Here is a 57,671-nt window from a genome sequence, read left to right as displayed (position 1 = left end):
GTGACAAGTTGTTGGCAAAGCTCTGCTTCAAATTTACAAGCATATTCGAGAAGCTCTTCTCCTTGAGGAATAGTTGATAATTCTTGAACCATTTCTGCAAGGTGACCCTGTTCTTCTAAAATAATGGATTTTACAGAGACTTTACTTGAAAAAGCTTTCAAGATGTCATGATAAAGAGGGTAGAGCTCAGAAGCTCTAAGTTCTATAGCAAAGGTGACTAAGATATATGCTGTAGTTTTCAGCGCTTGTCCTGATAAAGCATACTTATTTTTTAGAACTTTACACATCCTTAAATCTAAAAGATGAAGATAATACTTTGTTATTAGTCCACCACAAATACTTGCTTTCTCATAGTTTGGAAAAGGTTTTGAAGTGATTCTTGAAATTTGCGATTTCATATAGTGGGCGTGTCGGAATTCTTCATAAGCATGTTTTAAAACTTCTTTTTTTACTTCTATGGGATGTTCGCTTGCAGCAATTTTCTTAGCTCCGCAATTTTCTAAGAATGACAACGTATTTACCCACTTCGCATGCAGTTCTTCAGAAGCAACGATTTTTTCTAGTAAAGGACTCCAAAGAGAATATAGAGAGCGAAATTGTTTTTTTTCTATTATTTTAGACATAGAGCCTCCTGTAATTGAGAGTAAATGTATGCAAGTTCTTCTTCCTGAATGCAATAGGGAGGAAGTATGTAGAGAGTATTTCCTAAAGGGCGAAGAAGTATCCGACGTTCAAGGAAAAAATTATTCAAAGAATCTCGATATTTAGAAAAATAATTTTTACTTTGTTTTTCTGGGAAATCTAGGGCAAGTATAGTTCCTAAGACCTCGCATCTTGACCATTGAGAACCATAATTTTCTCGGAATTTTTGATGAGAACATTCTATCATTTGTCTTTGCTTGAGGCATTGTGGAGACAAGGTAAGATCTAAAGAGGCTAACGCTGCAGCACATCCTAGAGGGTTTCCTGTATAAGTGTGACCATGTAAAAAGGCTTTGCTCCTATCTTGCGAGATAAAAGCTTGATGGATTTCTTCCGTTGTTATAGTTAGGGCTAGAGGAAGAAAACCCCCGGTTAAACCTTTCGATAAGCAAATTATATCGGGACAGACACTCATATATTCTGAAGCAAATAGGGGGCCTGTACGCCCAAATCCTGTTAAAATTTCATCTGCAATACAAAGAATCCCGTGATGTTTTGCTAATCTTAAAATTTCATCGAATCCTTCAGGATTGTAGATAAGCATACCACTAGCCCCTTGTAGTACAGGCTCGTAAATAAAGGCAGCAATATCCCCTTTACTAAAAATTTTTTCAGCTTCGGTTATAGCTAGTTCTTCTTGACCATAGTAAGGAGGAAGTATCTTTTCACAGGGAAGAAGGAGATCTTCAAAAGGGGCCGAAAAAGAACTTTGTGCTGAAACTGACATGGCTCCAAAAGTATCTCCGTGGTAGCCATTTTTTAGAGATGCAAACCGACGTTTTTTAATTCCTTGATTATGAAAGTACTGTATAGAAATTTTTAATGCTGCTTCAACAGCTGTAGATCCGTTATCTGAAAAGAAAAAATGCTGAAGTTGCTCAGGAAGAAGTGGAGAAAGTTTTGTTACGAGATCTATTGCTGGAGTATGTGTAAAATTTGCAAAAATGACATGTTCTAAAATATGAGCTTGCTCACTAAGTTTTTGCACTATGTAAGGATGAGCGTGCCCATGGAGGTTACACCACCATGATGATATAGCATCAAGATATTTTTCTCCAGATTCTGAATAGACATAGACTCCTTCTCCTTTAGATATGTGAATAGGAGTGGGATCTAGACCATGTTGAGAAAAGGGGTACCAGATAGAATGTTTTCGAATTTTTGATTGTGAGACCATGGCTCTCTCCAATTATTTGCGTAATGTTGCACTACTCTGGGAGTAATTTCTTGTTCTTGATGTAGACTACCAAGTAAAGAAAGATCTGTCATTTCTACCATCCATGACCTTTCCTCTTCAGAATAACCATTTAAAATCATTCCCAAGATGTTAAGATTTCTTGAACGTAAAGCTTCAAGAGTTAAAAAAGTATGATTTATACTTCCAAGATAAGCTCTACTAACAAGTAGCCAAGAACATGGCCACGAAGCAAAAATGTCTCCCTGAAGGTGTTTCTGAGCGCAAGGGGATAGAAATCCTCCTGTAGTCTCAATAATTAATGGTGCGGAAGTTTGGGGAAGTCGAAAGTTTTCGGTTTCTATAGTGATATTATCGATTTTTGCTGCTTGATGAGGAGAAAGAGGCTCTTTGAATCTGTAAGCTTCGGGATGACAGTAGGCTCCTGAAAGCTTATTGACTGTAGAACTATCCGTATTGTCCAAAGATCCTGCTTGGATAAATTTCCAATACTCTGCATTGAGCATTCTTGTAAGGATTGCACTTACTACAGTTTTTCCGACTTCTGTATTGATTCCTACAACAATTATACGCATAGAGTTAATGCCTTTGAAATAATAGATAGTAACTGGGATATTTCTTCCTTAGTGTTAAAAGTATGTAAGCAAATACGCAATAATTCTTGTTTCTGCTTTACAGTAGGGCTAAGAATTGGTCGTACATCAAAGTTAAAAGATCGCAATTGTAAAGCAACGTCGCGGACTCGAGACGTTCCAGGAATACAAATAGATTGTATCTGAGAGTTTTCGTTTACTTTTTGTAGAGGAACATCGAGTTTTATAGCTTGCTTACGAAAGAAAGAAATTAAATTGGTTAGGTATTTCCGAAGCGATGAAGAAATCTCATTATGTTTGTAAGCTGCTTTTATAGCAATGAGAGCACTAGAAGGCAGTGCTGTGGTATAGATAAAAGGTCGACAAAAATTGATGAGATAATTTTTTAATATCGTACTACAGGTTATGGCTGCTCCATGAACCCCTAAAGCTTTGCCGAAAGTATATAAAGTAGCAAAAACTTTGTTTTGTAGCCCTAGATGAGTTGTCAAGCCTTCTCCATAATTTCCAAAGATACCAATAGCATGAGCTTCATCAACAATTAAAAAAGCTTCATAGTGTTCACAGAGCTCTTGAATTTTCTGAAGGGGAGCAATGGATCCAATTAAAGAGTACACAGATTCTACACAAACAAAAGTTCGTCCTGCCCAAGGTGTTGCTAAGCGCTGTTCTAAATGGTATAGATCATTATGTCTAAAAGGAAAGCTTTTAGCTTTACTCAGTCGGATACCATCGTGTATAGAGGCATGAATATGAAAATCGTGTAAAATTCTGTCTTGTACTGTTGCTATAGTTGAAATTAGTCCTAAATTTGCTGTGTAACCTGTATTAAAAATCAAAGCATTTTCAGCTTTATGATACTTCGCTATTAAGATTTCAAGATCTTCATATTGTTTAGAGTGACCTGTGAGTAGACGTGAACCTGTAGCTCCTAGTGTTTTTACAGATTTTATTCTGTCAAAGATTTCAGAATGTAATTCTAAGGATTGAGCAAATCCAAGATAATCATTAGAGGTAAAGTCTATAAGATGAGGAAAAGTTGAAAGCTGGCGATAGGTGTTTTTCGCTTTACTCTGCTCTAAAGCTTCTTCTAAGAATCTGTAGGATGACATGAGGGATTTCCTCTTTGTATTGAAAAGGAGGGACGAGGAATCATTCCAAGTGCTTTGATCATCTCAGCATCTTCATCTACATCGTTGTTTTTAACAGTAAGCAGGTTTTCTCCATAAAAGATAGAATTAGCTCCACTCAAGAAACACAAGGTTTGTTTCTCTATCGAGAGAAACGCTCGTCCAGCAGCAAGGCGTACCATGGACTTGGGAAAAGCTATCCTAGCTGTTGCTATAGTTCGTAGTAATTCCCAGAAATCTATAGGAGGTTGATCTTGTAAAGGCGTTCCCTCAATAGGATAAAGCATGTTTATAGGGATAGATTCTGGAATATGGTCTCTAGTGGCTAACATGTAGAGAAGTTTAATGCGATCATCTGCGGATTCTCCCATGCCAACAATGCCTCCGCAACAAGTGCTAATCCCCGATTTATTAATCACATTAAGAGTATCGAGACGATCTTGGTATGTTCTAGTAGTGATAATTGTTTGATAAAATTCTGGAGAACTATCTAAATTGTGATTATAGGCATATAATCCTGCATCATAAAGTTTTGCTGCTTGAGCTTCATTTAGCATTCCTAAAGTACAGCAAACTTCAATACCCATATCTGTAATAGCTTTTACTATTATTAGTACTCGGTCAAAGAAGTAGTCGTCTTTGACATTCCTCCAAGAAGCTCCTAAGCAGACTCGCGTAACACCAAGTTCTTTTGCTCTTTTTGCTCTTTCGAGAGCATCTACGATTTTCATCATCGGTTGAGCTTTGACATGTGTTTGATATCTTGAAGACTGTGCACAGTAAGCACAGTCTTCAACGCAACCTCCAGATTTTACTGAAATAAGATAACAAGTTTGAAGTTCCGAAGGGGGGAAGTTTTTACGTAGAGCTGCATTAGCTTTATGAATAAGCTCGAACAAGGGAGAGTGATATACTTCCTGGAGTTGTTCTAAAGTCCAAGGGTGAGGATTTTCATTCATGAGTTTCCAGTAAACAACTTAAGAGATTAGGAGAAGAATTTTTACATGGAAAAGAGTGAAAGTCAATAGGAACCAAACCTTTAAGTCGGTTTTTTCTAGAGTGCTTTTATAGAATAAAATTTTATTAATTATCTTAAAATATTGAGGAATATATATGAGAAGTTTTTTTATTAATACAATACTAAGGATAATCAGACTTTGAATTTGTTAATTTAAATCTTTTAATGCTTATGAGTAGGTGTTTAAGAAATTTATTCAAGAATAGTCCAAAGGTTGGGGTTTGACCATTAAGAAAACTTGCTTGTAATACAAAAAGTTTTAAAGGTTATCTGCCAATAGGTAAAAGAGAATAATTTAGATAGTGTGTAATGGAACCCCTAAGATAACTAGAGATTTTATTGTTTATTATTTTACTAGTCAAATGCAATAAGAAGACGATTCTTATCATAAGTTCTATGTTTTGAATTTTTCTAAGGCGTTTAGAAGCAAATAATTTTCAAGCAAAGCTTTCTGCAAAGATAAATTGAATCTCTTTATATGCATATTGTACTATGCATTTCTTTTGTCTGGGATAATGATGCGTGTAGGTCTTATAGGATGTTTAGGGAAAATGGGTCGATGTATAGCATCTCTATTGGAAAAGGATTCTCATTATGATTTAGGACCAGGATTTTCTCGTCATAACGAATATTCTTTGCAAGACGTCATTGAAAATAATGATATTCTTGTAGATTTCTCTTCTTCAGAACTTACAGATCTTTTAATGGATGCTTTACTTTGTTCTCCTAAGCCTGTAATTCTCGGTACTTCTGGATTTCCTGGAGACTGTAGAAATAAACAAAAGAAGTTAAAACACCTTGCGCAATATGTCCCTGTTGTTGTGTGTCCCAACACGAGCCTTGGCGCTGTAATTCAAAAATTATTGGCATCTCTTCTTTCACAATGGCTGGATGATCGTTATGATATCCGTATTAGTGAAACTCATCACAAGCATAAACGTGATACTGTTTCTGGAACTGCTCAGGATTTGATTTCAGTAGTATCTAAAGCAAAACAAGAGTTTTGGGGATTAGATTACGCATTAAAGGGGGCAGAGAAAAAAATCGAACTGCATGTATCTCGTGTAGGAGATATACCAGGAGAGCATGAGATTTCTTTTATTAGTGATGAAGAACACATAATTCTTCGTCATACCGTATTTTCTCGAGAAGTTTTTGCTCGCGGTGTTTTACATATTTTAGAATGGTTAAAAACTGAGTTGCCAAAACCCGGTCTTTATGGACTAGAAGACATTTTTAAGCTTTCTTCAAAGGTTGTCAACATCCCTTGCTTAAAAAAGTAAGCTGTTATTAGAATACATCATTAATATAGGTTCTTGTAATTGCCACAGAGGAATTGTTAGCTGTTACTGTTTCTTACACAGCTTATCGCTATATCTCCCCATCAGACAATCTTCAGACAAGAGGAAATGGAAAATCATGCGTGTCGCTATTTTAGGCGCTACAGGGCTTGTGGGTCAGAAATTTGTAGCCCTATTACAAAGACGCACAGATTGGAAAATTACAGAAATCGTTGCTTCAGAAGCAAAATACGGGCGATCTTACGATTCCGTATGTATTTGGCAAGAGCCTTTGGCTTCTCTTTCTCCATCTGTGGGGGAATTAGTTATACAAAGAGTCGAAGAATTAAAAGCTAAAGTCATTGTTTCTTTCCTTCCTGCAAGTATAGCAGAATCCTTAGAAGCGTATTGCTTATCTCAAGGAAAGGTAGTATTTTCAAATGCTTCAGCTTATCGAATGCACCCCCTCGTGCCGATTCTTATTCCCGAAATAAACAAGGATCATATGTCTCTTATCGATAAGCAGACTTTCCCAGGAAAGATTATCACAAATTCTAATTGTTGTGTCTCTGGAGTTGCTCTTGCTCTTGCTCCTTTACTTATCTTTGGCTTAGATCATATACATGTTGTTACTTTACAATCCGCAAGTGGTGCAGGCTATCCTGGAGTGCCTTCTACGGACCTTCTTTCTAATACAATTCCTCACATTGTTGGTGAAGAAGAAAAAATTCTTCGTGAAACTCAAAAAATTCTTGGAACAATTACACAACCTTTAACTTGCAAGCTTTCAGTAACCGTACATCGTGTGCCCGTAGTGTATGGTCATATGCTGTCTTTACATGTATCTTTTGTTCAACCTGTAGATATAGAAGAGATTATTTTATGTTACCAAAAGAAGAATCAAGAATTTCCTAAGACATATTGTTTATATGATGATCCTTGGTTTCCTCAAGCACGCAAACACCTGACTCACGATGATATGAGAGTGCATATTGGACCTATTACCTATGGAGGAGACGCATGTACAGTCAAAATGAATGTTTTAATACATAATCTTGTTCGTGGAGCTGCTGGAGCTTTACTTGCGAATATGGAAAGCTATCGCCAACACTATCTTAGGGATGGAGTATGCCTTCGATAGTTTATAAGTTTGGAGGAACGAGTTTAGGATCTGCAGAATGTATTCGGGCTGTTTGTGATATTATCCACAAAGATAAACCGAATTTTGTTGTCGTGAGCGCCATCGCAGGAGTCACAGACATGTTAGAAAGTTTTTGTTCTAGATCCGAAATAGAGCGTCAATCTCTTTTGGAAGAGCTTAAAAAGAAACACGAGACTATAGTTAGAGATTTAAATATAGCTTTTCCCGTTGTTTCATGGACATCGCGTTTGCTTCCCTATGTGCATAAACATCACTTGTCTGCCGTAGATAAAGCTAATATTCTTGCTTTAGGAGAAGATCTTTCTGCGTCCCTAGTTCAGGCTGTGTGTCTTAATCGCTCCTTAAATATCCAATTTTTAGAAGCTCGAGAAATTATCTTAACGGATAATAATTATAATCGAGCGACCCCAAATCTTACCCTTATGAAAAAATCATGGGAAAAGAAAAAATTATCTTTGGAAACTAGCTACATTACTCAAGGTTTTATTGGAGCTAGTCGTTCTGGGGATACTACAGTGTTAGGTCGTGGAGGAAGTGATTATACTGCAGCCTTACTCGCAGAAATTTGTGATGCGAATGAAGTGCGCATTTATACAGATGTGGATGGAATCTACACTATGGATCCCAAAATTATAGAAAAAGCCCAAAGAATCCCAGAATTAAGTTTTGAAGAGATGAAAGATCTCGCTCATTTTGGTGCTAAGGTTCTTTATGCTCCTATGCTTTCCCCTTGTATGCGAGCTGGAATTCCTATTTTTGTTACTTCAACCTTTAATCCTTCTAAAGGAGGAACTTGGATTTATGCTACAGATAAAGAGGTCAACTGTAAGTCTAGAATCAAGGCTCTTTCGCTACGTCAAAATCAGAGTCTTTGCTCTATAGATTATAGTTTCTTAGGGTGTAGGGGACTTGATGATATTCTTCAAAAATTTCAATCTTTCGGGATTTTTCCTGTATTAATGACGACTCAAGATAACATTGTCGCATTTGTTTTAGATGATGATGATGTTTCTCAAGAGCAACAGCAATGTCTTCTGAATACGCTTTCCACAGTGGGTATTGTGAGACTTTATCATGATTTAGCTTTGATCACAATGGTAGGCTCCGGCCTTTCTTCTCCTCAAATAATCTCAACAATAACAGAAAAGCTAAAGGTTCAGCCAGGGCCTGTTTTTTGTTGTTGTCAAAGTGCTAAGACTTTGAGTTTTGTTGTCTCTATGCAGTTTGCAGAAAGTATTATAGAACAGTTGCATAATGATTATGTAAAACAGAACTTGTAATTTAGTGAGGGATAGATGCGCCTACTGACCGCTGTTATAACACCTTTTTTCTCAGACTTTCGAATAGATTTTGTAAGTTTGGAACGGATTTTACGACTTCAAGATTTTGCTAATAATGGTATCGTTCTTTTAGGAAGTACGGGAGAAAGTCTCTCTTTATCTTTGGAAGAAAAGCAACAGATATTAGATTTTGTTTGTAGTTTGAATCTTCAAAGTGCTTTATATGTTGGGGTTTCGGGAGCCTCTTTTCAAGAGGCCTTGGATTGGATAGAGTTGTGCAACTCTTTTCCTATTTCTGGGTTTTTGATGACGAGTCCAATTTATGCAAAACCAGGATTTCATGGTCAGACGCTATGGTTCGAAGCTCTTTTGAACAAAGCAAAACGCTCAGCAATTTTATATAATATCCCTTCTCGTGCAGGAACCCCTCTCTATATAGAAACTGTACAGGCTTTAGCAGATCATGAGTGTTTCTTTGGAGTGAAAGATAGTGGAGGTTCTTTGGAGAGCTTCAAACGCTATCAAGAGTGCGCTTCTCATCTTAAAATTTTTTGTGGAGATGATAGTTTATGGCCAGAAATGGCTGCAGGCGGATCTTACGGATTAATTTCTGTAGCAGCAAATGCTTGGGCTCGGGAAACACATAATTATGTTCAGAATCCTCATCCACATGCTTTGTGGCAGGAACTATGCTCGTGGTTGTCTCAAGCAACAAATCCTCTTCCCATAAAATATATGCTTGCTCATTTAGGTTATATAACAAGTCCTACAGTGCGCCCTCCTTTGTCTTTAAGGGATTTTTCTCAAGAGAGGTCTCTTGGTAGTATTATAGAAAAAATGCGTTGTTGGAAGGATTTTTCTCTTGCAAAATAGCAGGAAGAGCTTTTTTGTGTTGCAAGATCTTGATTTTAAACGGTGTTGTGGGTAGTTTTTGCTTACTTAAGAAGCGCTATTTGTAATTGTTTATGCTACCGAATAACCCTTGCTCTTCAGAATATAAGATTATTCCTGTTTCTCCTATACAAAAGTGCACCCAAATACAAATCTCTCCTTTAGCAAAAAAATGTTTACTTCGATTTTTAGATTGGTTTTGGTTATTTTTAAATACATTAGGGAAAACGCATAGTTGTTATTATCGTGTGATAGCTTTTGTTCTTCATTGCGCTTTCTTATTTTTTTCTATGATTTATTTGACCGCGACAAGTTTTGTTCAATTCATCTGTCTTCCTCTGATCTCTGATTTGCATTATCGTCATTATCAAAAGAAAAGATAATTCTCTTTTTCTTAAGAAAAATGCACATGTTTTTGTCCTTATTTTCGAAATGAAAATAGCCTTCCTACTACTCTTTCAAAAGCAAATAAGTAGAAAATTAAGTTTTTAAAAATAATTTTGTTTTTGAAAAGTATATTGCAAGATTTGATGCAGTTTTGTAGCTTTTCTTCGTTAATTGTTTTTATCCAAAAGTTTATGATGCGTTCTTTTATTTATTGTTTATTAATTTTTTCTTTAACACATATTGTTTCTTTTGCGCAGGGTGTTTCTTGTCCATTTCCAAGTTCTAATAGCGTTGAACGTTTGCAGACACCAACTCAAAATATGTTAGTACTTATTGATCGTCACCCGAGAGAGAACAATCCTTACTATAAAGCTTTCTTAGTAGGCCTTCGTCTACAAGATACTATTACGGATATGTTTGTTATTAGCCGTAATTTAGATCAGATATTATTAAATCAAAATGGCTGTAGTACCAGTATTTATCATACTGCTCATGCTCAAAACTTTAGACATGAAGAGTATGTACAAACAGGTCTTGGTGTAGAATTGGGATCTGTTTTTAGCTTGCCTGCGTTTCCTGATACTATTTGGGGATGCTCTGGAGGACTGCTTACTGGTGCGTCACATGATATGGAGTATAGATCTAGACTGCTTTCCATAGCATACTATTTCTCCTTAGGAGGGGAATGTCCGTTTATTGAACTTTATTCTGAAGATTTAAGTGCCACTAATGTCTCTATTTTTGGAAAAGTTGTTTATTGTCGTTATTTGAACGTAATTTCTAATGAGTATTCCACTCTGCGCGACAATGTAGGGGATTGGACAAGTTTGGGTGCTCTTGCTGAAGTTGGTCTGCATGCACAAACGATAACTCCATTCTTTCCTCGTATAGCAGGAATAGGACATATAAAACTTCAAGCGATAAGAACTTCTCAAAAGCCTTTTATAGAATCTTCGGTAGGATATGGGCGTGCGTTTTCTTCTTCATTTTTCCGTGCTATAGATCTTCCCATAGGTTCTGGTATAGAGTTTTTCTTAGATGAAAATAACAGAAACAACGTCTTCTCTTTAGAAGGGGTTATAACTATAGGAATGAAACGTAATTTCTCTGACAGTGTCATTGTTTATAGGGGTGAAATATTATCTATAGTGTCTCCTACGGAATGGGATCCTCTTGTTAAAACTGATGTGCATTTTGCTTATCGTGGACAAATATTAAAAGCTCCTCAGTGTGAATTTTTATTCTCTTTAGGATCTCGAAGAAATCTAAAAGGGAAGGATTCTGTCTATAGTAAAACCTCTTATCCTGTAAATATCCGTTTTGCTTCAGAATGGGCTTTTTAGCAGTTGTTTAACGGTTGTGTTTAAACTATTTAAACCTTTCCTTTTAAGAGAAGGAAAGGTTTTTTATTCTTCCTTTTTGAATAAAACTATGAGAGAAGCTCTTCATTCGTGTTTCCCTTGATTTATTTATAACCCTTTTGTATGTCATGTATAAGTTTTTATTTTATTCAAGAACTCATACGATGAAGTCTCTCCTCTATCAATTTTTAATCACATCCTCTTTCGTTTTCCCTTTTTCTTTGAACGCTGCTATTACATCTCCCCTAGGTGAGAGCTTCGATGGATTGAACGGAGGAACAAGCTTTTCAAAAATAACAGATGATGCATCAGGAGTAGTGTATAATTTAGAACGAGATGTCTCGATTGCGAATATAGGATCTCCGACTGTTGTAGCGACGACAAGTTGTTTTCAAAATAATGAAGGGAATACAACGTTTTTAGGTAATTGGCATTCTCTTTCTTTTATAAATTTGAAAACTTCTGCAGTTGGAGCTGCTGTCAATGCTGCGAAACAGACATTGCTATTTTCTGGATTTTCCAAACTCTTTTTTACTTTAACGGCTCAAAAGGGGGCTATAAAATCCATTGATTCCTTAATTTTTGAAGGAAATTACGGAGTCTTCTTTGATCAAAATACATCATCAGAAAATGGTGGAGCTATTAATGCAGAAGCTCTTATCATAAGAGGTACTCGCGATTCTTTTTCTTGCAATCAAAATAAAGCCTCAAAAGGGGGTGCAATTGCTGTTACAAAAGAAACGTTCGTTACTGCTAATAGTGGGCTTATCTATTTCCTTAGCAATTCTGCTACGGGTTTTGGAGGGGCGATTTTCTCTGAGGCGAATACGACTATTAGTGGAAATTCCCAGGTAATATTTAATAACAACAGTTGTACAGGAAACTCTGATGCTTCTGGAGGCGCTATTTATTGTAGTAAAGGAGCTACTCCAACTCCATTACTGACAATTATTGGAAATAAGAATCTTTCTTTCTTAAACAATATGTCAAAGACGAGTGGTGGCGCTATTTATGCAGACAAGCTTATTTTATCTTCCGGTGGTCCTACATTATTTTTAGATAACTCTGTAACAACAACAACGACTCCTAAGGGAGGCGCAATAGCAATCAAAAGTAGTGGTGAAATCGGGTTGACTGCAAATGGTGGAGATATCGTATTTGCAGGTAATATGGTTATTACTAATTCAACAACGAAGAAGCATAATGCTATTGATGTCGATAATAATGGAAAGTTCACTAATTTACGGGCTTTAGAAGGGCGCTCCATTTATTTTTATGACCCCGTTACAATGACCGGAACAGCGACTCCAGCTTTAAATATTAATCAGGCTGATACCACTTCTTCAGCGAATTATAATGGTACTATTGTTTTTTCCGGAGAAAAGCTGACAAAGGCAGAAGCTAATAATTCGGATAATCTAACTTCTATATTTAAACAAGCTATTAATATCTCTTCAGGAACTCTTGTTTTAAAAGACGGTGTTACCGTAAAAGCTCAAGAAATAACACAAACACCTGGTTCTCAAGTTGTTTTAGATATAGGAACAACTTTAGAAGCAGAAGCAAAAGATATTAATTTGAATAAAGTGGCAATCAATATCAACTCTCTCGAAGGAACGACTAAATCTGCAGTTATAAAAACATCTGCCGATAATAAAACAATAACTCTTCGTGGGCCTATAACTTTTATTGATAGCGAAAATTTGTTTTATGAAAATCATGATTTGTTCACTGAAAAGACCTATTCTTTATTGCAATTGTCTAATAAAGGGACGGGGGGAACGATTACACTAACAGATGTTCCTGATGCTCCTGTTATTGCTCCTCACTATGGTTATCAAGGAACATGGAAGTTATCTTGGGCTGATTCTACAGGAGCAACTACGCCAAAAACAAAAACTGCTACAGTTAAGTGGACGCAAACAGGTTATAATCCAAACCCCGAGCGAGTTGGATCGCTAGTTCCTAATAGCTTATGGGGGGCTTGTGTAGATTTACGTTCCTTACACCAACTGATGTCTGCTCATGCTGATAGTTTGCAGCCTCATAGAGGATTTTGGTTCGCTGCCCTTGGGAATTTCTTTCACAAGGATAAAACAGCATCTAGAAAAGGCTTCCGTCATATCAGTACAGGGTATGCTTTAGGAACTAGTAAAGAAACTTTAGAAGGAAATCTTGTTAGTATTGCATTTTCAGAACTTTTCTGCAGAGAAAAAGACTATCTTGCTTCTAAAATAAACGGGAGAATGTATTCAGGATCTCTCTTAATTCAACATATCGCTTATTTGGATAATTTTATCTATTGGGTATCTTCAGGGGCTAGAAAAAAAATTCGCTTTGTAAGAGTTCCTGGAAATTTCCCTATGATTTTGGAGAGTCAACTGACCTATGGTCAAGCTCATAACTCTTTAAAAACCTCATATACGCATTTTCCTCAGACAAAAGGAAACTGGAAAAATCATAATATTGCTTTAGAAGGTGGGGCGAGTGTACCTATTTTCATTTCAGAAAATGGTAGAATCTTCCAAGGGTTTTCTCCTTTTGCTCGTGCACAACTTATCTATAATCGTCAAAATGGTTTTAAAGAAAAAGGCACTGAAGCTAGACGCTTTGATGATAGTCATTTGACTTGTTTCTCTTTACCTATGGGTTTGAAATTTGAAAAACTTTCAAAAGAAGAAACTTTTGCCTATGACATCAGTGTTACTTATATTCCCGATATTATTCGAAGTACTCCAGATTGTACTACGACCTTACTTGTGAATAACGTATCTTGGGATAGTCTAGCTACGAACTTATCAAGGCATGCTTTGGCATTGAGTATGACGAATCACTATTCCTTTAATAGTCATTCAGAATTCTTCAGCCAAACTGCTTTTGAATGGCGAAGTTCTTCCCGTAATTATACGTTAGATATTGGATGCAAAATACACTTTTAGATAACTTTCTAAAAAACTAGCATTATAGTGTTTTTCAAAAAGCAAGATCTGAAGTCCAGGTCTTGCTTTCTTTGTTTTCTTTCTATATGAAACAAGATAGTTTGTCCTAGTAAAGTATAGAAATGAAAACCTATTTTCGTTGGCCGATTTTTTCATTAGCTTTAACCTTTTCTTCTTCCCTATTCGCTACTTCAACACAGATAGATTTAACTTCAAGAGATAGCTTCGATGGTTCTAGAGGAGGAAGTTTTTTTTCAAAGATTTCCTCTGAAGTTGAAGGAACTACATATGTTTTTAAAGATTCTATTTCAATAATTAATGTTCCAACTTCTTTAGAAGTTGGAGCCACAGCAACCTGTTTTAACAATACTGTGGGGACATTGACGTTTCAAGGAAATGGGTTTGCTTTCTTATGTAAAGATCTTAATTTTTCTTTGATTCCCTCTGTGATTAGGAGTACAGCAGTAGGTAAAACAGTATCTTTATCAGGATTTTCTTTACTTTCTTTTATCCGGTCTCCCTCTGAAGTACTCACAACAGGACAAGGTACTCTAAATGTTGCAGACACTTTGATTTTGTCTGAAAATTCTCAAATAATTTTTCAAAAAAATTTTTCAAAAGAGAATGGCGGGGCTATTAAAGCAAAAAGCTTGTCTTTAACAGGATCTACCGAATCTGTTTTATTTGACCAAAATAGATCAAATAAAAGAGGTGGAGCAATCTTTGCTCCAGATGCAATTATTTTGTCTAAAAATACTGGTACATTGATATTTTCTAATAATTCTTCGGAAGCATCTGGAGCAGCTTTATTTACAAAAGGCAATTTGATAATAAAAGATAACGCTTCTGTGTCTTTTTTAAAAAATAGTGTAATAGGAACATCAGCAACCTCTGCGAGAAGAAAGCTCGGAGGGGCTATTTGTGGATATAAAACTACTACAGAAGCAACAGCATCAGCTTCAATCCCAACTTTAATTTTTTCTGGTAATAAGAGTTTAATTTTTTCTGAAAATTCCTCTACTGCAAGTGGAGGAGCGATTTTTGTTAAAAAGTTAGATCTTTCTTCAGGAGGCTCCACAGTTTTTAAAAATAATTTTGCTGTAGGAGACGCAGCTACAAGAGGGGGAGCTATTGCGATAGAATCCGGAGGAGAACTGAGTTTGTCCGCAGATGTTGGAAATATTACTTTTGAAGGTAATACAGTAGTCACGACAGATAATAGTGGAGTAACAAAAAGAATAAGAAATGCAATTAGTATTGGTGCTAATGGGAAAATCACGAACTTACGTGCTATAGAAGGTTGTTCTATCTTTTTTTATGATCCTATTACTTTTGAAAATGGATCAACATCACTCCCAATTACAACTTTAACTATCAATGCTCCTGATACTACAGAAACAACAAGATATAAAGGAACTATTGTTTTTTCTGGAGAGAAGCTGACTGCTGAGGAAGCTAAGCATACTGATAACGTAAGTTCTACAATAAAGCAACCTGTTGCTCTAGTTGCAGGGACTTTGTCTTTAAAATCTGGAATTAATCTGATAACTGAAGAGTTTACTCAAACTCAGAAATCTCTTCTTCTTATGGAGGGAGGGACGACTTTATCATCCAATGATGATATTACTTTAACGCGTTTAGCTCTCGACTTAAATTCTTTAAGCGTAGGTCCTGCTAAAATAGAGGTAAAGAATACTAGCAAGAATTTAACAATTGCTGGTCCCATTGATCTTATAGATCCTACAAGTTTATGTTATGAGAACCATGATTTTCGGGAAACTTTAGATCTTTCATTATTGAATTTGAAAGCTACAGGAACAGTCGTGCATACAAATGTGCCTGCTACTCTTATAGAATTTCCAACAGCACATTATGGATATCAAGGATTATGGAACATTTCTTGGTCGGATACGGCTACTACAGAGTCTGTAGCTAAAATTACTTGGACAAAGACCGGTTATATAGCAAATCCTACAAGAAAAGGATTTTTAGTTCCCAATAGCTTATGGGCAGCGTTTTCTGACGTATGTTCTTTTCAGCAGTTAATGGAGAATAGTACTAATGCTGAGCTTGAGAGGTCAGTGTTTTGGGGAACTGGTTTATCAAACTTCATGCATAAAGATAAGACAAAATCTCGTTTAGGCTTTAGGCATATTGCAGCAGGTTATGTACTGGGTGCTGGTAGACGACAGATTTTCTCTGATGATGTTTTCAGAATAGCCTTTTGTCAGCTTTTTGGAAGAGATAAGGATTATGTTTCGACAAAAAACCAAGGGACGGTTTATGGAGGGTCTTTGTATTATGAGCGTACAAGATTCTTTTCTCACCCAAAATTTATATCCTTTGTTGATGAATTCCCTATAGTTTTTTCAGGACATCTAAGTTACTTGCACACAAGTAATAGAATGAATACCCTATATTCAACGAGAGAGAAAGTCAGAGGTTCATGGGGAAATGATTGTCTCGCTTGTACTTTGGGAGGAAGTTCTCTATTTAATCTTTCACAACCTCATCTATTTCATGAGGTTGCGCCTTTTATAAAGCTACAATTTGTATATGCTCGGCAGCAAAGTTTTAGAGAGCATAGTATAGAAGCTCGACACTTTGGTAGTAGTGATTTAGCAAACCTCTCTCTCCCTATAGGGGTATCTTTGCAAAAAGAATCTGAGATAAATCCTTCAGTTTACGATATTACTGTGATGTATGTAGTTGACATGTTTCGTCGTAATCCTAATTGTGCAACGACATTGTTGATTAGCGGAGATTCTTGGACTACTTATGCTGCAAACTTAGCCCACCAAGCAATAGTTATTCGAGCTGAAAATTATTATAAATTTAATTCTAACTTTGAATTATTTAGTCAATTTGCTTTTGAATTACGAGGTTCTTCACGTAATTATAATGCGAATCTTGGTGGCAAGTTAAGTTTTTAAAAAATTCAAGGAAAAAACTTAATTTCTTTCCTAATACAACGACTATTTTTTGCTTTCTTATTTATTTTCTTTTTTATATACCTTTGTATCGTTTTCGATTTCTAACTTGTTATTTTTTTGTGAAAATTAGTTTATGATTAAAAATTTTTTTATATTTAGTTTTATTTTAAGTTCTGTTTTTCCTGTTTTTTCAATTTTTGGAGAGGAGGAGTTTTTAGAAGAAAACTTTCATCAAAAAGCTGCTCCAACTCAAGTTAATTGTGAAGAAAATATAGGGTTAGATACCCTGTTCTTAACTCTATCAGAAGATGGACAGGGATTATGTGAAGAGCTTATAGCTTTATATCAAGAAGACAATTGTGATAATAAGCATATCTTTGAAGTTCTCGCCTGTTTACCTTCTGGGCAAAAATTTATTAATTCTTGTGAAAAGATTTTTTCAAAAATAAATGTCACTGAAGACGAAGTCACCAATGAGACAAACCTTTCAGAAAAATTTTTGCAAAAACTCGATGAAATTTCTCAGTTTTGGAAACATAGTAAACATTCCAAAGAAATAGATTACGCTAATAGAGAATTAGATATCCGTGAACGAGAACTAGAGTTTAGAAAAGACTTACTTGTGTGGAAAAAAGAATATGCTGATAAAAAACTAGCTTGGGAAAAAGAAAAGTATGCTCGAGAAGCATTATCATCAGTAAATTGATGTAGTATTCATTTGTTCTTACAGTTTCCTAAGAAACTTAAGTAAGAGCAGAATATCGGTATCTATAATATAATTATCAGATTCATATGAAAGAAAAGCATAACGCGGAAAACTCTTCGTTATGCTTTTCTTTTTTTCTTTTTAGGATGAGTATATTCGTTGATGTTTTTTAAAGTGAGATCAAGGAAAAAAAGTAGAAAGCTTTTTATAGATCTCATTTGAATAGAAGGAGATACTATGGTTACGCCAGTTCAAATTCCCTTACAAGAAATAGAAACATCTGAATCGAATTCAGAAGATAATCCATCTGGGCAATCTTCCGTAAATCCTGCAGCTGCTGCTACTTCTTCTCTTGTAGAATCTATTATTTTAAGTTCTGTAAGTGGAGAAAGTATACCCCAAGGATCCATAGAAGATCTTATTGATAATGAAGATATTGGGGGGGGGGGGGGGGTTATATGCATAAGTGATTCCGAGCGACCCGATCCTGCAGACTATTTGATTCCAATAACCTACATTAATGGAAGTTGGCAGACGCGAATAGAAGCTCAAACTGAAGGTATGCATATCAGTGAGATTCGAAATGGTGAGCCTGTAAGAGTGTTGTATAATTCTGGGAGAGGGATTTCTGCAGAAGGATTGCTTAATAGGCGCTATACAACAAGTCCTTTGAATCCTTTATGTCGTTCTTTATTTGAGATTTTGCGAGCATTTTTTTCTCACCCAGAAAATGAAAGACGAAGGTATACCCTCATCTTTTTTGGTGATGGAGGGATTTTTATTCAACAGGTTTTGGATCATTCTCCTTATGCTGAGCGTGTAGATTGTATAGGCATAGCTCCAACAACATATGTTGTAGGTCATCAAAATGTATATCATTTTCGAGTGACCGGAGATGTACTGACTTTACGAGATCGTTATGGTTATAGTCATGCTAATAATGTTCGTACTTTAGGGTATTCTTCTGGAGCAGAAAGTATTTCTACTCCAGGTTTGAGATGTCCCTCATATCAATATGTTTTAGGTATGCAAGATCCTTCTCAATTAAATGCAGGTCATGAGACTACAGATCCTGCTGTTGCTATGGCGTTGATACAAATTGGGAGTGATATGAATGTCTTCGCAGAAAGTGAATATTTGTATAATACTCGTACTACTCACGAAGCTATTGTGAACGCTTCTCCTTCTACTTTACCCGATACAGTTCTAACAGGAATATTTCTTATTCCTAGTATTGTTGCTTTGATGCAAGACGTCTTTGTTCGCAGTATATTGTTTCCTGAAGATCAATATTTTTATTGGGTATCACATACCGGGTATCTCTTAAATCTTTTACAAAGATTTACTTTGCTTTTGACAAATCCTAGGAGTTTAAGATTCGGTTGGAGACGTTTTCGCTTAATTGCTCGAACTCTTACATGTCCGATACTATTAATCTCTGCCGCAGAAAGCATGAACTACATGCAGAGAATGCAAAGACCAATTCCTTTGTTACAAGCTATTTATATTGGTGGCTCAGTGATGAGTGGCACTTGGGTGTTTTTAGCTTTTGGGAATACATTTTTAACTCATTTGCGTTTAAGAGCTCAAAGATTTGGGTTAAGAGTTATGAATGATCCTGAATACATGCATCGTGGTGATGGAAGGAGCATTGTGTTACGTGTTGCTGATGCAGGAAGACGTAGAGTGGCAGAAGCTCTTCCTAATATGCTAGCAGGAGTTGTTGCAGGAATTGGTGCAGGAGTGTTAAATGCCTGTTCTATTTCTAGCCCATTATCCACAGGGCAAAGAGCAGCATATCTTAATGCAACAGGACAAGCTTCAAATAGGACAGAGATCTTTGATCCAGAAATTTTAAGGGATCCTGCTGTTGCATGGAGAACAGGAGATTGGTTTGGGCTTTCTGCAACGATCTCTCTCATATTGGGAATTATTGTGATTTGTACCACAATCGGAGTTATGGTGAATTCTGTAAGATTAAATCGGCATCGTAGATAATAAAACAAATTTCACAATCTTAGTCTAGATAAGGAAAATTTGTATTTTCTTAGGAATAGATAGAACTTTTTGTATGTCATTTAAAAGAATGGGGCAGGCAGGGTTTGAACCTGCGACCGACGGGTTATGAGTCCGCTGCTCTAACCGCTGAGCTACTGCCCCGAGAAATAGGATATACTATCACAGGTTTTCTTAGATAAGCAAGAGGTATCCTTTTTTAACTCGTTATAAGGACGTCTTTAAGTAACGAATCGAGAGTTGTTTCATTTTCATATACAAGGCTTCTCCTCCATTAACTCTACCAAAAGACAGGTATTGGCTAAGTTGCTGAAAAAATTCTGGCTTACAAGTAAGAATAGTAACGGGAGTTTCTCCTGAATAAACCTCACAAAATAAAGAGGCGATTCCTGCAGAAATTAATGCTTCAGTGTAAGAAAAAAAAAATAAGCGCCCATCTTGATATCTTTCATAAAGATAAAGATCGCTTTGACAACCTATAACAAGATTCTCTTTTAAAAGTTGTGTTTTATCAAATAAATCTTGGTGAGGTGTTTTATCCATTAATTTTTGATAAAGAATATCTTTATGAAAAGAGTCTGGAAACAACCTTTGAGTTATCTTGTGTTGTTTTTTTAAACATCCTGCATGTTGAAGGGGACAAACCGGTTCCAAAGTTACTCCATGACGCGGCCAGGCTCTTGTTTAAGGTGTAGTTGCTGTCGAGATAATGCTAATAGTTGTAGATTGGTTTTTGCTATTAGAGTATCCAAATTTTCAAGTAAATTAGTTGCAGAAGATTCTGCTGGAGGTAAATTAAAAATATGGGGGAGAGGAGTATTCATTTCTAGTCGTAAAAGATTCAGAGAATTCTTAAGTTCTGTTTTTTCAACTTCGAGGGAACTTTTTTCAACAAGTGTTAGAATTTGTTTTTGCATGATGAGTTGTAATTTTAATAGTTGACGCTCATTAATTGCTCTCTGAATTTTCTCTAGTTTTTTTTGATGAACTTTTGCATCTGCAACATAATTTGCTTCATCTCCAAAACGTATGCCGTAGGTTGCTGTGATGCTAATTTGGTTTCCTATACAGAAACCTATAACAACTCCAACAGCTTGTGGGATAGCATAAATTAATGCAGAAATTGAAGCTATTATCGTAGCTAGCAAAATTTGCCGAGTTCCGTTAGGGTCCAATTGTTGGAGTCCATAGTTCATGAGATTCCATAAACTATTCATATTCGAATGCTTGTTTTCTCTATCTAAGAAATTGGCACTAAAAACACCAAAAATAACACCCAGGCCGAGTCCTATACCAAGCCAAATGGTTAGAGTAATGGCCACTGTGTGATGACAAGCAACAATTAAAGCCCATGCAAGTAGATATAATAGGATATATTTCCAGTTATCACGTAAGAATCGATTGATCTTTTCAGCTACGCTACGCAAGCGTCCTATACATGTATTAGGTAAATTGTAAGGTTCTTTAGGAAGAGAAGCTATTGCTGGAAGCGGAGAAAGCCGTTTAGAGAAGTCTAGAGAGGTTTCTTTTTGAGAAATTAGAGAAGTTTCTTGAGAACATGTTTCCGAAAAAGAATCTAAAATTAAAGACGGTGTAGGAGAATTTGTTCTAGAATTTGAAAATGTGGGTATAACCATTTTGTTAATAAATATCTCTAAATAAAAGAATTATATCGTAAAAAGCGATATTTTTCTTTGGAAATAATGATTCTTTTATCGTGAAGTATCAACTATTCATTATGAGTTCTATAGATTACAGAGAAAGGCGTTTGACTTTTTCTACACGTTGAATATAATGCCAATGCATTATACGGGCAAATCGGAAAACTCTATAATCTAGAGTAAAGTCTGTCCATTTGGCCAGCCTTTAAAGCTTTCGAGAAAAACCTTTATTAAAGGATCGTTAAAATAGATGGCAAAAAAAGAAGATACTATTGTGCTCGAAGGTAAAGTAGAAGAACTTCTCCCCGGAATGCATTTTCGCGTACTGCTTGAAAACGGTATGCCTGTCACAGCTCATCTATGCGGAAAAATGCGTATGAGTAATATCCGCTTACTTGTTGGAGACCGAGTCACAGTTGAAATGTCTGCTTATGACCTTACAAAAGCTAGAGTTGTCTATAGGCATCGCTAACTATTTTCTATTGATGTTTTAAAATAGGTTACATAGACTGAGAAGTTCTCTGAGCCATAATTAATAGAAAAGCAGGCCCAGGTAGCTCAGTGGTAGAGCACTTGCATGGTAAGCAAGCGGTCGTAGGTTCAATTCCTATTCTGGGCAAGGAATGGTAGGAGTAAAAAAATTTTTTTTAAAGAGGATTCTGAAATGTCAAAAGAAACTTTTCAACGTAATAAGCCCCACATCAATATTGGGACTATTGGACACGTTGACCACGGGAAAACTACGCTAACAGCTGCTATTACGAGAGCTCTTTCGGCTGAAGGTTTAGCGGATTTTTGCGATTATAGTTCAATTGACAATACTCCCGAAGAGAAGGCTCGAGGGATTACTATTAACGCGTCCCACGTAGAATACGAAACAGCTAATCGACACTATGCCCATGTGGATTGCCCTGGCCATGCTGACTATGTTAAAAATATGATTACCGGTGCTGCACAGATGGATGGCGCGATCTTAGTTGTATCTGCAACAGATGGTGCTATGCCGCAAACTAAAGAACACATTCTTCTTGCTAGACAGGTTGGTGTACCTTACATTGTTGTTTTTCTCAATAAAACAGATATGATAGCTCCTGAGGACGCAGAGCTTGTTGACCTTGTGGAGATGGAATTGTCAGAACTTCTTGAAGAAAAAGGTTACAAGGGTTGTCCAATTATCCGCGGTTCTGCTTTAAAAGCTTTAGAAGGTGATGTATCTTACATTGAGAAAGTTCGCGAATTAATGCAAGCTGTGGATGATAATATCCCAACTCCAGAAAGAGAGATAGACAAGCCATTTTTAATGCCCATCGAAGATGTCTTTTCTATTTCTGGTCGTGGTACAGTTGTTACCGGACGTATTGAGCGTGGAATTGTTAAGGTTTCTGACAAGGTTCAGATTGTTGGATTGGCAGAGACTAAAGAGACCATTGTTACCGGTGTCGAAATGTTCAGGAAGGAATTACCAGAAGGTCGTGCTGGAGAGAATGTTGGTCTTCTTCTTCGAGGTATCGGTAAGAATGACGTTGAAAGAGGAATGGTCGTTTGTCAGCCTAATAGTGTAAAACCTCACACTAAATTTAAGTCTGCTGTTTATGTTTTGTTGAAAGAGGAAGGTGGTCGTCATAAGCCTTTCTTCAGTGGTTACAGACCTCAATTTTTCTTCCGTACAACAGATGTAACAGGTGTTGTTACACTTCCTGAGGGTACAGAAATGGTTATGCCTGGAGATAATGTGGAACTCGATGTAGAGCTCATTTGTCCGGTGGCTCTTGAAGAAGGAATGAGATTCGCTATTCGTGAAGGTGGCCGAACAATCGGAGCTGGAACGATTTCAAAAATCATTGCTTAAGTTTGATTGTTAAGCGTAAATGAGTGAGGTAGTAGAATCTTTTCTAAATCCTCGCTCCTTGGGTGTGTAGCTTAGATGGTAGAGCAGTGGCCTCCAAAGCCGCCGGTCGGGGGTTCGACTCCCTTCGCACCCGTAGTTTGTCTTTTGATTTTAAAGTTGGCTTATGAAGCAGCAGAATAATCGTGAAACTCTTTCTCGCAAATTAACTATAGCTAAAAAGCAAGCTAAATTAGCAGGGAGTTTCTTAGATGAAGTTAAGAAAATAGAGTGGGTTAGCAAGAAAAATCTAAAAAAATATGTTAAGATTGTTGTTATGAGTATTTTTGGTTTTGGTTTTGCTATTTATTGTATAGACCTTATCTTTCGTAAACTGCTTACATTTTTAGGTAGTATAACAAGCTTTTTGTTCGGTTAGTTCATGTTTAAGTGGTATGTCGTTCAGGTTTTCACGGCCCAAGAAAAAAAAGTAAAAAAAGCTTTAGAGGATTTTAAAGAATCTTCGGGAATGGCGGAATTTATACAAGAAATTATCTTGCCGAGCGAAAATGTAATGGAAGTCAAAAAAGGCGAACATAAGGTTGTCGAAAAATATATTTGGCCAGGGTATCTTTTAGTTAAAATGAACCTCACAGATGAGTCTTGGCTATATGTAAAAAGTACAGCTGGTGTCGTGGAATTCCTTGGAGGATCGGCACCTGTAGCCCTTTCAGAAGATGAAGTAAAAAATATTTTAACCGATATGGAAGAAAAGAAATCTGGAGTCGTGCAAAAACATAAATTTGAAGTGGGCTCTCGGGTTAAAATTAACGACGGCGTTTTTGTGAATTTCATTGGAGTTATTTCTGAAGTTTTTCATGATAAAGGTCGATTAAGCGTAATGGTTTCCATATTTGGTCGAGAGACAAGAGTCGATGATCTAGAATTCTGGCAAGTTGAAGAAGTTGTCTCAGGACAAGAAAGTGAATAAATAGAATAAAACCAGTGTATTCTTATTAGCCATCTTCTTATAATTTTAGTTTTTCGTTTCTTACCCTCTATCTTTAGAGGAGTGTCAACGCAAAGTAAGGTTCAGTATGTCGAATAAAAAGATAGTCAAGATAATCAAACTGCAAATTCTTGGAGGAAAAGCTAATCCAGCGCCACCTATCGGACCCGCTCTAGGCTCTGCTGGAGTCAATATTATGGGTTTTTGTAAGGAATTCAACGCAGCAACTCAAGATCGTTCGGGAGATCTTCTTCCTGTAGTGATTACGGTATATTCGGATAAAACCTTTACTTTTATAACAAAACAACCCCCAGTGTCTTCTTTGATTAAAAAAGTTTTGAATTTGGAATCTGGTTCTAAGATTCCTAATAGAACAAAAGTTGGGAAATTAACTCAGATTCAAGTTGCTGCAATAGCAGAACAAAAGATGAAAGATATGGACGCTGTTCTTCTTGAATCCGCAAAACGGATGGTAGAAGGTACAGCTCGAAGTATGGGTGTAGAAATAGAATAACTGTGTTATGTAGTAGAGATTATGACCAAATGTGGAAAACGTATACAAGGTATCTTAAAAAGTTATGATTTAGACAAATCATATTCCTTGATAGAGGCTATAGATATTTTGAAGCAATGTCCTCCTGTTCGTTTTGATCAAACCGTAGACGTTTCTGTGAAATTGGGTATTGATCCCAAAAAAAGTGATCAACAAGTTCGTGGTGCGGTTTTTCTTCCTAATGGAACTGGAAAAACTTTAAAAATATTAGTTTTTACTTCTGGAGAAAAAGCTAAGGAAGCTGTGGCTGCTGGAGCTGATTTTGTCGGTAGTAATGAGCTTGTTGAGCAAATAAAAGGTGGTTGGCTTGATTTTGATGTCGCTGTTGCAACCCCTGATATGATGAGAGAAGTTGGAAAATTAGGAAAGATTCTTGGGCCAAGAAACCTTATGCCAACTCCTAAAACCGGAACTGTAACAACAGATGTTGTTAAAGCGATTTCTGAATTGCGCAAAGGTAAAATCGAATTTAAAGCTGATCGTGCTGGTGTATGTAATGCTGGAGTTGGAAAGCTTTCTTTTGAAAATGTTCAAATAAAAGAAAATATTGAAGCATTCTGTAATGCCTTAATTAAAGCTAAACCCCCTGCGGCCAAAGGGCAGTATTTAGTATCTTTTACTGTTTCTTCCACTATGGGGCCTGGGATTTCTATAGATGCTAGAGAATTAACGGCGTCTTAATTGTTCAGAGGAAAAATGAAAGAAGAAAAAAAATTGCTTCTACAAGAGGTAGAAGAAAAAATTTTAGCAGCCCAAGGTTTTATTTTAGTAAAATATCTTGGATTTACAGCCGTTTATGCTCGAGAATTTCGTAATTCCCTTTTTGGGATTTCTGCAGAGTTTGAAGTGTTAAAAAAGAGAATTTTTTTTAAGGCTATAGAATCCACAGGCTTGCAGTTCGATTGTCCTAATGTTGAAGGGCATCTTGGCGTAGTATTTTCTTATAAAGATCCTGTTTCTGCTGCGAAACAAATATTAAATTTTAATAAACAACATAACAATTCTTTGGTTTTTCTTTCTGGAAGAATAGATGATACTTTTCTTTCTGGTGAAGAGGTTGAAGCTATAGCGAAACTACCATCTCTCAAAGAACTCAGACAACAAGTTGTTGGCCTTTTAGCTGCTCCTATGTCTCAGGTCGTTGGAGTTATGGAATCTACTCTTTTTGGCATTCTTTCTTGTGTAGAGCAGAGAGCAGAAAAAATTCAAGGATAAAGTTAAATTTTTCAAATTAAGTAAGGGTGACGAAGTGACAACAGAAAGTTTGGAAACTTTAGTAGAGAAATTAAGTAACTTAACAGTGCTTGAATTGTCTCAATTGAAAAAACTCCTAGAGGAGAAGTGGGATGTTACAGCTGCTGCTCCTGTTATGGCCGTTGCTGCTGCTCCTGGAGGAGAAGCTGCCGCTGCAGAGTCAACAGAATTTGCTGTGATTTTAGAAGAAGTTCCTTCTGATAAGAAAATTGGCGTTTTAAAAGTCGTTAGAGAGGTAACAGGTCTTGCTTTGAAAGAAGCTAAAGAAATGACTGAAGGCTTGCCTAAGATTGTTAAAGAAAAAACTTCTAAAGTTGATGCTGAAGATACTATCAAGAAACTACAAGAAGCCGGAGCAAAAGCTTCTTTTAAAGGGTTGTAATGTAGAGAAAAGAAAATATTTTAGGATTTTTCTTTTCACTTCTTTTCATGTATAAAAAACTATAGTGTTCCCTTTTACAAGTATACACAGCTTGTGTAAGGGAGGTTTTGTCGCATCAAAATAGCAGGAGAGCTAGCATGTTCAAGAGCCCACATCGGGTCAGTGTTAAAAAAAAGGAAGATGTCTTAGATCTTCCTAATCTTATTGAAGTCCAAATTAAGTCGTACAAGCAGTTTCTTCAGATCGGTAAGCTAGCAGAAGAAAGAGATAATGTTGGTTTAGAAGAAGTCTTTAGAGAAATTTTTCCAATTAAATCGTACAATGAAGCTACAATTTTAGAGTATCTTTCTTACAATTTGGGGGTCTCCAAGTACTCTCCTGAAGAATGTATCCGTAGGGGAATTACCTATAGTGTAACGCTGAAAGTTCGTTTTCGTCTTACAGATGAAACTGGAATAAAAGAAGAAGAAGTCTATATGGGAACTATTCCTATTATGACGGACAAAGGAACTTTTATTATCAATGGAGCTGAGCGTGTTGTTGTTTCTCAAGTACATCGCTCTCCAGGAATAAACTTCGAACAAGAAAGGCATTCTAAAGGGAATCTTCTTTTTTCGTTTAGGATTATTCCTTATAGAGGAAGTTGGTTAGAAGCTATTTTTGATATCAATGATTTAATCTATATTCATATTGATAGGAAAAAGCGTCGACGAAAAATTTTAGCAATGACTTTCATTCGAGCTTTAGGCTACTCTTCCGATGCAGATATTATAGAAGAGTTCTTTAAAATTGAAGAAAGCGCTTTGAGAAGCGAAAAAGATTTTTCCATTCTTGTCGGAAAAGTTTTAGCTGATAATGTTATCGATGAAACCTCCTCTTTAGTCTATGGTAAAGCTGGAGAAAAATTGAGCACTGCCATGTTAAAACGCATGTTAGATGCTGGTATTTCATTAGTAAAAATTGCCTTGGGGGCTGATGAAAATCACCCTATTATTAAAATGTTGGCAAAAGATCCAACAGACTCTTATGAGGCAGCTCTTAAAGATTTCTACCGTAGATTACGTCCTGGAGAACCTGCTACCCTTGCAAATGCTAGATCTACGATTATGCGATTGTTTTTCGATCCTAAACGTTATAATTTAGGACGCGTCGGGCGTTATAAGCTTAATCGTAAGTTGGGTTTCCCAATGAATGACGAAGTATTATCACAAGTAACATTGCGAAAAGAAGATGTTATTGGTGCTCTTAAATATTTAATTCGTCTGAAAATGGGAGATGAAAAAGTTAGTGTTGATGATATTGATCATCTTGCTAATCGTCGTGTTCGTTCTGTTGGAGAGCTTATTCAGAACCAATGTCGTTCTGGACTTGCTAGAATGGAAAAGATCGTGCGTGAACGTATGAATCTTTTTGATTTCTCTGCAGATACATTAACTCCAGGTAAAATTGTCTCTGCAAAAGGTTTGGCAAGTGTTTTAAAAGATTTCTTTGGGCGTTCCCAATTGTCTCAATTTATGGATCAAACCAATCCTGTTGCAGAGCTTACTCATAAGAGACGTTTGTCAGCATTGGGACCTGGAGGTTTGAATAGAGAGCGTGCAGGTTTTGAAGTTCGTGACGTCCATTCTAGCCACTATGGTCGAATATGCCCCATTGAAACACCAGAAGGACCAAACATTGGTTTGATATCCTCCCTTTCTGCGTTTGCTAAAATTAATGAATTTGGATTTATTGAAACTCCTTATCGCATTGTTCGTGATGGAGTGGTTACTGATGAAATCGAGTATATGACAGCGAATGCAGAGGAAGAGTGCGTTATCGCGCAAGCTTCTGCAAACTTGGATGAATTTAATATGTTCACAGAGTCTGTTTGTTGGGTTCGATATCGTGGAGAGGCTTTTGAAGCTGATACCTCTACAGTAACACATATGGACGTCTCTCCGAAACAGTTGGTTTCTATTGTTACAGGATTAATTCCTTTCTTAGAGCATGACGATGCGAATCGTGCTTTAATGGGATCAAATATGCAACGTCAAGCTGTACCTTTACTAAAAACAGAGGCTCCTATTGTCGGAACAGGATTAGAAGCTCGCGCAGCGAAAGATTCTGGAGCTATTGTTGTTGTTGAGGAAGATGGAGTTGTTGAATTTGTTGACGGCTATAAAATTATTGTCGCATCAAAACATAATCCAACAATCAAGCGTACATACCAGCTGAAGAAGTTTTTAAGATCTAACTCTGGAACATGCATAAATCAGAGGCCATTATGTTCTGTTGGAGACGTAGTAGTCAAAGGTGATGTTATCGCTGATGGACCTGCCACGGATCGGGGAGAACTTGCTTTGGGTAAGAATGTTCTTGTTGCTTTCATGCCGTGGTATGGATACAACTTCGAAGATGCTATTATCATTTCTGAAAAATTAATAAAAAATGATGCCTATACTTCTATCTACATTGAAGAGTTTGAGTTAACTGCTAGAGATACTAAATTAGGAAAAGAAGAGATCACTCGTGATATTCCTAATGTATCTGAAGAAATTTTAGCAAATCTTGGTGAAGACGGTATTATTCGTATTGGTGCAGAAGTTAAACCAGGAGATATTTTAGTTGGTAAGATTACTCCAAAGTCGGAAACAGAATTAGCTCCGGAAGAACGATTGCTAAGAGCTATTTTTGGAGAAAAAGCTGCTGATGTTAAGGACGCCTCTTTAACAGTTCCTCCGGGCACTGAAGGCGTTGTTATGGATGTTAAAGTCTTTAGTAGAAAAGATAGACTATCAAAAAGTGATGATGAGCTTGTTGAAGAGGCTGTTCATCTTAAAGATTTGCAAAAAGGGTATAAAAACCAAGTTTCAGCACTTAAAACAGATTATAAAGAAAAAATCGGAGCTTTATTGCTTAATGAAAAAGCTCCAGCAGCAATTATTCACCGACGTACTGCGGACACTTTAGTTCATGAGGGTGCTATCTTTGATCAAGAAATGATTGAACTTCTTGAACAAGAAGCTTTGGTAGATCTTCTTATGCCTTCATGCGAGATATATGATGTGTTAAAAAGTCTTTTATCTGATTATGAAACAGCTCTACAATGCTTAGAAGTTAATTATAAAACTGAAATAGAACATATTCGCGAAGGAGATGCTGATCTTGATCATGGAGTAATTCGTCAAGTGAAAGTATACGTTGCTTCAAAGCGTAAGCTTCAAGTTGGAGACAAAATGGCGGGACGCCATGGAAATAAAGGAGTGGTTTCTAAGATAGTTCCAGAGGCAGATATGCCTTATCTCTCTAACGGAGAAACTGTTCAAATGATTCTTAATCCTCTAGGAGTGCCATCTAGGATGAACCTAGGGCAAGTATTGGAGACTCATTTGGGTTATGCTGCTAAAACTGCAGGAATTTATGTTAAAACCCCAGTTTTTGAAGGTTTCCCAGAGAATCGTATTTGGGATATGATGATAGAGCAAGGTTTACCTGAAGATGGAAAGTCTTTCTTATATGACGGTAAAACGGGTGAGCGTTTTGATAATAAAGTTGTAATAGGCTACATCTATATGTTAAAACTCAGTCACCTAATTGCTGATAAAATTCACGCAAGATCTATTGGGCCGTATTCCTTAGTCACACAGCAACCTCTCGGTGGTAAAGCTCAGATGGGAGGTCAGAGATTCGGGGAAATGGAGGTTTGGGCTTTAGAAGCTTATGGTGTAGCTCATATGCTCCAAGAAATTTTAACAGTAAAATCTGATGATGTCTCTGGAAGAACAAGGATTTACGAATCCATTGTCAAAGGAGAAAATCTCTTAAGGTCAGGAACTCCTGAATCATTTAACGTGTTAATCAAAGAGATGCAAGGCCTGGGGCTTGATGTTCGCCCTATGGTTGTAGACGCTTAAAAAATCACTTGTTGGAGAAAATAATGTTCGGAGAAAGTTCTCGAGACATTGCAGCTTTATCTAAAGAAGAGTTGTTTGATAAATTGGAAATAGGTATCGCCTCAGATATTACAATTCGAGATAAGTGGTCTTGTGGAGAGATTAAAAAGCCTGAAACAATAAACTATCGTACTTTTAAGCCTGAGAAAGGCGGCTTATTTTGTGAAAAAATCTTTGGTCCTACTAAAGATTGGGAATGTTGTTGTGGTAAATATAAGAAAATCAAGCACAAGGGAATTGTTTGCGATCGTTGTGGTGTAGAGGTAACCTTGTCTAAAGTTCGTCGTGAGCGTATGGCTCATATTGAACTAGCAGTTCCTATTGTACATATTTGGTTTTTTAAAACGACCCCCTCTAGAATAGGAAATGTTTTAGGAATGACTGCTTCAGACCTAGAACGAGTTATTTATTATGAAGAGTATGTCGTTATTGATCCTGGTAAGACAGATTTAACTAAAAAGCAACTTCTTAATGATGCTCAGTATCGTGAAGTTGTTGAGCGATGGGGAAAAGATGCTTTTGTTGCTAAAATGGGTGGAGAAGCTGTCTACGATCTGTTGAAGTCTGAAGATCTTCAAAGTTTATTAAAAGAATTGAAAGATCGCTTACGTAAAACTAAATCTCAGCAAGCAAGAATGAAGCTTGCTAAACGTCTAAAGATCATAGAAGGGTTTGTTTCTTCATCTAATAATGCTGAGTGGATGGTATTGAAAACTATTCCTGTAGTTCCACCGGATCTTCGCCCTCTTGTCCCTTTAGATGGAGGTCGTTTCGCTACTTCCGACCTAAATGATTTATATCGTCGTGTAATTAATCGAAATAATCGTTTAAAGGCAATTTTAAGATTAAAAACTCCAGAAGTAATCGTTCGTAATGAGAAACGCATGTTACAAGAAGCTGTTGATGCGTTATTTGATAACGGGCGGCATGGTCATCCTGTTATGGGAGCTGGAAATCGACCTTTAAAATCTCTCTCCGAAATGTTGAAAGGTAAAAATGGTCGTTTTCGTCAAAATCTTTTAGGAAAACGTGTTGATTATTCTGGTCGTTCAGTGATCATCGTTGGACCAGAATTGAAATTTAATCAGTGTGGTCTCCCTAAGGAAATGGCATTAGAATTATTTGAGCCTTTCATTATTAAAAGACTTAAAGATTTAGGAAGCGTTTACACTATCCGCTCAGCTAAAAAAATGATTCAAAGAGGGGCTCCCGAAGTCTGGGATGTTTTAGAGGAAATTATTAAAGGACATCCTGTTCTACTTAATCGGGCTCCCACGCTTCATCGTTTAGGAATACAAGCGTTTGAACCTGTATTGATCGAAGGTAAAGCAATTCGAGTTCATCCATTAGTTTGTGCAGCATTTAATGCAGACTTTGATGGAGACCAAATGGCTGTTCACGTTCCTCTTTCTATTGAGGCACAACTGGAAGCTAAAGTCTTGATGATGGCTCCTGATAATATTTTTCTTCCTTCTTCAGGTAAACCCGTTGCGATTCCTTCAAAAGATATGACTCTGGGATTGTATTATCTTATGGCTGATCCCACTTATTTTCCCGAGGATCATGGAGGAAAAACTAAGACATTTAAAGATGTTATTGAAGTATTAAGAGCTTTACATAATGGTGGGTTCTTAGATGAGCCTTTGGGATCTCGTCGTGATGAAACAGGGCGCGGCATCCATATTCATGAGAAAATAAAAGTCCGTATAGATGGTCAAATTATCGAAACAACTCCAGGAAGAGTTTTATTTAATAGAATTGTTCCTAAAGAGCTTGGTTTCCAAAATTATAGCATGCCAAGTAAGCGTATCAGTGAACTCATTTTGCAATGCTACAAAAAAGTTGGCCTTGAGGCTACAGTGCGTTTTCTAGATGATCTTAAAGATCTTGGATTTACTCAAGCGACTAAGGCTGCGATTTCTATGGGATTGAAAGATGTTAAAATTCCAGAAATTAAAGAAGAAATCCTTAGAGATGCTTATAGTAAGGTTGCTACTGTAAGAAAGCAATATGAAGATGGTATCATTACAGATGGCGAACGTCATTCTAAAACTATTAGTATTTGGACTGAGGTTTCAGAACAACTTTCAGATGCCCTTTATGTAGAGATCAGTAAACAAACGCGAAGCAAGCATAACCCACTATTTTTGATGATTGATTCTGGAGCTCGAGGAAATAGATCTCAGTTGAAACAATTGGGAGCTTTACGGGGTCTAATGGCAAAACCGAATAGAGCTATTATTGAATCACCAATTACATCTAACTTTCGAGAAGGTCTTACTGTTTTAGAGTATTCGATTTCATCTCACGGAGCTCGAAAAGGTTTGGCTGATACAGCGTTGAAGACTGCAGACTCTGGTTATCTGACTCGAAGGCTGGTTGATGTTGCCCAAGACGTTATCATTACAGAAAGAGATTGTGGTACTTTAAATCACATTGAAATTTCTGCCGTTCGTCAAGGTTCTGAAGAACTTTTGCCTTTGAAAGATCGAATTTACGGTCGTACTGCAGCAGAAGATATTTATCAACCAGGAGATAAGAGTAGATTATTAGCACAAAATGGTGATGTATTAACTTCTGCGCAGGCAGAAGCTATAGATGATTCCGGAATTGAATCGATAAAAATTCGCTCTACGCTAACTTGCGAAAGCAGTCGCGGTGTTTGTGCTAAATGTTATGGCTTAAATTTAGCTAACGGTAGGCTCATTGGTATGGGAGAAGCTGTAGGTATTATTGCTGCCCAGTCAATTGGTGAGCCTGGAACACAGTTAACAATGAGAACATTCCACCTTGGAGGTATTGCAGCAACATCTTCAACACCGGAGATTATTTCGAATAGTCGAGGTATCTTGGTATATACTGATTTGCGATTCGTTAAAGGTCAAGACGGAAACAACCTTGTTTTGAATAAGAAGGGAGCTTTGCATATTGTCCGAGATGAAGGTCGTAGTCTTGAAGAATATAAGAAATTACTCGGGACAAAATCTATTGAAAGTTTGGAAACGTTTCCTGTAGAGCTTGGTGTAAAAATTCTTGTTGCTGATGGAGAGTCTGTAACTCAAGGACAGAGAATTGCTGAAGTTGAACTACATAACATTCCAATTATTTGTGATAAGCCAGGCTATGTAAAATACGAAGATTTAGTAGAGGGAATTTCTACAGAAAAAGTTGTTAATAAAAAAACTGAACTTGTAGAGCTCATTGTAAAACAGCATCGTGGAGAGCTTCATCCTCAGATTGCTATTTATAGTGATCCAGGTCTTTCAGAGCTTGTTGGAACTTATGCGATTCCTTCTGGAGCAATTATCTCTGTTGAAGAAGGACAAAAGATAGATCCTGGAATGCTTTTAGCGAGACTTCCTCGAGGAGCAATTAAAACAAAGGACATTACAGGTGGCTTACCTCGTATTGCAGAGTTAGTAGAAGCTCGTAAGCCTGAAGATGCTGCAGATATTGCAAAAATAGATGGTGTTGTCGATTTCAAAGGAATTCAGAAAAATAAACGAATCCTTGTTGTTTGTGATGAAGTGACTGGAATGGAAGAGGAACATTTAATTCCTCTAACTAAACATATGATTGTTCAACGTGGTGATAGTGTTATCAAAGGTCAGCAACTCACCGATGGATTGGTTGTTCCTCACGAAATCTTAGAAATTTGTGGTGTTCGAGAACTTCAAAAATATCTTGTTAACGAGGTTCAAGAAGTTTATCGTCTGCAAGGTGTGGATATCAACGATAAGCATATTGAGATTATCGTAAGGCAAATGCTTCAAAAGGTTCGTATTACCGATCCAGGCGATACAACATTGCTTTTTGGAGAAGATGTAAATAAAAAAGAATTTTATGAAGAAAATCGTCGTACAGAAGAAGATGGAGGAAAGCCTGCTCAAGCTGTTCCTGTTTTGCTAGGAATTACCAAGGCTTCTTTAGGAACAGAGTCATTTATTTCTGCAGCATCGTTCCAAGATACAACACGTGTTTTAACTGATGCCGCTTGTAGTAGTAAAACTGACTATCTTTTAGGTTTCAAAGAAAATGTTATCATGGGTCATATGATTCCTGGTGGAACTGGATTTGAAACTCATAAACGTATAAAACATTATTTAGAGCGAGAGCAAGAAGATCTTGTTTTTGATTTTGTTAGTGAATCAGAATGTGTTTGTTAGAGCTAGACGTTAGTTTATAAGATTGAAAATGAGGAGGTTTGGATAACGCCCAAACCTCCTTGATAGTAATCATTTTTTTTGATAGCCTGGCCTAGAGAGTAATGATGATAGCAGGGAACGTATGTCCAGCCAATTAGATCAATTACAAGAGTGGAGTTCTATCGTTTGTGATAGTGGAGATCCTGAGTTAGTAAAATCGTCAGGAGCTCAAGACGCTACAACAAATCCCTCTTTAATTTTGAAGGTCGCTCAAGAAACTAAGTATCAAGATCTTATAAATGAAGCTGTTGCTTGGGGTATCCAACAAAAAGGCGACAACATTCAAACTTTGACTTTTATTTTGGATAAAATCCAAATTAATTTTGGTTTGGAGATTCTAAAAAATATTCCTGGAAGAGTTTCTTTAGAAATAGATGCACGATTGTCTTTTAATACAGAAGCTATGGTGCAACGAGCCGTATTTTTGTCACAGTTATACGAAGCTATGGGTGGGGATAAAAAACGTCTATTGGTTAAGATTCCCGCTACTTGGGAAGGTATCCAAGCTGTTAAATTACTGGAAAGTCAAAAAATCTCATGCAACGTGACCTTAGTTTTTAACCTGATTCAAGCGATTGCTGCAGCTCAAGCTAAAGCAACTCTAGTTTCACCTTTTGTTGGTCGCATTTATGATTGGTGGATTGCTGCTTATGGAGAGGAAGGCTATTCTATAGAAGCTGATCCAGGGGTCGCTTCTGTTGCGAATATTTATTCTTATTATAAGAAGTTTGATATTTCTACTCAAGTTATGGCAGCTTCTTTCCGAACAAAGGAACAAGTCTTAGCTCTTGCAGGTTGTGATCTTCTTACGATTTCTCCTAAGCTGTTAGAAGAATTGCGAAAAGACCAAACAAAAATTACTAAGAAGCTTGATTCTGAAGAAGCTAAGGCTTTGGATATACAATCTGTAGAGATTTCAGAAAGTATTTTTCGTTTTTTGATGAATGAAGATGCCATGGCAACAGAAAAACTTGCTGAAGGGATTCGTATATTTGCTGGAGATACTCAAATTCTTGAGGCAGCAGTTACTGAGTTTATTAAGCAAATAGGAGCTGCTGAAGCTTAAAAAAAGAGAGTCTAATTTCCCTAAGACAAACACGCTTTAGGGAAAAAGAAGAAAGAAAACATGACCCAAAGCAAAAACTCGCTATTAACTTTTTCTTGTCCCTGTTGCAAAAAGGGGTCTGTTTCTTTTTCTGTTTTTGATTTAGAAGAAAGTTTGATTTGTGATTCGTGTTCTTCTACCTTTGTCTTTGATTCTGTAATGCGTAATTCTGTTCGACAGTTTGTTGCTTTATGTTCAAGGATTCACGATGCAAGTCCAATTCTTGGAGATGCTACAGTCTCTGTTTCTATTCAAGATGCATCTGTAGAAATTCCTTTTCAATTATTGTTCTCTAGATTTCCCGTAGTCTTGAATTTATCTATAAATGGAGAAAAAATAGCGATACACTTTATTTTCGATGCCTTGAAGAAGAATGTTCTTCATAAAGAGTGTGTTGTTTTTTCTTAATTTGCTTGAGTTTCTTTTTCGAATTTCTTTAATGCTTCTTCAAGGACAGAAGTTCCTGACAAAATTTCATTAGCATCTAGTTCAAAGGAAGCTACAGTCTTTAAAAAAATTAAAGACAGTTCCGGATAATCTTCTAAGGTTGATGTGCTGGTGAAGATGTAAGCTGAATGGTTTAAAACTGCAACAGCTTGTAAGCAATAAACTCGTCCCCATGAAGAATTCTTTTCTGTTTTGATAATAGTAAACTCTCCACTAGGGGATTGAATGCGCGCAAAAATAGAAGATTCTAAAGTAGAATCCTTCGTTTTATGATATGATAATATCTCCTCTATGTATTCAGAAGGAGTTTTTGATGTAATCTCTTGAGCAAGGTTGATAGTCGGTGTTAAGCTGCCACTCCCGCGACCAATGAACACTGCATCAAGTTTTTCCGGAAGTTGAGCTTTATCGTCTATGCATTGCCATGTTTGGGGAAAACGTATTGTATAGCCTGCTCCTGAATATGAAGTCCATGTTAATGATGTGTTTGTTTGTAGAGAAGATTTCCTTTTACTTTTTTGTTGAGGCTTTTTTCTAGATTGTTGCTGAGAAAATTTTTTTACAGAGTTCGATCCGGGATTTGAAGATTTTCTCTGGGGCTTTTTTAACACTGGTTTAGAAGTCTGCTTGGTGTGGGGAAGAGTAGTTGCCTGTACTTTACGCGCAGCTTCTACAGAAGGCATTGCTAATAGAATTGCAAAAAAAACAAGGCTTTTCATGGAACTCTTTTATTTAATTTTATTTAAATGAGGTAATACTATAAACTACGAGATTAGTTGAATCATATTGCTATCTTTTTAAGATACACTCTGTTTCCTCATAGAGCAAGTGGTAAAATATCATGGCAGATCTTGGTGCGAAAGATAAACTGAAACAAATTTGTAATACTTTACGAGTGGAAACTCTGAAGCCTGCAGAAGAAGAAGCAGCCATTATTATTCGCAACGCAAAAGAACAAGCAAAACGAATTATTCAGGAAGCTCAAGATCAAGCCAAAGGTATTGTCCTTGCTGCAGAAGAACAAGCTAATCATAAAATAAAACAGGGTGAGGCTTCCCTCATTTTAGCTGGAAAACGCTCTCTAGAGGCATTAAAGCAAGCCGTAGAGCATAAAATTTTCCGAGAATCTTTAGTTGAATGGTTGGAGCAAGTTTCTATAAATCCTGAAATTGTTACAAAGCTTACAGAAGCTCTTATTTCCTTTGTAGAAAACCAAGGAGTTTTTGGAAATATCAGTGTATCTATAGGAAAACACATATCTCCTCGTGCTATTAATGAGCTTTTAGGAAAATCTGTAACAGCAAAGTTACGAAAGAAAGGCCTTGTTGTGGGGAGTTTCTCTGGTGGCGTTCAACTCAAAGTGGAAGAGAAGAATTGGGTTTTAGATTTGAGTTCTGAAGCTTTGTTAGAGTTGTTTTTGCGATATTTGCAAAAAGACTTTCGTGAAATGATATTTCAAGGTTCTTAAAATTTCCGCTTCTATTTAGATAGAACCTGACATTAGTTTTAGAGTTATTATGACTCAATATTATTTTTTATCTTCCTTCTTGCATCCTCAACTGCCGGAAGCACAGCCAGTATTCTCTATAGATGCTTTGAATGATCTATTCGATTTGAATTTGTCTACTCGAGATCAATACTACTATACTCTGCTAAAACGGTTTTTTGATTTTGATAACTTAGCCTTTTTTTGGGCGGAAAAGCCTCTTCCTTTTTCCTTCGGGGCAATAACTCAAGAAAATGTCGCTAGTATGATACATCTTCAACAATGGGCAGATGATTGTGAATTTGAAGATTTCTTAAAAGATTTTCTTATAATGTATAAAACTTCTCAAGAAAGAATAAGAAATTTTTCTTCTTTGATGCGTGAGTTTTTGATGTATTATCAGAATAGTTCTTCGAAATTCTTACGAGATTATTTTACATTTAAACAGCAATTAAGAGTTGTTTTGGCGGGATTCAGAGCTAGAGTCTTACATTTGGATGTTTCTTATGTATTGAGAAATGAAGATAACTCTGATCCCGTTGTTTTGCACATTCTTATGCAAAAAGATGCTCCAAATTATGAACTGCCTAAAGAATTTTCTGATTTGCAAGGGGTTTTAGAAGATTATGGGCGCCTACCCCACACATTACATCGAACTTTGTTATTATACGAATTTCATAAACTCGAAGAGTTTTACCGTGATGCATATTTTGATGAGAGTCTTATATTAGCAAGAGCCGCTTCTTATATGTTTGCTATTCGTAATCACTTAGTGGATTCTGAAAGAGGTAGGGAAATAATAAACCAGATAGAAAAGGCAATCACATGGTAACTGCTTTAGAACAAACAACACAAGGGTATGTTATAGAGGCTTACGGTAATTTACTGCGAGTACGTTTTGACGGCCACGTGCGATTGGGAGAAGTCGCTTATGTCAATGTAGGAGATGTTTGGTTAAAATCTGAAGTTATAGAGGTTATTGGTCAAGAGGTCAAAATTCAAGTTTTTGAGGATACCCAAGGAGTTTGTCGTGACGCCACGGTTACTTTCTCAGGCCATTTATTAGAAGCAGAACTAGGGCCAGGCTTGTTGCAAGGAATTTTTGATGGATTGCAAAATCGTTTGCAAACACTTTCTGAGGATGGATCTTTTTTACAGAGAGGGAAATATGTAAATGCTTTGTCAGATCAAAATTTGTGGGAGTACACCCCAAAAGCTGTTGTCGGAAATGTTTTGAGACGTGGCGAGGCCTTAGGTTCTGTAAAGGAAGGACGTTTTGATCATAAAATCATGGTGCCTTTTTCTTGCTTCAAAGATGTTACTATTACTTGGGTGATTTCTAAAGGTAGTTACAATGTTAACACTGTAGTTGCTAAAGCTCGAGATGCTGAAGGTAAAGAATACGCCTTTACCATGGTACAGAGATGGCCTATAAAACAGGCTCTTATTGAAGGAGAAAAAATCGCAGCTCATGAAATTATGGACGTGGGATTGCGAATTCTAGACACACAGATTCCTGTGTTGAAAGGAGGAACTTTTTGTACTCCAGGTCCTTTCGGTGCAGGAAAAACTGTTTTGCAGCACCATTTGTCGAAGTATGCTGCTGTAGATATTGTAATTCTTTGTGCTTGTGGAGAACGTGCTGGAGAAGTTGTTGAGGTCTTGCAAGAATTTCCCCATTTAACGGATCCTCATACGGGTACCTCTTTAATGAATAGAACGTGTATTATTTGTAACACTTCTTCTATGCCCGTCGCTGCTAGAGAGTCTTCTGTATACTTAGGAATTACAATTGCTGAATATTATCGACAGATGGGCTTAGATGTATTGCTCCTTGCGGATTCAACATCTCGATGGGCGCAAGCTTTACGAGAAATCTCCGGTCGTTTAGAAGAAATCCCCGGTGAAGAGGCTTTCCCTGCTTATTTGGCATCAAGAATTGCTGCTTTTTATGAACGCGGAGGAGTTCTCCGTATGCAAGATGGACTCGAAGGTTCTTTAACCATATGTGGAGCCGTTTCTCCTGCAGGAGGAAATTTCGAAGAACCTGTAACGCAAGCTACTCTATCTGTCGTCGGAGCTTTCTGTGGCCTTTCTAAAGCTCGGGCAGATGCTCGAAGATATCCTTCCATAGACCCGATGATTTCTTGGTCTAAGTATCTAGATCAAGTGGCTCATATTTTAGAAGATAAAATTCAAGGATGGGGAGCTTCTGTAAAAAAAGCCGATTCCTTTTTGCGAGAAGGGTCTGAAATAGGAAAGCGTATGGAAGTGATTGGCGAAGAAGGCGTTTCTATGGAAGATATGGAGATCTATTTAAAGGCAGAACTTTATGATTTTTGTTATCTCCAACAAAATGCTTTTGATTCTGTAGATTGCTATTGCCCTTTTGAGCGACAAGTAGAATTATTTTCATTAATAAGTCGTATTTTTGATACGAAGTTTTCCTTCGAAAGTATGGATAACGCAAGAAGCTTTTTTCTTGAATTACAAAGTAAAATTAAATCTTTGAATGGTGTTACATTTCGTTCCCAAGAGTATATAGAAGGAATGGAGATCATTCTTAAATTACTGCAAGCAAAGATGATAGAATCAGCGTAAAAGTATGCGAACAATATATACAAGAATTACCGATATCAAAGGAAATTTAATTACCGTCGAGGCTAGAACAGCTTGTCTTGGAGAGTTAGCACAAATAGAACGTGCTGATGGTCGCTCTTCATATGCTTCTGTATTGCGTTTTGATGCGAAGAAAGTGACTTTACAGGTATTTGGAGGAACTTCTGGATTGTCTACGGGAGATCGCGTAGTGTTTTTAGGTAGAGTTATCGAAGTTACCTATGGTGAATCTCTCTTAGGAAGGCGATTCAATGGAATCGGAAAGCCTATAGATAATGAAGGAGAGTGTTTCGGAGAGCCCATAGAAATCTCAACACCAACCTTTAACCCTGTGTGTCGTGTTGTTCCTCGAGATTTAGTGAGAACGAATATTCCCATGATTGATGTCTTCAATTGTTTGGTGAAGTCTCAAAAAATTCCAATTTTCTCTTCTTCTGGAGAGAGTCATAACGCTTTACTTATGCGAATAGCAGCACAAACTGATGCAGATATTGTCATTATTGGTGGTATGGGTCTAACCTTTATTGATTATAGTTTTTTTGTTGAAGAGGCCAAACGTTTGGGTTTCGAAGAAAGATGTGTGATGTTTATTCATAAAGCTGTAGATGCCCCTGTGGAGTGTGTTTTGATTCCCGACACAGCCTTGGCTTGTGCTGAGAAGTTTGCCGTAGAGCAGAAGAAAAATGTTTTGGTGTTGCTAACGGATATGACAGCATTTGCAGATGCTTTGAAAGAAATTGCCATTACTATGGATCAAGTTCCTGCGAATCGAGGATATCCTGGATCTTTATATTCAGATCTCGCTTTGCGTTATGAAAAAGCTGTAGATATAGTTGATGGTGGATCAATTACTTTAGTTGCAGTAACGACAATGCCTGGAGACGATATCACTCATCCTGTACCTGATAATACAGGATTTATCACTGAAGGTCAGTTTTATTTAAAAAATAACCGTATAGATCCTTTCGGTTCTCTGTCGAGGTTAAAGCAACTTGTGATTGGTAAAGTTACACGAGAAGATCATGGGGATTTAGCGAATGCCCTTATCCGCTTGTATGCAGATTCTCGAAAAGCTTCGGAAAGAATGGCGATGGGTTTCAGACTCTCTAATTGGGATAAGAAACTTTTAGCATTTTCTGAACTTTTTGAGAGTCGACTTATGAGCTTAGAAGTGAATATTTCTTTAGAAGAGGCTCTAGATATTGGGTGGAAAATTTTAGCTCAAAGTTTCCATTCTGAAGAGGTTGGAATTAAACAACAACTTATCAATAAATATTGGCCACAAACATGCCTAAACGGATAAAACTGACAAAAAATGCTTTTCGCTTAGAAAAAGTAAAGCTTGCTCGTTTGCAAATGTATTTGCCTACTTTAAAATTAAAAAAAGCTTTACTTCAAGCTGAAGTGCAAGGTGCTATTCGAGATTCTTTAGAAAAACAGAAAGCCTACAATCAAGCACGTGAGAGAATTTATGCTTTCGCAGAGCTTTTTAGTGTTCCCCTCTATACTGATTGTATTGTAGAAAGCTTTGTTGTTCTTCATGTTGAAAAAGAGTATGAGAATATTGCAGGAGTAGAAGTTCCTGTCATAAAAAATATTTCTCTAGCTCAGACCAAGTATTCTCTTTTAGATACCCCAATATGGATAGATTCTTTAATAGCTTCTTCTCAAGAATTTGTTTCGGGAAAAATCTTAGCAGAGGTTGCTTTGCAGCGCCAAAAAATTCTTGAAGCTGAATTGCGAGCAGTTTCTATTCGAGTTAATTTATTTGAAAAGAAGCTTATTCCTGAAACTACTCAGGCTATAAAAAAAATAGCAATTTTTTTAAGTGATCGTAGCATAACGGACATTGGTCAAGTGAAAATTGCTAAGAAAAAAATAGAACAACATAAAAGAGGCGAATCGTGCGTGTAAATGTCGATAAATATCTCTTTGTTGGTAAAGATAAAACCTCTTTTTTTATTTCCTGCCGTGAATATGGAGTTGTAGAGTTCATTTCGGAAAAACAGTTTATTACAACTGAAAATACTTATCGTTTCATCGAATGTTTGAAAATTTTTAAACAGCTTGAAAAAAAATATCCTTTAGAATCTTTGCTGTTTCCAAAAATTGAAGAACTTTCTACAGAAGAGATTTTAGACGAAGTTTTAATCTTGAATCGAGAAATTCAAGAGCTTTCAGAAAAGGTTAAAACTCTAAATAAGGAAATCTTCAGAGTTAAGCCTTTAGGGGCATTTTCTTCGAGTGAGATATCAGAATTTTCTCAACGTTCTGGTCTTACTCTGCGATTTTTCTATAGAAAACATATAGAAGGTGAGAATTTAGAGGTTGCCATTCCCAATGTTTTCTATCTGTCTACAGCATATAATTTTGATTATTATGTGGTCGTTGGAATCGTAGAGTTGCCTAGTGATGTTTATACGGAAATAGATGCGTCTAAATCGGTAAATGAATTCCATGCAGAAGTCGCAAATCTTCAAAGGGAAATTCGTGAAAAGTCAGAAAGACTTTGCAAACTTTATGCTTATCGTAAAGATATCGTTCTTGGATTATGTGCTTATAGTAATGAGCAAAACTTGCATCAAGCAGAAGAATGTTGTGAGAAGCTTTTTGATGGAAAAGTGTTTGCAGTTGTCGGGTGGGTTATTGCTGATAGAATTCAAGAACTCGAACAATTGTGTAAAGAGCTTCATGTATACATGGAGAAAGTTGCCATTGATGATAATGATGTGGTTCCTACACATCTTGAGAACCAGGGCATTGGAAAGATGGGAGAGGATCTTGTAAATATCTATGATACTCCTGCCTCTTCAGATAAAGATCCTTCTTCTTGGGTATTTCTTTCTTTCGTAGTCTTTTTCTCCATGATTGTTAACGACGCTGGATATGGACTAGTCTTTCTTGCAGCCTCTCTATTTCTTGCTTATAAAAATCGTAAAAAACTGCGAACTTCAGCAGTTTTATCACGCTTTCTTAAAATGTTTACTATCTTGGGTATTACTTGTTTTTGTTGGGGAGTTGCAACAACATCTTTTTTTGGAATGTCATTTGATATTCAGAGTCCTTTACGTCAATATTCCTTAACTCATGCTTTAGCATTGAAAAAATCTGCATACTACGTAAAGGAACATCCTCAGGCTTATAAGGAATTGGTAAATGAGTTTCCTGTTTTAAAGTCTGTTCAAAATCCTGAAGCATTTTTGTTCACAAAAGAATCTATTAGTGGGGGTAGCGAGTCTAAAGCAATTGTTTACAATAAATTTGTAGACAGTATCTTGATGGAATTTGCTTTGATTATTGGTGCTATACACCTTTCTTTAGGCATGTTACGCTACTCTAGATTTCGTTATTCTGGCTTGGGATGGGTTATATTCATAGTTAGTGCCTACCTTTATATCCCTACGTATTTAAAAACCGTATCTTTAATTCATTACCTATTTCAAGTGCCCTATGAGTTTGGAGCCTCTCTTGGTTATTACGGCATGTTTGGAGGGATCGGTTTAGCAGTATTTCTTGCTATGATACAAAGAAGTTGGAGAGGTATTGATGAAGTTGTTGCTGTCATACAGGTTTTCTCAGATGTTCTTTCTTACTTGCGTATTTACGCTTTAGGGCTGGCAGGAGCTATGATGAGTGTAACATTTAATCAAATGGGAGCGCGTTTCCCAATGCTTTTTGGATCCTTAGTTATTATTCTTGGGCATTCTGTGAATATTATTTTATCTGTCATGGGCGGTGTTATTCATGGATTAAGATTAAATTTTATAGAGTGGTATCACTATAGTTTTGATGGGGGAGGTCGATCTTTGCGTCCCTTAAAGAAAATCATTTGTTACGAGGAATCAGATACTTAAGGGTTTCATTTAGATAATAATTCTAGGGTTTGATAAACTCATGATTCCACTGTATAGGACTTCTTAATTTGTTTAAGAAGAACTTTTTCACAAGAGATCACAATGAGGTACACGTATGGATATATCTTCTATTGGACCAGTTATAGTTCTAGGATTAGCAATGGTCGGAAGCGCTATAGGCTGTGGTATGGCGGGCGTAGCTTCGCATGCTGTAATGTCTAGAATAGATGAAGGACATGGAAAGCTCATAGGTATGTCTGCTATGCCTTCATCTCAGTCGATATATGGATTCATTTTGATGCTGTTAATGCGAACAGCAATCAAAAATGGAGTAGTATCTGCTATGGAAGGAATTGCTATAGGCCTATCTGTAGGGGCTGCTTTATTAATTTCTGCAGTTATGCAAGGTAAATGTTGCGTTAGTGGGATTCAAGCTTATGCACGATCCTCATTGATCTATGGTAAATGTTATGCCTCAATCGGGATTGTCGAGTCGTTTGCACTCTTTGCTGTTGTTTTTACGTTACTACTACTTTAGAGTAATTCTTTTTTTGGCATTATGGCCAGTCGCAGGGTTTTTATGCTTATCAAGCTGCTCTGAGCCTGTCTTGTCTTCTTTTACAGAGTTCATAGATAATGAATACTCTGCAGCTGCTCAGTTAAATATAGAGCCTGTTGGTATTCACGAAATTTTTGGACAGCAAGTTATTGTGACATGGAGTTTGCCTTATCGTATGTATAAGAGCTTGCCCCTAACTCTACATCTTTGGGTATATTATGGTTCTGGAGAAGTAGAAAGATTGACTTACGAAGTACCTAAGCTGTCTGGATATCGAATTTATTGTCTTAAGGGTAAAGATTATGAGGTTCGTCAAAGTATAGTTTCTTATCGTGTAGCTTTATTAAACCAAGGAAAAGAAATTATTAGTCGACGTCATCATCTTTGGATGGAAGTTATTTCTACGAATGAATTCTCAGAAATGTAACGTATTTGCTGTTTTCGATTATTTTAGAAAGAATTTTTTGGATTATAAAGTATGGAAGAGAAAGAATTCCCAAAAACTTATGATCCCAAGAGTGTAGAAGAGAAACTATATACTTTTTGGGAAGAAAATGGGATGTTTAAAGCCGATGCTTCAAGTGATAAGCCTTCCTATTCTGTAGTGATGCCCCCTCCCAATGTTACAGGTATCTTACATATGGGGCATGCTTTAGTAAACACGTTGCAAGATGTTTTAGTCCGTTGTAAGCGTATGCAGGGTTTTGAAACATGTTGGATTCCTGGAACAGATCATGCTGGAATTGCAACGCAAACCGTTGTTGAAAAACGTCTTCAAGAAACTTTGGGAAAGCGTCGTAATGATTTTTCTAGAAAAGAATTTTTAAAATACGTTTGGGATTGGAAAGAAAAAAGTGAGACGATCATTCTTTCGCAATTGAAACAACTTGGATGTTCTTGTGATTGGGATCGTAAGCGCTTTACCTTGGATCCTGCCGCAAATCAAGCTGTGAAAAAGGCTTTTAAAAGACTTTTCGACCAAGGACATATTTATCGTGGATATTATTTGGTTAACTGGGACCCTGTATTACAAACCGCCCTAGCTGATGATGAAGTAGAATATGAAGAAAAGGAAGGATGGCTTTATTATATTCGTTATCGTCTTGTCAATTCGAACGATTTTATTGTTGTCGCAACTACGCGTCCAGAAACTTTGTTAGGAGATACTGCTCTAGCAATTCATCCTGAAGACGATCGCTATAAAGCATTTTTAGGAGATAAAGTAGAACTTCCTTTCGTTGATCGAGAAATTCCTATATTGGGAGATTTTTTTGTAGATCCTTCTTTTGGAACCGGTGCTGTAAAGATTACTCCTGCTCACGATAAGGATGACTATCAAATGGCCGAGCGCCATGGTTTACCAAAGATAAATATTCTTACTCCTTCAGGAAAGATTAATGAAAATGGAGGATCTTTTTTTGGATTATGTAAAGAGCAAGCTAGAGAGGAAATACTCATTGCATTAGAAAATAAGGGACTATTTGTTAAAAAAGAACCTTACAGATTGCGCGTAGGAATTTCTTATAGGTCAGGAGCTATAATAGAGCCTTACTTATCAAAACAATGGTTTATTTCCGTAGAGAGCTTTCGTAAGCCTATATGTGATTTTGTTAATAGCGAACAAATTCGCATTTTCCCTAAAGAATTTAAGAAAAATTATTTAATATGGGTGAACAATCTTCGTGATTGGTGTATTAGTCGTCAGCTCTGGTGGGGGCATCGTATCCCTGTATGGTATCATAAAGACGATCATGAAAAAATTATTTGCTATGATGGTGATACTATACCGGAAGAGGTTGCTTCAGAACCTGAGTTGTGGTACCAAGATCCAGATGTTTTAGATACGTGGTTTTCATCGGGACTTTGGCCTTTAACGTGTTTAGGATGGCCTGATGCAAGCTCTGAAGATCTAAAGAAATTCTATCCAACATCTGTTTTAGTAACCGGACATGATATTCTCTTCTTTTGGGTAACGAGAATGGTCCTTTTATGTTCGGTAATGTCTGAAAAAAAACCTTTTACAGAGGTTTTCCTTCATGGCTTAATTTTTGGAAAGTCTTATAAGTATTATAATGAGATAGGAGATTGGAGTTATATCTCTGGAGAAGAGAAAAAAGCTTATGATTTAGGAAAAGAATTACCTAAAGGTGTTGTTGCTAAGTGGGAAAAATTGTCAAAGTCGAAGGGAAATGTTATAGACCCTTTAGAAATGATAGAGATTTATGGAGCCGATGCTGTTCGTTTAGCTTTATGTTCTTGCGCTAATCGTGGAGAGCAAATAGACCTTGATTTCCGCCTATTTGAAGAATCTAAAAACTTTGTAAATAAACTATGGAATGGGGCGAGGTTCATTTTTGGTCATATCACCGATTTGCAAAGTCAAGATCTACTCGATGGAATAGATCAAGATTCTTTAGGTTTAGAAGACTACTATATTCTCGATGGTTTCAATCAGTTAGTTGAGCGTCTTCAGGAGGCATACGAAGTCTACGCTTTTGATAAAATAGCTACTTTAGCTTATGAATATTTTCGCAATGATTTATGCTCTACATATATAGAAATCATAAAACCAACGCTTTCGGGGAAGCAGGGAAATGAGAAGGACAGGCAAACAAAGCGCAAGTTGCTTGTTGTTTTATTAGTAAGTGCTCTTGGAGTGCTTCATCCTATAGTACCTTTTATCACAGAAAGTCTTTTTCTTAAAATTAAGGGAATGTTAGGAGCTATACCCGAGAGTGGAGGGGATGCTATAACTAGCCATGCTATCTTAATGTTACGTTCTCGAGCTTGTATTGAAGCTCCCTATCCTCAAAAGTTTAGCGTGGAAATGCCAAAAGATCTCCATGAATCATTCTCTTTAGCTCAACGTCTAGTTTATACTGTTCGGAATATTCGTGGTGAGATGCAGTTGGATCCTAAAATGGCTTTGGAAGCATTCGTCATTTGCTCTGAACATATAGACATAGATCGTTATATTCTTATTGTGCAAGCTCTAGGGGGTTTATTCTCAATTCGTATATTGATGGAAGAACCTTCTGATCAAGTTTATAGTCTTGGTGTTGTGGATAGCATTCGTATTGGGATTTTTATTCCCAAAGAGCATCTTTCTAAAGAAAAAGTTCGTTTAAAAAAAGAGCAACAAAGATTACAAAATGCTATTGATAGTATTGTACGCTTGTTAAGTAGTGAGAATTTTCGTAAAAAAGCAAATCCTCAGCTTGTTCGAGATAAGGAAGAAGCATTGAAATATAATCATATAGAATTACAAAATATTCTTGCTAAACTAGCATCGTTATCGTAAATCTCAGAGGCTTGAGCGTTTTTGCAACGTTATGACATTATTAGGCTGATTGGTAAAGGAGGAATGGGTGAGGTATATCTTGCCTACGATCCTGTGTGTTCACGAAGAGTTGCTTTAAAGAAGATTCGTGAAGATCTTTCTGATAATGCTCTATTAAAGCGTCGTTTTCTTCGAGAGGCTAAGATTGCTGCAGATCTTGTACATCCTGGAGTAGTCTCTGTGTACACAATTTGCAGCGATCAAGATCCTGTATATTACACAATGCCTTATATCGAAGGGTATACATTAAAAAGCTTATTGAAAAGTGTTTGGAAAAAAGAGTCCCTTTCTAAAGAGCTTGCTGAGCGAACTTCTGTTGGAGCTTTTCTTTCTATTTTTTATAAGATTTGCTCAACGATAGAATATGTTCACGCACGAGGTATTCTACATCGTGATCTAAAGCCAGATAATATTCTTTTAGGCCTCTTTAGTGAAGTTGTTATTTTAGATTGGGGAGCAGCAGTTTCTTTCTCTTGTGATAATCATCCTTTCGTAGATTTGCATGAGGAAACAATAACAACAACTTCTTCCCAAATGACAATTCATGGAAAAATTGTTGGAACTCCAGATTATATGGCTCCAGAGCGGCTTTTAGGGCTTCCTGCTTCAGAAAGTACAGATATTTATGCTTTAGGAGTAATTCTTTATCAGATGCTAACTCTATCGTTTCCTTATCGAAGAAAACGAGGTAAAAAGATCATGGTAGATAACCAGGCAATCCTTTCTCCTGAAGAGATAGCTCCTTATCGAGAGATTCCTCCTTTCCTTTCTTTTATTGTAATGAAAGCTCTCGCTGTAGATCCTAAACAGCGTTATCAGTCTGTTTCTGAATTGAAAATAGATGTCGAACGGCATTTACAGGGAAATCCAAAATGGATACTAAAGAAAAATCTTGATCCTAAAAATCCTCAAAGTTGGAAATGGTGTGAACCCATTCTCTTGTCTAAATATTTTCCAATGTTAGAAGTATCGCCAGCTTCCTGGTATAGCTTGGCAATTTCAAATATAGAAAGCTTCTCTCAAACACGTTTAGAATATTCTTTATTACGAATTGGATTAGTTGAAGGTTTTGGTATTCTTCTTCCTCCATCAGGAAAATCTTCAGAAGGAAACTTTTATCATGGCTATGGTTTTTGGCTACACATTAAAGAAAATATTTTTTCTGTATCATTAGTAAAAAATGGTTTGGAAATACAGAAAGTTTCTCAAAAGATAGACTTAGATAAACATGTCTTTTCAATAACTTTAGAAAAACATAACCACAGCTTGTCTTTATATATAGAAAATGTCCTTTGGCTTGTACATATGGATTATTTGCCAGGTTGTGGGGGACATATTGGTCTAATAGTTCAAAATATGGAAAACGTCTGTGGTGATATTGGCATTTTTGAAAGTAGTGGATCTTTACATGTAAGTTGCTTGGCTGTCCCTGATGCTTTTCTTGCAGAGAAATTGTATGATCGAGCTTTAATTTTTTATAAAAGAATAGCAGAGTCTTTCCCTGGACGTAAAGAAGGTTGTGAAGCACTATTTCGTGCAGGAATTTCTTTATTAGAAAAAGCTTCTGAAGAAAAAGACGAACAAGGCTTTTCTAAAGCTCTTGAAGAGTTCGCCCATTTGCATCAAAGTGTCGCAGCCCCTTTAGAATATCTAGGAAAAGCTCTTGTGTATCAGAGGTTGGGAGAGCATTATGAAGAAGTTAAAAGTCTTTTACTTGCTCTAAAGCGTTATTCCCAACATCCTGAGATTTCTCGGTTAAAAGATCATATTGTTTATCGTTTGCATGAAAGTCTTCATAAAAATCATCGTGTAGCTTTAGTCTTCATTCTTTTAGTGTTACAATCGGCTCCAGAATTGATTTCTTTAGGACAAGAAGAGAAGTTGTTATTTTGGTTAAACAACAAGATTCAAGATTCGTTATTTTGTCGATTAGATATTTCACCTTTAGATTTCCGTTCTTCAAAAATGGAGTTATTTTTGAGCTTCTGGTCAGGATTTACTCCTTTGTTGCCAGGGCTTTTTCAAAGAGCTTGGGATTTAAAGGATTTTCGAGCATTAGCAGAGATATTTTTTGTCGCAACAGATTTAAAATATTATGAGTTTTTAGATCTCTATACTGAAACCTTCAAAAATTATACTCGTAATGTAGAGCTTTCTCAAGAATCTTTAGAATTTTCTCCTGAAGAATTTATTTTTTTTCTTCATGGATTGAATGCTTTGGTTAAGGAACAGGGAACTAGTGTCATTTTTGCAAATATTGATGCGTTATCTCCGATATTAATTTTGTATCTTTTTGATCTCTTAGCAAAAGATGCTCTTATGTATTCTCGGGTTGATGATGTCTTAGATGCTATAGCAATAATTCGTTCATACTTACCTGTAGAATGGTACTCAGAATACCTTTTACCTTATGAAATTCGTGCGCGATTATGGAATTACGAGAAGAAGGAAGCTTACAATTTACTTTGTCAGTATCCAAACTCTTTGTGGTTGGATAATTGTCATGAAGCTTTTGTTCTTTATGGTTGTTGGTTAGCTCTCTCTGAAGGAAAAGAAAGTGCCGAACAACACTTCCGTAAGGGAGAAAGAGAAGATCTTTTACCTAGATCTTTATTGGCTCGTAATGAAAATCTTTGCGAGGAAGCTTTGTGTTTTCGTGAACGCCAGTTACTTTTAGTACAAAAATTTTTGTATTTTCATTGCTTGGGTCTTGAAAAAGAACGAGAGCAGAGCAAGATTGCTTATGAGCATCTTTTTAATGAAAGGTTTCTTTAAGATTTAAAAAGATAGTTTTTGAGAAGCGATGTAGAACTGTTTAAGATGTTTTTTGGAGTTCCAGAAAACAGAAGCTTTCCTCCTTGTTTTCCTGCTTTAGGGCCAAGTTCTATAAGGTAATCAGCATGTTTGAGTATTTCCGTATTGTGTTCTACGTATATGATCGAATGACCAATGGATACAAGCTTTTGAAATAATTGCGGAAGTGTGTATTTCCTTGCTAAATCTAGAGACGAAGCTAGTTCATCTATAAGAATAAGAGTAGGCTTTTTTAAAGGAAGATAGAGTTGTTTTGCTATTTTTAGGGCAATTTTTTCACTGAGAGAAAGAGAAGAAAGTTTTTTTCCAATAGGAAGATAGTCTAAATTCGCTTGTTGTAGAGCATAAAGAGCTGGTTGTATCTTTTTCATAAATGAGAATCGTATAGCAACTTCTGATATTGGAGTTTGTAGCAGTTGACCGAAGTGTTTTCCCTCATAAAGAACTTCTTGAACCAAAGGTTGTATGCGAAAACCTGCACATGTAGGGCAAAGACGTTTCTCTAATGCATAAAAAGCTCGGTCTATAAGCTGAAATCCCATTCCTAAGCAATCTGGGCATTGGCCTTTTTTAGTATTTGTACTGAACATTGTTTCAGAAATACCTAAAGCTTTTGCTTTTGTTAGAGAGGCATAAAAAGTTCGCAGATGTGATGCTATATCGAAATAGGTGCTGATATCAGAACGCTGCGATACAGATTGAGGATGAGAGTCTATAACTATAATATCAGAAAATTCCTTAGTACCCAGAGAAAGTAAAGAGGTTGCCTTTTGATAAAATCCTTCCAGTAATAACGTTGTTTTCCCAGATCCAGAGACTCCTGCAATAGCAACTACAGAGTGCAAAGGCGCTGAAACTTTGAGATTTTTCATGTGATGAATAGAAAGATCTACATCTAAAGTTGTTGATGAATATTTCGAGGGAGAATCAACGATAGGCGTTGGTAAAGGAAGTTCAGGTGAGCATAGAAAACCTCCTTCAGGTCCGGATTTTGGACCGAGGTAAATACTGTGGTCTGCATAAAATGTTAAAGAAAAATCACGATCTGTTGCTATAACCGTATTGTGATTTCTGACAAGTTCTTTAAGTAAAGCCGCAAGATATGGAAGATCGTGTGGGTGTAACCCCGAAAGAGGATCCTCCAGAAGATAAACAATATCTGTAAGGTTGGATGAAATTTTTTTTGCAAGGTGCAGACGATAGCGTTCTCCATCGCTTAGAGTATCCTGCTTTTGGTTTAAGGAGATATAGTTAAGGCCAACTTTTTCTATAAAGGTTAGACGATTCATCAAATCCTGGATGATAATTTTGGCTGAATCCTCTTTAATCTCTTGGAGGAAACTCTTTAAAAAGGTTGCATCTTCCTTGTAGATATCAGTGAGGGATATTGAGCCTATGCGAATATGACGAGCATAGGCATGAAGCCCCCAACCTTCACATGTGGGACAGTCTTCAGAGAGAAGAAGAGGTTTCAGAAGTGGAGCTGATAAAGTACTCGTTATATGTTCCATAAGAATATTTTCAAGACCTTTATATGACGAAGTCCCCTGACAAAGGGTAGCAAAAGCTTGGTCATTAAGAGTCCCTATGGGCTTGTTTGGTGAGATTTTGTGATGTTTTAAATTTTTTAATAAAAGTTCTGTAGAGCCTTCTGGAACAAGAAGTGTAAAAAGTTCCAATGGCGTGTGGTGGAGAATTTTATCTTTATGTCGTTGTAAAGAAAGTCTCAAAACTTTTCCTGATCCGCAACATTGTTGGCACTGTCCTTCCTTATGATCGGTAGAAAGAAGTTCTCGAGAGATTTCAGGATAAGACTTTCCAGAGGAATCTCTCCAACTCAATGAGTATGAGATCAATTGCAAATGATTGTGTTTTTGAATGTAGAGTCTCGGGGTTGGCGATAACGAAAGCGCTAAAGACAATGCTGATAGCAGGGAGACCTTATTTTTCTTAGAGATTTTAATATGTTGAATAACCAAGGCAGGGTTATCTAACTTTTCAGGAAGAGGATCTTCAAGATCATACAATTGATCATTAGCAAAAATTTTCAAAAATCCCTCTTTACGTTTTGCCTGTAAGAAAAAGTCAATATTTTCTTCAGGAGAAATTGGAGTCGTTATCGTGACATAGAGGTCTTTATAGTTTTGTAAAAGCTTTTCTATGAAGACTTGTGGTGTTTCTTTGTCTAATTTTTCTCCAGTTACAGGAGAAAAAGGTTGCCCAAGAAGAGCAAAGAGTTTTTCCAAGTTATCGCTAATGTCTAAAGCGGAGGCTAATGTATGACGAGATTGGCGTAATATTCCCCTCTTTTTTACAGCAATAACAGGAGAAAGCCCTGAGACTTTTCCTACATGTGGAAGAGGAGTCTCTTTAAGAAGTTCTTGGCGAATATAGGGAGGGAAAAGTTCTGCATAAGCTATATTGCCTGATGCATAGAGTATATCAAATATTAAAGTATGCTTCCCTGATGCTGATGCGCCAGCTACAGCAATCAAAGAGTTATTTGGGAAAGTTAGGTTTAAATGTTTGAGATTATGGTGATGAGCATCTTCTATTAAAATTCTTTTTGGTTGATCTAGTGAAAGATCTTTAGTCACAAGAGATGGAAGTGCTGGTTCTTCAAGTACATAGTGAGAAAGAAATTTTGCTGTAGGAGTATCAAGTTTGATAAGATCTTTAGGAGAACAAGATGCTAATAAATAACCCCCTTTCCAGCCTCCATCAGGACCTAATTCAAGAACATGATCTGCGACTTTTACAATATGCATGTTATGCTCTATAACAACTACTGTATGACCTTGATTGGTCAGAGAAAGAAGAACCTGTATTAAAGTTTGAACATCGTGAGTGTGTAACCCTGTTGTTGGCTCATCAAGAATGTAAAGAGTTTGTTTTGAAGAAGAAATAAGCAGTTCGTGGGCTAATTTAAGTCTTTGAATTTCCCCTCCAGATAATGTTGATAGAGGTCTTCCTAAAGGAAGATGATCCAATCCTAAAACATAAAGAGCATAGATTTTTTCATGTAAGCTAGGGATTTTTGAGAAAAATTTTTCAGCTTCATATACTGTCATTGTCAGTATATCTGAGATATTTTTCCCTTGATAAGAAACTTCTAGGATTTGAGTTTGGTAACGGAGTCCTTGGCATTCAGGACACACTACAGGCGTGTCACTATCAGATAAAAGAATAGAGCCTAAACCTCGACATTTCATACAGGCTCCTTGAGGCAAGTTAAAGCTAAAATGAGATTTTGTTAATCCTTGGGATATACTTTGAAATTGGGAAGCAAAAAGTTCTCGGATCTCATCAAAAGCTTTTATGAATGTTAAAGGGATAGAACGTAGAGAACGTCCAGGGAGATCTCGGGTAATGTGAATAAGTCGGGAAATTTTTCCATTTTTAAAAGATAAAGTTTTCGAAGGAAATCCTTGTAGGAAATCTTCTACAGAAGGGACCAAGGTATCATTAATTAACGAAGATTTTCCTGATCCAGAAACCCCCGTAACAGCTGTAAGCCTTTCTAGGGGAATGCGAATTGAAATGTTTTTTAAGTTATTGGTTGTTGCTTGAGTTAGGGATAGCCAAGAAGATGATGGAGAACGAGATTCTGGAATGGCTATTATTTGTTCATTTCTTAAGTATTTTGCTGTAAGAGTGTTGCTGGTTTTTAAAAAATCTTCCGGTTTCCCGTTAAAAAGAACTTCTCCTCCAAAAATACCAGCTCCAGGACCGACATCTATAATTCTATCGACGAAAGAAATCATTCGTTCATCATGTTCAACAAGAATAATCGTGTTACCTTGATCTCGAAGCTTCTGAATCATACGAATAAGTTTATCGGTATCTTTAGGATGGAGTCCTATTGAAGGTTCATCAAGAATATAGGTAATTCCTCTAAGACCTGCTCCTAAATGTTTTGCTAGAGCAGTACGCTCTTGTTCTCCTCCAGAGAGGGTGGCTAAAGCTCGATTTGGAGTTAGATAACCTAATCCTAAATCTATAAGAAAAGAGAGCCGTTGTTTCAGTCCATGGAGAATCTCTTGTGTAGACAAGGAAGAACTTGATATGGAAGACAGAAATGAGAACCACTCTGATAAGGAAAGTTGTTGAAATTCTACGAATGTCTTTCCTTCCCAGGTTGCAGCAGCAGCATAATCATCAATACCAGATCCCTGGCAGAGAGGGCAGGTTTGACTTATTGTTCCTATAGGAAGGCGTTCTGAAGGTTTCGCTGCGTAACGGACTTTGTCGCCAATTTCGTTAAGAATACCTTTCCAAAGTTTATAGGAGAGATTTCTTTTACCTGTTATAGGATCAAAAAGACGTACAGGAATAACAAGATGCTTACCTCCCCATAAAAATGTTTTTTGAATTTCTTTTGGTAAAGTTTTCCAAGGAGAGTCTAAATCAAATCCTAGAGTGTCTGCAAGAGATTGATATGTTATGTTGTATAGGTAAGTAGAACAATTCCCTGCTAGAGCACAGCAGTTGTCTCGAATTGAAAGTTCTTCGTTAAGTAACTGTGGATCTTCGATTGTAATGAAAAGACCAGATCCTTGACAGTGAGAACAACGTCCTTGAAGGCTAGTTTGAGAAAAAATTTCAGGAGAAAGAGGAGGGTAGGTTCGGTTCGTATCTGTTAGATGAATTTGTGTAGAGAAAGTTTTTTTAATATCGCCAATAAGTGCAAAACAGCAGCCTTCTCCAAGTGACAGAGCAGAAAACAAACTAACTTTTAATCGTGCAGAATTGTTAGTGTTCTTTATTAATGTATCAACGATCAAATCAGCAGTAATTTCATCAGAGATTCCTGAAGAAAGAAAAGAGTATAAATGTCGAGTTTCTTCATGAATACGTATTTTTGTATACCCTTGCTTAATATAATTCTGAATTCCTTGGGAATCTTTATAGAGAACAGGAGCAAGAAGTGTGAGTTGTGTGTTGTCGGGAATATTTTGTAGTGTTGCTAAGATTTTTTCTTTACTTTGAATATCAAGAACTTGCTTTGTTTGAGGATCTCGAGCTTTTCCTTCAAGAGTAAATAATAGGGCCAAATGGCTGAAAAGTTCTGTTGTGCTTCCTAGAGTCGCGTGGCTATGATGAGAAAAATAATTTTGTTTTACTGCTATTGTAGGGGAGAGTCCTTGAATACTTTGGACTTTAGGCATCGGAAGAGAAGACTGTGTTGTGGAAAAGAAAGTTGGCAATGTTGCGATATAGCGTTTTCTTCCTGCTGCGTATAGAGTATCAAATGCTAAAGAAGATTTTCCAGATCCAGAAACTCCTGTAAGTAAAATAATTTCACCAGAGCAAAAGGTTATGGAGATGTTTTTGAGATTTCTAACTGTAATGCCAGAAAGATGCACAGGAAATGAAGTCATAAGAAAAGGGCTCAATAAATTGACAAAAGCTTTTTAAGATTAGAATAAGGTTGAAAAACATCTCCATAACCTTTTCTTTTAAAACTATCACCTAAGAATTAGAGAAGATACCAGTCATTTGTAAATGACTTGTCATTAGAGCCTTTCTAAGTACAAATTAAACCTTAATATTGTATATTTCTGCAAGAGTCACATAAGTAGTTGAGAAAGTAGATACGTTATGATTACGCGAACAAAAATTATTTGTACCATAGGACCGGTAACGAATTCTGTAGAGATGCTGACAAAGCTTATTGATGCAGGAATGAATGTTGCTCGATTGAACTTTAGTCATGGATCTCACGAGTCTCATGGGGAGACAATACGTATTCTTAAACAGCTTCGGGAAGAAAAAGAAGTGCCTCTCGCAATTATGTTAGATACTAAAGGTCCTGAAATACGTCTTGGGAGAATTTCTTCTCCTATTCGAGTAACTCAAGGACAAAAAGTTCGCCTTATAGATCAAGATGTCGATGGTTCTATTGAAAATGGAATCTCTCTCCTTCCAAACACAATCTTTCCCTTTGTTCGTGAAGGTTCTCAAGTTCTAATAGATGATGGATACATACATGCTACAGTAGTTGCCTCTAACTCTGATAGCTTAGAATTAGAGTTTCTAAGTGATGGTGAGCTCAAATCACACAAGTCTCTAAGCATAAGAGATATTGATGTGGTTTTGCCTTTTATGACGGATAAGGATATCGCGGATCTAAAGTTTGGCGTAGAACAGGGAATAGATATGATTGCAGCATCGTTTGTACGCTGTAGTGAAGATATTGAAGCTATGCGTAAATGCTTAGAGGACTTTGGTGGTTCTCACATTCCTATCATTGCTAAAATAGAGAATAGATTAGGGGTAGAAAATTTCTTGCAAATTGCCAAACTTGCAGATGGGATTATGATTGCTCGCGGAGATCTTGGTATAGAGCTATCTGTTATGAAAGTTCCGAATTTACAAAAGATGATGGCAAAAATTTCTCGAGAGATGGGACGTTTTTGTGTGATTGCGACACAAATGTTAGAATCTATGATTCGAAATATTTTGCCAACTCGAGCGGAAGTCTCTGATATAGCAAACGCTATATATGATGGAACTTCTGCTGTCATGTTGTCTGGAGAAACCGCTTCTGGCGATTATCCCATTGCTGCGGCGAGAATGATGCATTCTGTGATTCATGAAACAGAGAAAAACTTAGATTATTCTTCTTTCTTATCTCTAGATGATAGTCAGTCTGCTATTAGAGTATCGCCATGTTTAGCTGCTATAGGTTTGTCCGGTATTCAAATTGCCGAGAAAGCTGGAGCTAAGGCTATTATTGTTTATACAGAATCTGGAAATTCTCCTATGTTTCTCTCTAAGTATCGTCCTAAATTCCCTATTATTGCTGTAACTCCAAAATTATCCGTATATTATCGGTTAGCTATTGAATGGGGAGTATACTCAATGCTGACCAAAGAAGTTGATCGTATGGTATGGCGACGTGAGGCTTGTGTATATGGAATAGAACAAGGAATTTTATCAAATTATGATAAGATCCTGGTGCTGAGTCGAGGAGCTTTTATGAAGGAAACAAATAATCTAGCATTGACTGTTGTAAATGATATTTTAG

Annotated in this window: 43 protein-coding genes and 3 tRNA genes (3 of these 46 running past the window's edge); 35 read left to right on the top strand and 11 right to left on the bottom strand. The window is 36.7% G+C overall.

Annotated features, from left to right (window positions below; all coding sequences use genetic code 11):
* The 5 genes in view from JMS40_RS04520 to bioB are tightly spaced (each overlapping or abutting the next) and all read right to left on the bottom strand, a layout consistent with a single transcriptional unit that may run on beyond the window.
* A protein-coding gene (locus JMS40_RS04520) for a hypothetical protein (protein WP_201457080.1) crosses the window boundary here: on the bottom strand, positions 1–623 show its 5' portion. It extends 40 nt beyond the left edge of the window; 623 of the gene's 663 nt are visible here — the first part of the coding sequence; the start codon lies at positions 621–623; its stop codon lies off the left edge, out of view.
* On the bottom strand, positions 611–1,879 hold the full coding sequence (gene bioA, locus JMS40_RS04515) for an adenosylmethionine--8-amino-7-oxononanoate transaminase (RefSeq protein ID WP_201457079.1): 1,269 nt from the start codon (positions 1,877–1,879) through the stop codon (positions 611–613). Before bioA ends, JMS40_RS04520 begins: the two co-directional genes overlap by 13 nt.
* On the bottom strand, positions 1,816–2,472 hold the full coding sequence (bioD, locus tag JMS40_RS04510) for a dethiobiotin synthase (RefSeq protein ID WP_201457078.1): 657 nt from the start codon (positions 2,470–2,472) through the stop codon (positions 1,816–1,818). Before bioD ends, bioA begins: the two co-directional genes overlap by 64 nt.
* Complete coding sequence (locus tag JMS40_RS04505) at positions 2,463–3,602, bottom strand: pyridoxal phosphate-dependent aminotransferase family protein (RefSeq protein ID WP_201457077.1); 1,140 nt, start codon at positions 3,600–3,602, stop codon at positions 2,463–2,465. Before JMS40_RS04505 ends, bioD begins: the two co-directional genes overlap by 10 nt.
* Complete coding sequence (gene bioB, locus JMS40_RS04500) at positions 3,581–4,579, bottom strand: biotin synthase BioB (RefSeq protein ID WP_201457076.1); 999 nt, start codon at positions 4,577–4,579, stop codon at positions 3,581–3,583. Before bioB ends, JMS40_RS04505 begins: the two co-directional genes overlap by 22 nt.
* A gap of 577 nt (positions 4,580–5,156) precedes the next feature.
* On the opposite strand from bioB, the gene JMS40_RS04495 reads away from it, so the two are divergent.
* The 10 genes from JMS40_RS04495 (at position 5,157) to JMS40_RS04450 (ending at position 19,575) form a co-directional block, all read left to right on the top strand.
* Positions 5,157–5,921 (top strand): 4-hydroxy-tetrahydrodipicolinate reductase, encoded by a 765-nt coding sequence (locus JMS40_RS04495; RefSeq protein WP_201457102.1) that lies wholly within the window; start codon positions 5,157–5,159, stop codon positions 5,919–5,921.
* A gap of 136 nt (positions 5,922–6,057) precedes the next feature.
* Positions 6,058–7,059 carry an aspartate-semialdehyde dehydrogenase gene (asd, locus tag JMS40_RS04490; RefSeq protein WP_201457075.1) on the top strand — a complete coding sequence of 334 codons (1,002 nt, stop codon included), beginning with the start codon at positions 6,058–6,060 and terminating at the stop codon, positions 7,057–7,059.
* Positions 7,047–8,360, top strand: a complete 1,314-nt coding sequence (locus JMS40_RS04485; RefSeq protein WP_201457074.1) for an aspartate kinase — start codon at positions 7,047–7,049, stop codon at positions 8,358–8,360. Before asd ends, JMS40_RS04485 begins: the two co-directional genes overlap by 13 nt.
* Before the next feature lie 15 nt (positions 8,361–8,375).
* Positions 8,376–9,233, top strand: coding sequence for a 4-hydroxy-tetrahydrodipicolinate synthase (dapA, locus tag JMS40_RS04480; protein ID WP_201457073.1), 858 nt, complete (start codon positions 8,376–8,378; stop codon positions 9,231–9,233).
* Positions 9,234–9,325: 92 nt separating this feature from the next.
* On the top strand, positions 9,326–9,634 hold the full coding sequence (locus JMS40_RS04475) for a hypothetical protein (RefSeq protein WP_201457072.1): 309 nt from the start codon (positions 9,326–9,328) through the stop codon (positions 9,632–9,634).
* Between the two features lie 195 nt (positions 9,635–9,829).
* Entirely contained in the window at positions 9,830–10,981 is a 1,152-nt protein-coding gene (locus JMS40_RS04470; RefSeq protein WP_201457071.1) for a hypothetical protein, read from the top strand.
* Between the two features lie 182 nt (positions 10,982–11,163).
* Entirely contained in the window at positions 11,164–13,938 is a 2,775-nt protein-coding gene (locus JMS40_RS04465; protein WP_201457070.1) for a polymorphic outer membrane protein middle domain-containing protein, read from the top strand.
* Between the two features lie 122 nt (positions 13,939–14,060).
* Positions 14,061–16,871, top strand: a complete 2,811-nt coding sequence (locus JMS40_RS04460; RefSeq protein ID WP_236558952.1) for a polymorphic outer membrane protein middle domain-containing protein — start codon at positions 14,061–14,063, stop codon at positions 16,869–16,871.
* Between the two features lie 133 nt (positions 16,872–17,004).
* Positions 17,005–17,577 (top strand): hypothetical protein, encoded by a 573-nt coding sequence (locus JMS40_RS04455; protein WP_201457069.1) that lies wholly within the window; start codon positions 17,005–17,007, stop codon positions 17,575–17,577.
* Between the two features lie 237 nt (positions 17,578–17,814).
* The gene (locus tag JMS40_RS04450) at positions 17,815–19,575 is read left to right on the top strand and encodes a DUF687 family protein (RefSeq protein ID WP_201457068.1); all 1,761 of its coding nucleotides are present in this window, start codon (positions 17,815–17,817) and stop codon (positions 19,573–19,575) included.
* Between the two features lie 89 nt (positions 19,576–19,664).
* On the opposite strand, the gene JMS40_RS04445 is transcribed toward JMS40_RS04450, so the two are convergent.
* From JMS40_RS04445 to JMS40_RS04435, 3 genes are all read right to left on the bottom strand, one after another.
* Positions 19,665–19,737 (bottom strand) — tRNA-Ile (locus JMS40_RS04445).
* 63 nt (positions 19,738–19,800) lie between these two features.
* Positions 19,801–20,247 (bottom strand): SufE family protein, encoded by a 447-nt coding sequence (locus JMS40_RS04440; RefSeq protein ID WP_201457067.1) that lies wholly within the window; start codon positions 20,245–20,247, stop codon positions 19,801–19,803.
* A gap of 2 nt (positions 20,248–20,249) precedes the next feature.
* Positions 20,250–21,230 carry a hypothetical protein gene (locus tag JMS40_RS04435; RefSeq protein WP_201457066.1) on the bottom strand — a complete coding sequence of 327 codons (981 nt, stop codon included), beginning with the start codon at positions 21,228–21,230 and terminating at the stop codon, positions 20,250–20,252.
* A 274-nt stretch (positions 21,231–21,504) separates the two neighbouring features.
* Here JMS40_RS04435 and infA point away from each other — a divergent pair, with 274 nt between their 5' ends.
* From infA to JMS40_RS04365, 14 genes are all read left to right on the top strand, one after another.
* Positions 21,505–21,726, top strand: a complete 222-nt coding sequence (gene infA / locus JMS40_RS04430; protein WP_201457065.1) for a translation initiation factor IF-1 — start codon at positions 21,505–21,507, stop codon at positions 21,724–21,726.
* Between the two features lie 75 nt (positions 21,727–21,801).
* A tRNA-Thr gene (locus tag JMS40_RS04425) sits at positions 21,802–21,873 on the top strand.
* Positions 21,874–21,918: 45 nt separating this feature from the next.
* Positions 21,919–23,103, top strand: coding sequence for an elongation factor Tu (gene tuf / locus JMS40_RS04420; RefSeq protein ID WP_201457064.1), 1,185 nt, complete (start codon positions 21,919–21,921; stop codon positions 23,101–23,103).
* Positions 23,104–23,163: 60 nt separating this feature from the next.
* Positions 23,164–23,236 (top strand) — tRNA-Trp (locus JMS40_RS04415).
* A gap of 30 nt (positions 23,237–23,266) precedes the next feature.
* Positions 23,267–23,518, top strand: coding sequence for a preprotein translocase subunit SecE (secE, locus tag JMS40_RS04410; RefSeq protein ID WP_201457063.1), 252 nt, complete (start codon positions 23,267–23,269; stop codon positions 23,516–23,518).
* 3 nt (positions 23,519–23,521) lie between these two features.
* The gene (gene nusG, locus JMS40_RS04405) at positions 23,522–24,070 is read left to right on the top strand and encodes a transcription termination/antitermination protein NusG (RefSeq protein WP_201457062.1); all 549 of its coding nucleotides are present in this window, start codon (positions 23,522–23,524) and stop codon (positions 24,068–24,070) included.
* Between the two features lie 106 nt (positions 24,071–24,176).
* The gene (gene rplK / locus JMS40_RS04400) at positions 24,177–24,602 is read left to right on the top strand and encodes a 50S ribosomal protein L11 (protein ID WP_201457061.1); all 426 of its coding nucleotides are present in this window, start codon (positions 24,177–24,179) and stop codon (positions 24,600–24,602) included.
* 21 nt (positions 24,603–24,623) lie between these two features.
* Entirely contained in the window at positions 24,624–25,322 is a 699-nt protein-coding gene (gene rplA / locus JMS40_RS04395; RefSeq protein WP_201457060.1) for a 50S ribosomal protein L1, read from the top strand.
* 15 nt (positions 25,323–25,337) lie between these two features.
* On the top strand, positions 25,338–25,856 hold the full coding sequence (rplJ, locus tag JMS40_RS04390; RefSeq protein ID WP_201457059.1) for a 50S ribosomal protein L10: 519 nt from the start codon (positions 25,338–25,340) through the stop codon (positions 25,854–25,856).
* A 34-nt stretch (positions 25,857–25,890) separates the two neighbouring features.
* Positions 25,891–26,277, top strand: coding sequence for a 50S ribosomal protein L7/L12 (rplL, locus tag JMS40_RS04385; RefSeq protein WP_201457058.1), 387 nt, complete (start codon positions 25,891–25,893; stop codon positions 26,275–26,277).
* Positions 26,278–26,414: 137 nt separating this feature from the next.
* Positions 26,415–30,173, top strand: a complete 3,759-nt coding sequence (rpoB, locus tag JMS40_RS04380; protein ID WP_201457057.1) for a DNA-directed RNA polymerase subunit beta — start codon at positions 26,415–26,417, stop codon at positions 30,171–30,173.
* Between the two features lie 23 nt (positions 30,174–30,196).
* Positions 30,197–34,378, top strand: a complete 4,182-nt coding sequence (rpoC, locus tag JMS40_RS04375) for a DNA-directed RNA polymerase subunit beta' (protein ID WP_201457056.1) — start codon at positions 30,197–30,199, stop codon at positions 34,376–34,378.
* A gap of 121 nt (positions 34,379–34,499) precedes the next feature.
* On the top strand, positions 34,500–35,483 hold the full coding sequence (gene tal, locus JMS40_RS04370; protein WP_201457055.1) for a transaldolase: 984 nt from the start codon (positions 34,500–34,502) through the stop codon (positions 35,481–35,483).
* Positions 35,484–35,543: 60 nt separating this feature from the next.
* Positions 35,544–35,930 carry a ferredoxin gene (locus tag JMS40_RS04365; protein ID WP_201457054.1) on the top strand — a complete coding sequence of 129 codons (387 nt, stop codon included), beginning with the start codon at positions 35,544–35,546 and terminating at the stop codon, positions 35,928–35,930.
* Here the strand turns inward: JMS40_RS04365 and JMS40_RS04360 are convergent.
* Complete coding sequence (locus tag JMS40_RS04360; RefSeq protein ID WP_201457053.1) at positions 35,927–36,688, bottom strand: hypothetical protein; 762 nt, start codon at positions 36,686–36,688, stop codon at positions 35,927–35,929. The genes JMS40_RS04365 and JMS40_RS04360 overlap by 4 nt on opposite strands.
* A 122-nt stretch (positions 36,689–36,810) precedes the next feature.
* Between JMS40_RS04360 and JMS40_RS04355 the strand changes: the two genes are divergently transcribed.
* From JMS40_RS04355 to pknD, 10 genes are all read left to right on the top strand, one after another.
* Positions 36,811–37,437 (top strand): V-type ATP synthase subunit E, encoded by a 627-nt coding sequence (locus JMS40_RS04355; protein WP_201457052.1) that lies wholly within the window; start codon positions 36,811–36,813, stop codon positions 37,435–37,437.
* 49 nt (positions 37,438–37,486) lie between these two features.
* Positions 37,487–38,287 (top strand): DUF2764 family protein, encoded by an 801-nt coding sequence (locus JMS40_RS04350; RefSeq protein WP_201457051.1) that lies wholly within the window; start codon positions 37,487–37,489, stop codon positions 38,285–38,287.
* Entirely contained in the window at positions 38,281–40,056 is a 1,776-nt protein-coding gene (locus JMS40_RS04345) for a V-type ATP synthase subunit A (protein WP_201457050.1), read from the top strand. The genes JMS40_RS04350 and JMS40_RS04345 overlap by 7 nt, the downstream gene beginning before the upstream one ends.
* A 4-nt stretch (positions 40,057–40,060) precedes the next feature.
* Positions 40,061–41,377: a V-type ATP synthase subunit B gene (locus JMS40_RS04340; protein ID WP_201457049.1), complete on the top strand. Its 1,317-nt coding sequence runs from the start codon at positions 40,061–40,063 to the stop codon at positions 41,375–41,377.
* Complete coding sequence (locus tag JMS40_RS04335) at positions 41,362–41,988, top strand: V-type ATP synthase subunit D (protein WP_201457048.1); 627 nt, start codon at positions 41,362–41,364, stop codon at positions 41,986–41,988. The genes JMS40_RS04340 and JMS40_RS04335 overlap by 16 nt, the downstream gene beginning before the upstream one ends.
* On the top strand, positions 41,979–43,928 hold the full coding sequence (locus JMS40_RS04330; RefSeq protein WP_201457047.1) for a V-type ATP synthase subunit I: 1,950 nt from the start codon (positions 41,979–41,981) through the stop codon (positions 43,926–43,928). The genes JMS40_RS04335 and JMS40_RS04330 overlap by 10 nt, the downstream gene beginning before the upstream one ends.
* Positions 43,929–44,043: 115 nt before the next feature.
* A complete protein-coding gene (locus JMS40_RS04325; RefSeq protein ID WP_201457046.1) occupies positions 44,044–44,466 on the top strand; it encodes an ATP synthase subunit C in 423 nt (140 codons plus the stop codon).
* Positions 44,399–44,914: an acyl-CoA dehydrogenase gene (locus JMS40_RS04320; protein WP_201457045.1), complete on the top strand. Its 516-nt coding sequence runs from the start codon at positions 44,399–44,401 to the stop codon at positions 44,912–44,914. Before JMS40_RS04325 ends, JMS40_RS04320 begins: the two co-directional genes overlap by 68 nt.
* Before the next feature lie 51 nt (positions 44,915–44,965).
* Positions 44,966–47,788 carry a valine--tRNA ligase gene (locus JMS40_RS04315; protein WP_201457044.1) on the top strand — a complete coding sequence of 941 codons (2,823 nt, stop codon included), beginning with the start codon at positions 44,966–44,968 and terminating at the stop codon, positions 47,786–47,788.
* 21 nt (positions 47,789–47,809) lie between these two features.
* Positions 47,810–50,602, top strand: coding sequence for a serine/threonine-protein kinase PknD (gene pknD, locus JMS40_RS04310; RefSeq protein ID WP_201457043.1), 2,793 nt, complete (start codon positions 47,810–47,812; stop codon positions 50,600–50,602).
* On the opposite strand, the gene uvrA is transcribed toward pknD, so the two are convergent.
* On the bottom strand, positions 50,599–56,022 hold the full coding sequence (gene uvrA, locus JMS40_RS04305) for an excinuclease ABC subunit UvrA (protein WP_201457042.1): 5,424 nt from the start codon (positions 56,020–56,022) through the stop codon (positions 50,599–50,601). The two genes, pknD and uvrA, sit on opposite strands and share 4 nt — an antisense overlap.
* 220 nt (positions 56,023–56,242) lie before the next feature.
* On the opposite strand from uvrA, the gene pyk reads away from it, so the two are divergent.
* Positions 56,243–57,671, top strand: the 5' portion of a protein-coding gene (gene pyk, locus JMS40_RS04300) for a pyruvate kinase (RefSeq protein ID WP_201457041.1). 20 nt of this gene lie beyond the right edge of the window; only the first 1,429 of its 1,449 coding nucleotides appear in the window; its start codon is at positions 56,243–56,245; the stop codon falls past the right edge of the window.
* A protein-coding gene (locus tag JMS40_RS04295) for a lipid A biosynthesis lauroyl acyltransferase (protein WP_201457040.1) crosses the window boundary here: on the bottom strand, positions 57,668–57,671 show its 3' portion. Its footprint extends 1,379 nt past the window's final position; only the last 4 of its 1,383 coding nucleotides appear in the window; its start codon lies beyond the right edge, outside the window; its stop codon occupies positions 57,668–57,670. The two genes, pyk and JMS40_RS04295, sit on opposite strands and share 24 nt — an antisense overlap.

The organism is Chlamydia sp. 17-3921 (assembly GCF_902705545.1).
Lineage (GTDB): Bacteria > Chlamydiota > Chlamydiia > Chlamydiales > Chlamydiaceae > Chlamydia.
Note: the sequence above shows the minus strand (reverse complement) of the source record. Positions and strands in the feature narration are given on the sequence as shown.

Bases quoted from the DNA above. Each gene is read 5' to 3' on its own strand.
- bioA (WP_201457079.1), bottom strand. From the start codon at position 1,879: ATGGTCTCACAATCAAAAATTCGAAAACATTCTATCTGGTACCCCTTT.
- bioD (WP_201457078.1), bottom strand. From the start codon at position 2,472: ATGCGTATAATTGTTGTAGGAATCAATACAGAAGTCGGAAAAACTGTA.
- JMS40_RS04505 (WP_201457077.1), bottom strand. From the start codon at position 3,602: ATGTCATCCTACAGATTCTTAGAAGAAGCTTTAGAGCAGAGTAAAGCG.
- bioB (WP_201457076.1), bottom strand. From the start codon at position 4,579: ATGAATGAAAATCCTCACCCTTGGACTTTAGAACAACTCCAGGAAGTA.
- JMS40_RS04495 (WP_201457102.1), top strand. From the start codon at position 5,157: ATGCGTGTAGGTCTTATAGGATGTTTAGGGAAAATGGGTCGATGTATA.
- asd (WP_201457075.1), top strand. From the start codon at position 6,058: ATGCGTGTCGCTATTTTAGGCGCTACAGGGCTTGTGGGTCAGAAATTT.
- JMS40_RS04485 (WP_201457074.1), top strand. From the start codon at position 7,047: ATGCCTTCGATAGTTTATAAGTTTGGAGGAACGAGTTTAGGATCTGCA.
- dapA (WP_201457073.1), top strand. From the start codon at position 8,376: ATGCGCCTACTGACCGCTGTTATAACACCTTTTTTCTCAGACTTTCGA.
- JMS40_RS04475 (WP_201457072.1), top strand. From the start codon at position 9,326: ATGCTACCGAATAACCCTTGCTCTTCAGAATATAAGATTATTCCTGTT.
- JMS40_RS04470 (WP_201457071.1), top strand. From the start codon at position 9,830: ATGATGCGTTCTTTTATTTATTGTTTATTAATTTTTTCTTTAACACAT.
- JMS40_RS04465 (WP_201457070.1), top strand. From the start codon at position 11,164: ATGAAGTCTCTCCTCTATCAATTTTTAATCACATCCTCTTTCGTTTTC.
- JMS40_RS04460 (WP_236558952.1), top strand. From the start codon at position 14,061: ATGAAAACCTATTTTCGTTGGCCGATTTTTTCATTAGCTTTAACCTTT.
- JMS40_RS04455 (WP_201457069.1), top strand. From the start codon at position 17,005: ATGATTAAAAATTTTTTTATATTTAGTTTTATTTTAAGTTCTGTTTTT.
- JMS40_RS04450 (WP_201457068.1), top strand. From the start codon at position 17,815: ATGGTTACGCCAGTTCAAATTCCCTTACAAGAAATAGAAACATCTGAA.
- JMS40_RS04435 (WP_201457066.1), bottom strand. From the start codon at position 21,230: ATGGTTATACCCACATTTTCAAATTCTAGAACAAATTCTCCTACACCG.
- infA (WP_201457065.1), top strand. From the start codon at position 21,505: ATGGCAAAAAAAGAAGATACTATTGTGCTCGAAGGTAAAGTAGAAGAA.
- tuf (WP_201457064.1), top strand. From the start codon at position 21,919: ATGTCAAAAGAAACTTTTCAACGTAATAAGCCCCACATCAATATTGGG.
- secE (WP_201457063.1), top strand. From the start codon at position 23,267: ATGAAGCAGCAGAATAATCGTGAAACTCTTTCTCGCAAATTAACTATA.
- nusG (WP_201457062.1), top strand. From the start codon at position 23,522: ATGTTTAAGTGGTATGTCGTTCAGGTTTTCACGGCCCAAGAAAAAAAA.
- rplK (WP_201457061.1), top strand. From the start codon at position 24,177: ATGTCGAATAAAAAGATAGTCAAGATAATCAAACTGCAAATTCTTGGA.
- rplA (WP_201457060.1), top strand. From the start codon at position 24,624: ATGACCAAATGTGGAAAACGTATACAAGGTATCTTAAAAAGTTATGAT.
- rplJ (WP_201457059.1), top strand. From the start codon at position 25,338: ATGAAAGAAGAAAAAAAATTGCTTCTACAAGAGGTAGAAGAAAAAATT.
- rpoB (WP_201457057.1), top strand. From the start codon at position 26,415: ATGTTCAAGAGCCCACATCGGGTCAGTGTTAAAAAAAAGGAAGATGTC.
- rpoC (WP_201457056.1), top strand. From the start codon at position 30,197: ATGTTCGGAGAAAGTTCTCGAGACATTGCAGCTTTATCTAAAGAAGAG.
- tal (WP_201457055.1), top strand. From the start codon at position 34,500: ATGTCCAGCCAATTAGATCAATTACAAGAGTGGAGTTCTATCGTTTGT.
- JMS40_RS04365 (WP_201457054.1), top strand. From the start codon at position 35,544: ATGACCCAAAGCAAAAACTCGCTATTAACTTTTTCTTGTCCCTGTTGC.
- JMS40_RS04360 (WP_201457053.1), bottom strand. From the start codon at position 36,688: ATGAAAAGCCTTGTTTTTTTTGCAATTCTATTAGCAATGCCTTCTGTA.
- JMS40_RS04355 (WP_201457052.1), top strand. From the start codon at position 36,811: ATGGCAGATCTTGGTGCGAAAGATAAACTGAAACAAATTTGTAATACT.
- JMS40_RS04350 (WP_201457051.1), top strand. From the start codon at position 37,487: ATGACTCAATATTATTTTTTATCTTCCTTCTTGCATCCTCAACTGCCG.
- JMS40_RS04345 (WP_201457050.1), top strand. From the start codon at position 38,281: ATGGTAACTGCTTTAGAACAAACAACACAAGGGTATGTTATAGAGGCT.
- JMS40_RS04340 (WP_201457049.1), top strand. From the start codon at position 40,061: ATGCGAACAATATATACAAGAATTACCGATATCAAAGGAAATTTAATT.
- JMS40_RS04335 (WP_201457048.1), top strand. From the start codon at position 41,362: ATGCCTAAACGGATAAAACTGACAAAAAATGCTTTTCGCTTAGAAAAA.
- JMS40_RS04325 (WP_201457046.1), top strand. From the start codon at position 44,044: ATGGATATATCTTCTATTGGACCAGTTATAGTTCTAGGATTAGCAATG.
- JMS40_RS04320 (WP_201457045.1), top strand. From the start codon at position 44,399: ATGCCTCAATCGGGATTGTCGAGTCGTTTGCACTCTTTGCTGTTGTTT.
- JMS40_RS04315 (WP_201457044.1), top strand. From the start codon at position 44,966: ATGGAAGAGAAAGAATTCCCAAAAACTTATGATCCCAAGAGTGTAGAA.
- uvrA (WP_201457042.1), bottom strand. From the start codon at position 56,022: ATGACTTCATTTCCTGTGCATCTTTCTGGCATTACAGTTAGAAATCTC.